Here is a 56236-nt window from a genome sequence, read left to right as displayed (position 1 = left end):
CGATGGTGTGCAGGTTGCGCTGCGCGGCGGACTCGTGCACCGCCGGGGAGACGCCGTGCGCCGAGAACACCACGAGCGCGCCCTCGGGCACCTCGTCGGTCTCGTCGACGAAGATCACACCGCGCTCCCGCAGCGTTTCCACCACGTGCCGGTTGTGCACGATTTCCTTGCGGACATAGATGGGGGCGCCGTGCTTTTCGAGCGCCTTTTCCACTGTTTCGACCGCCCGGTCCACACCGGCGCAATAGCCGCGCGGTTCCGCGAGCAGGACTCGCTTGGGTGCGTCGGCATCACCCGCCGCCGACCGGACGATTCCGACGTTCAAAGGGATTGCCGAGGACATGGCCTCAAGAATACGTGTGGGCCGCGGCGGGCATTCGGCCGGAGGCTAGGGTCACAATCACTTTTCGTGCTCGCTCGCCTTTGCATCACACCGCGTTTCGGGCAGGCTAGGGGCATGTTCCGACCTCCGTTCCTGGCCCGGGTCGCCGCCGGGGCTGCCGTCTATGCCCTCGAGGAAACTCGTCGGCTACCGACCACCGCAATCAATTTCCCGATCACCGCGATCAGCCAGATGCTGCAGACCACCATGCATCTCCAGCAGTTCGTGACCAGCCTCGCTCTCAAGGGCGACGCCGTTTTCGACCGCCTGATCAACCAGCCGGAAGAGCAGCCCGCGTGGGCCACCTTCGACGAGGATGAAGACGACGAGCAAACGCCGAGCTTCGCCTCCGATTCGGTACGGCAGAGCCGTTTCGACCTCTTTACGGACGCCGAATCGGCCGTCCAAGAGCCCGTCGCGGAGCCCGAACCGGCCGCCGAACCCGAAGCGGTCGCACCCGAACCGGTAGTCGCCGAATCGGCCGCGCAGGAGGCAGCCGAGCCGGAGGTCACCGAAAACCCGGCCCCCGCACCGGCTTCCACCGCCGCGACCAATGGCCACAATGGCAACGGCGCGGCCGCCGAACCCGAGGTGGCCACTCGCTTCGGCTACGCGGACCTGAGCATCGCGCAGCTGCGCGCGCGTCTGCGCCAGCTGTCGGTGGAGGATCTGGCCGCCCTGCTGGCCTACGAGCAGGAAACCCGTGACCGCGCGCCCTTCGTCACCATGCTGACGAACCGCATCGCCACGGTGAACAACAACTCTCGTTGAGAACAACAACTCTCGTTGACTCTCAGGGGCTTCGCCCCTGAAACCCCTCGAGATTCGACCAGCGCCGGTCGGCCAGGGATCTCCCCGGGCGGCCGGCGGCTTCGTTCACGGGACTCGCGCGAATGGGCACCGCGCGAGTCCCGTCGTTCGTTCGGCTCCGGTCTCAGCGCGGCAGGAGCGCGCGGAACAGGCCCGTGACCGTGCCGCGCAGGAAGTTCTCCCAGCTGAAGTGGTCGTGCCACAGCGAGATTCGGCCGTCGCGGAATTCGAAGGTGCCGCAGACCCAGAAGGAGATCTCCACCGGGCCCATGCGCAGGTAGTCGGTGCGCTCGGTGAGGACGGTGCCGTCCTCGGCCGCCGCGATGTGATGCATATCGGCGCGGAAGCCGAAGCGCGGACTGTTGAGCTGGGTCAGGACCCAGCGGACGCGATCGACGCCCCGGACATCCGGGAGCGAGGTGTTCTTCCAGACAATGCCCGGATCGACCAGGTCCAGGGCTTCGTCGACGATCTTCATTTCCATCGCGGCGAAGAACTCGCGGACCGTGGTGACCGGATCCTGCTTCAGCTCGGGTAGCTCGGACATGAGCCGAGCGTAGGCCGAAACAAGGTCCTGGCGAAGGAATTACGCGGAGTCGCGGCGCGCGGCCATCAGGGTGCCGAGACCGTCGAGGATGCGGTCGATTCCGAAGGTGAGCGCGGAGCCCTCCGCACCATCGGGCTTGCCGCCCATGGACGCCGCGAAGGCCGCGATGGCGTGCGGGAAGCGCTCGGCCTGGGCCGAGAGCACCTCGCCGAGTTCCCGGGCGAGCTGCTCCTCGGCGGGATCGTCGCCCGGGGAGGCCACGGTCTGCAGGGCGATGGCGCGGGCGTGGCTCAGCAGCAGGACGACGGTGTCGAACTGTTCGGCGACGCTCAACCCGGTCTCGGCGAGCACGGTCAAAGCCGCATCCACCCAGGCCAATTCGTTGGGCCCCATGGGGCGAATGCCGGTGGCCACCTCGTGGGCCCACGGGTGCGCGCGCACCTTCTCGTAGAAGGCCTCGGTCCACGGGCGCAGGTAGGCGCGCCACGGCTCCGGCGAATCGGCCTGGGCCGCCTCGATTTTCGGCGGTTCACCGAGCGCGCTGTCCAGCATGAGCGCGGTGAGCTCGGTGCGCCCCGGGATGTAGCGGTACAGCGCCATCTTGGCGCAGCCCACCCGTTCGGCCAGCCGCGCCATGGACAGGTTGGCCAGTCCTTCCGCGTCGGCGAGGTCGATGGCCTCGCCGACGATGCGCTCCAGCGTGAGGGAGGGCTTCGGCCCCCGTCGCGGGCGGTCGGGGGAGCCCCAGAGCAGTTCGAGGGTGGTCGGTGCCGGCATGGTCGCCATCCTTCCGGATTTCGGGGTTGACACGAAACTGCGTCCACCATACTCTAATAATCATCAACAGCGTCCGACGGACGCAGTTATCGAAGGAGCCACCGAAATGCGCAACACCACCGTCCTCATCTCCGGAGCCAGCGTCGCCGGACCCGCCCTCGCCTACTGGCTGAACCGCTACGGCTTCCAGGTGACCGTGGTCGAGAAGGCCCCGGCCCTGCGCACCGGCGGCCAGGCCATCGACTTCACCGGCGAGACCCACATGACCGTGCTCGAGCGGATGGGCGTGCTCGACGACATCAAGCGGCTGCAGACCGGCAAGACCGACTGGGTTCTGATCGACGAGAGCGGCGCCGAACAGGCCGTCATGTCCGGCGATTTCCTCGGCGGCGACATCGAGATCCTGCGCGGCGATCTGGCCCAGATCCTCTACAACCACACCGCCGCCGGATGCGAATACCTCTTCGGCGACACCGTCACCGCGCTGCGCGAAACCGCGGACGGGGTGTACGTCGAATTCGAGAACGCGCCCGCGCGCGTCTTCGATCTGGTCTTCGGCTGCGACGGCATGCACTCGCGGGTGCGGAAGTTGGCGTTCGGGCCGGAAAAGGACTTCGTCACCCACGACGGGTACTACTACGCCATCGCGGGCGCGTCGGTCTGGCAGGACATGCCGGAGGGAAATCGGGCCCGGGCCCACGCGCTGACCTGCAATACCCCCGGACTGCTGGCCCAGTTGGGCGGCAACAAGGCCGCGCAGATGTACCTTTTCGCCTCGCCGGAACTCGAGTACTCGCGGGACGATTTCGATGAGCAGCGGCGGATCGTGGCCGAGAAGTTCGCCGGAATGGGTTGGGAGGTGCCGCGCATGCTGGCGGAGCTCCCCTACCTGGACGGGTTTTATCTCGATGCCATCGCCAAGGTCTCGATGAAGCACTTCACCAATGGGCGGGTGGCATTGATCGGCGATGCCGCGCACGGGCACACGCTCAATGGCTTCGGCACCGGTTCGGCGATTGTCGGGGCCTATGTGATGGCCGGCGAATTGGCCGTGGCCGAAGGGGATTACACCGTGGCGTTCGCACGCTACGAGGAGATCATGAAGCGACTGCTGCGTAAGACCGATGATGCGAACCCGGGTCGGTTCATGGCCCCGCGCACCGCACGTGGCCTGCGCCTTCGCAATTGGTTCGTGCGCTCACGCGGCTTCAAGATGATGGCGAAGTACGCCGAGAACGCCAAGAACGACATCGATTTGCGGAACTACCCGGAATTGGTCTCGGCGAACTGAGCCGCCCGATGGGGTCGTGGCGTGGATATGGCGGCATGTTCCGCCGCCATATCCACCGACCGCGTTGTTCAAACGATAAGTCCCAGTGTCACCAGGGCGTCGACGAGGCCCGTGAAACCAAGGGCTGCGAGTGCGATTGCAAGTCCGATCAACATTGTTCTTTCCTTTCCTGGATCATCCGCTGTTGCGGACACTCAGCTAATCGCAGGCAATGAGTGACCCGTTTCACAGAAAATCCAAAATCGGAAAAGTGGGCTCCTGACCGGGGGCCTACTACTTTTTGTCGTCGACCTGCGCCATCGACAGCACATCCAAGCGTCGATCGAGTTCCTCGAGGGAAAGTTTGTCGCCGATCAAACCCCGGTCGATGACGGTCTGCCGAATCGTCTTCTTCTCCTTCAGCGCCTGCTTGGCAACCGCCGCCGCCTCCTCGTAGCCAATGGCGGAATTCAGCGGTGTCACGATCGACGGCGAGGATTCCGCAAGTTGTTTCAGGTGATCCACATTCGCCACCAGACCGACAATGCACTTATCGGCGAACAACCGAGAAACATTGGCCAGCAGGCGAATCGATTCCAGCACATTGCGGGCCATCATCGGAATGTAGACATTCAATTCGAACGCCCCGTTGCCACCGCCCCAGGCGATGGCCGCGTCATTGCCGATGACCTGCGCGGCCACCTGCGTAACCGCTTCCGGCAGTACCGGATTCACCTTGCCGGGCATGATCGAGGAGCCGGGCTGCAGATCCGGCAGCTGCAGTTCGCCCAAGCCGGTGAGCGGACCGGAGCCCATCCAGCGAATGTCATTGGCAATCTTGGTCAGACTGATGGCGACCGTGCGCAGCGCACCGGACAGCTCCACCAGCCCGTCGCGGGCGGCCTGCGCCTCGAAATGGTCACGCGCCTCGGACAAATGGTCCAGATCGGTCGCCTTCGCCAGTTCCGCAACGACTTTCGCGCCGAATCCGGCGGGCGCGTTGAGCCCGCTGCCCACCGCGGTCCCGCCGATGGCCAGCTCCCCCACCCGCGGCAGGGTGGCCAGCAGCCGTTCGATGCCCGCGCTCACCTGCCGGGTGTAGCCGCCGAACTCCTGCCCCAGGGTCACCGGGACGGCGTCCATGAGGTGCGTGCGGCCCGACTTGACCACCGACTTCCACTCGTTGGACTTGTCCAGCAGCGCCAGCCGCAGATGGTCGAGCGCCGGGACCAGGTCCTTGACCACGGCCTCGGTGGCCGCCAGATGCGTTGCGGTGGGGAAGGTGTCGTTCGACGACTGCGACATGTTCACGTCGTCATTGGGATGCACGGTCACGCCGTCGCGCGCGGCGATGCTCGCGATCACCTCGTTGGCGTTCATGTTCGAGCTGGTGCCGGAGCCGGTCTGGAACACATCGATGGGGAACTGATCGTCGTGCTTGCCGTCGGCGATCTCGGTGGCCGCGGCGATGATGGCGTCCGCCTTGGCCTTGTCCAGCAGACCCAGGTCGCGGTTCACGGCCGCGGCGGCCGCCTTCAACAGGCCGAGCGCGCGAATCTGAGCGCGCTCCAGGCCCCGTCCGCTGATCGGGAAGTTCTCCACGGCGCGTTGCGTCTGCGCTCGCCACAGGGCGTCGACGGGGACGCGAACCTCGCCCATCGTGTCGTGCTCGATCCGGTATTCGGTCTCGGTCATAAGTCCGACCCTATGCCCACCCCGAACCTCGTGGGGGTGCCACGCCTGAGGCAATCAGCACACCGCGCGCCGGGAATACACGTGTGGCCGGGCAGTCGGTCGACTACCCGGCCACACAAGGGTTTTCGCCGATCAGGGCAGCGGCGGGGTGGCGTGTTCGTCGCCGATGAAGTCCACCGAGGCGTATTCCTTGAGCTTGGTCAGGCGGTGGTAGGCATCGATCATGCGGACGGTGCCGGACTTGGCGCGCATGACGATGGACTGGGTGTACGCGCCGCCGCCGTAGTAGCGCACGCCCTTGAGCAGGTCGCCGTCGGTGACGCCGGTGGCGCTGAAGAAGACGTCGTCGCCGGAGACCAGGTCGGTGGTGGACAGGATGCGGTCGAGGTCGTGGCCCGCGTCGATGGCCTTCTGCTTCTCGGCGTCGTCCTTGGGAGCGAGCCGGCCCTGCAGTGCGCCGCCCAGGCAGCGCATGGCGGCCGCGGCGATGATGCCCTCGGGGGTGCCGCCGATGCCGATGAGCATGTCGACGCCGGATTCCGGACGGGCACAGGCGATCGCGCCCGCGACGTCACCGTCGGAGATGAGGCGGATGCGGGCGCCCGCGTCGCGCACGGCCTTCATGTGCTCGGCGTGGCGGGGACGGTCCAGGATGCAGACCGTGAGGTCGGAGACCGACGAGTTCTTGGCCTTGGCGACGCGTCGTAGGTTCTCCGCGATCGGGGCGGATAGGTCGATGACATCGGCGGCGTCGGGGCCGACGGCGATCTTCTCCATGTAGAACACGGCCGAGGGGTCGAACATGGCGCCGCGCTCGGCGACCGCGAGCACGGAGATCGCGCCCGGGGAGCCCTTCGACATCAGGGTGGTGCCGTCGATCGGGTCGACCGCGAAATCCAGTTCCGCGCCGGTGCCGTCGCCGACCAGCTCGCCGTTGTACAGCATGGGCGCTTCGTCCTTCTCGCCCTCACCGATCACCACGATGCCCCGCATGGAAACGGTGGCGACCAACTGCCGCATGGCGTCCACGGCCGCGCCGTCGCCGCCCTCCTTGTCACCCCGGCCGACCCACCGGCCCGCGGCCATGGCCCCGGCCTCGGTGACCCGGACCAACTCGAGAGCTAGGTTGCGGTCCGGCGCCTCTCGGCGGCTGGATGCGGTCATGACGGGAGCCTCCTTGGTCGGTTACTGCTGCGTGAATTGTCGCATTGCGGTTTCCCACCTCCGGCACGTACTTACGTTTCGCGACACCGTGAGCTCGGTCGCACCTGCGGCCCATGGAATCTGCGCACCTGCGGCCCATGGGAAGTGCGCACCTGCGGCCCATGGATACTTGGGGCGTGTCGTACCAAAAGCCGCGCAGTCAGAACGACTACAAGGACCTGATCTGGTCTCTTGCTCCGCTGGTCCTGATCTGCCTGGTCATCGCGGGCATCGCCAGTCAGTGCTCGTTCTCCACGGGCGGCCCGAAGCAGGGCCAGATCCCGAAGTTCGACGCCAAGGCGGCGCTCACCGACGACGCGCGGCTCATGTCCTTTCCGATCCGCCTGCCGGTCCTGCCGGACACGGACCCGAACAAGTGGACGCCGAACTCGGGCAGCCACGACACCATCACCGGGACCGGTGGCGGCGACACCAGCACCGTCGGGTTCATCACGCCCGAGGGCACGTACATGCAGCTGACGCAGTCCAACGCGTCGGCGGACGCGCTGGCCAAGAAGTACGCGAACGGCCGCCCGGCGTCCGGATCCGAGGTGCGTGCCGACCACAAGTGGACGGTCTACGCCGAGCAGGGCTCGGAACCGGCGTGGATCACCGACTTCGGTGATGTCCGGGTGCTCATCAAGGGCGCGGGCAATGCCAATGCCTTCAATACGCTCTCGACCGCCGTGGGTCAGGCCCAGCCGCTGCCGCGCGGCTGAGCTCCGCGGGTTTGGGCTGAGCTCCGCGGGTTTCGCTCACTCCTGTGAGTCGCGGTGGGCCAGGGCGTCTTCCACGCGCTTGCGCGCACCCGCGAGATGCTGCTCACACCGGGTGGCGAGGGCCTCGCCGCGTTCCCACAGGGCCAGGGAGTCGTCCAGATCCATGCCGCCCTGCTCGAGCATCTTCACGACATTGACCAGTTCGTCGCGGGCGCGCTCGTAGCCGAAGGTGGCGATCTCGGCGCGGTCGTCGGTCGTCTCGCTCATGGGGCGTCCTTTCGGGTGGGAGCCAGGGATTGCGCGCCGAGGGCGGCGGCGGTGATCGCGCCGTCGGCGACGCGGATGCGGAGCTGGGTGCCGGGCGGGGAGTCCTCGATGGCCCGGACCACTTCCCGGTCCTTGCCATTGACGCGTTGGACCACCGCGTAGCCGCGGGCCAGGGTCGCGGCCGGGCCCACCGCCGAAAGCTTTTCGCGCAGATGGCGGGTGGTGGTCGATTCGACCATGAGGTGGTGGTCGATGGCGCGCTGGGCCGCCGTGCGCAGCCGCTCGATCTCGTCGTGGCGCTGATCCAGCAGCCGGAGCGGGTCGGCGAGGACCGGGCGGGAACGCAATTGGGCCAGGGCGCGGGACTCGCGATCGACCCAGCCGCGCAGCGCGGCGGCGGCGCGAGAGCGAAGCTCTTGCAGCAGGGCGGTTTCGGCGGCCGCGTCGGGGACGATGCGCTTGGCGGCGTCGGTGGGTGTCGCGGCGCGCAGGTCCGCGACATAGTCCGAGATCGGATTGTCGGGCTCGTGCCCGATGGCGCTCACGATCGGGGTGGTGGCGGAAACGATGGCCCGGCACAGGGTTTCATCGGAGAACGGCAGCAGATCCTCCACGCTGCCGCCGCCGCGGGCCAGCACGATCACGTCGACCTCGGGATTCGCGTCCAGCGCGGCGATCGCCTCCAGGATCTGCGGTACCGCGGTCGGACCCTGCACCGCGGTATTGCGGATCTCGAAGCGCACCGCGGGCCAGCGCTGGGTGGCGACGGTCACCACATCGTGTTCGGCGGCGCTGGCGCGGCCGGTGATGAGGCCGATCCGATTGGGCAGGAACGGGATCGGGCGTTTGAGGCGCGGATCGAACAGGCCCTCGGCGGCCAGCAGCGCCTTGAGCCGCTCGATGCGGGCCAGCAGCTCACCGATGCCGACCGGGCGAATCTCGGTGACGCGCAAGGACACCGTGCCGCGGCCGGTGAAGAACGAGAGCTTGCCGTAGACGACGACCCGGCTGCCCTCCTGCAGCGGCACCGCGGCATTGCGCAGCAGGTCCGGGTCGCAGGTCACCGACAGCGACATGTCCGCGGCCGTATCCCGCAGCACCAGAAAGGCGGTGCGGGTGCCCGGGCGGAGGTTCATCTGGGTGATCTGGCCCTCGACCCACACCGCGCCCAGCCGGTCGATCCACTGCGCGACCTTCATGGAGACGGTCCGCACCGGCATCGGGTTCTCGGCGGAGGAGCTCGGCGGCTTCGCGGGCGTCTCGGTGGTCACCACACCGATTCTTGCAGTGACCACCGACGCATCCGCCGGTACCCACACCGGGCTCCCGAAACGCCGCGGAACGCACGACGCCCGCGGCGGTTTCGCAGCGGGCGTCGGCATGGAACCACGCTGAAAAACGTGGGAGTCGAGAGGTCAGGGGCGCAGGTGCGCCAGTTCGGCGCGAGCCTTCTCGCCGTCCTCACCGAAGTCGGTGCGGGTGAAGATGTTCCACTGCTCGATCAGCGGACCGAAGACCAGTTCGGGTTCCTTGGCGCGGTCGTAGATGCCCGCCTCGGCGAGCACCTCGTCGCTGGTGCGGCCGTCGGCGAGCTGGACCGTCGGCACGTGGAAGTCGGCGATGCGGTCGGCGATGGCGCGCACGGTCTGGTCGGGGGTCAGGTCGAGCGCGGCCGAGACCAGGTTGGCGAAGAAGACGGTCTGCAATTCGTCGTCCGCGGCCAGGCGGTCGGCGATGGTCGAGACGATGACGTCGTCGGCCACGCGCGCGGTGGTGCGGTGGCGCACGGCCGCGGCGGCCTCCTCGAAGGTGCTGGCGGCGAGGACCTCGAGCAACCGCATGGGCGGGCGGCGGAAGCCGGCGGTCATGTGGGCCATGCGCATTCGCTCGAGTTCGATCGGGTCGACGGCGCGGGTCACCATGAGGTAGTTGCGAATGAGGATCTCGTGCCGGTTCTCCTCCGCGGTCCAACGGCCGACCCAGCGCCACCACTGACCGGTGCGCAGGTACTTGCCGAGCTCGCGGTGGTAGGCGGGCAGGTTGTCGGCGATCAGCACGCTGACCGTGAGCGCGGTCTTGGCGACCTCGCTGAGCTCGGATTGCGTCGGATCCCAATCGGTTCCGCCGAGGAAGGCGAAATTGCGGCCGTCGTCCCACGGCACGTAATCGTGGGGCTGCCACTCGGCGGCGACGGCGATGTGCCGCGTGAGGTTCTTCTCCACCTCACCCGCGAGCGACTCCAGCAGGTCCCGATCCGACAAAGCGTTCTGCACCCGAACAACCTAACGGTAATCCGGCAACCATGGTGATCTTCGCCCGGTATTGCCATCGGCTATGACCGGTATGGGATCCGGGAGACCCTCGTGACAACCGGTTTCGTGACCGAGGACCAGCTCCCCGGGCAGGTCGGAAATGGGCTTCCGACGGCCCGGGGAGCCGATGCCGCTACTTCTCGGTGACAGTGATCTTGTTGTCCACCCAGGTGATGGAGCCGCCGCTGAAATCGCTCTGCTTGCCGCCGGGGATGTCGAACTCGTCGCTGGTCGGGTAGCCGAGTTTGCCGCTCGGGCCGCCGTCTTCCTCCCAGGCCTTGCGGATCTCGCCCCACACCACGTGGGTGCCGTGCGCCGAGCTGGCGTAGATGGCCCCGCCGTCGAACTCCTGGACCGAGCCGCCGTCGGGCGCGTCCTTGGCCGGACCGGTGGGCATGCCGAGCGGGCTGCTCGCGCCGCCCATCTGCTGGTACTTCTCGAGAACCGCTCCGCTGAGCGTGATTTCACCGTTCGGGGTGGAGATCTTCGTTTCGGCGGTATGGGTTTGCGAGGCCGCCGTGGTGGTCGTGGATGACGCCGAGTTCTTGTCCTTGTCATTGCATCCCGCGCCGAGTGCGGTGACGACCGCGAGCGCCGCGATGATGCCAGCCGTGCGTCGAGCGAAGTGGTGCATGTTCCATCCTCCCGAATGCGGCCGAGCTGGAATTTCACCGAAAACTACCCTGCCGCCGAAGGGTTGAAACACACGCCGCAAAGATCGCCCGGCCGGAGGGCGAGTCGCTCTCCGGCCGGGCGGGTCCTACCGATCGAACCTCAGGAGTTGGGTCCGAACTCCTCCAGCATCTCCGTCACCAGTGCCGCGATCGGGGAGCGCTCACTGCGGGTGAGGGTCACGTGCGCGAACAGCGGGTGCCCCTTGAGCTTTTCGATCACGGCGGCCACGCCGTCGTGCCGTCCGACCCGGAGGTTGTCGCGCTGGGCGACGTCGTGGGTGAGCACCACCCGCGATCCGCTGCCCAGCCGGCTCAGCACCGTGAGCAGCACATTGCGTTCCAGCGACTGCGCCTCGTCCACGATCACGAAGGAGTCGTGTAGCGAGCGACCGCGAATGTGGGTGAGCGGCAGCACTTCCAGCATGCCGCGCGCCTGCACCTCCTCCATCACCTCCGGGCTGGCCAGCCCTTCGAGGGTGTCGAAGACGGCCTGCGCCCACGGACCCATCTTCTCGCTCTCGGAGCCCGGCAGATAGCCGAGCTCCTGTCCACCCACCGCGTACAGCGGACGGAACACCACCACCTTTCGATGCGAGCGGCGTTCCAGCACCGCCTCGAGACCGGCGGTCAACGCCAGCGCCGACTTGCCGGTACCGGCCCGGCCGCCGAGCGAGACGATGCCGACCGACTCGTCGAGCAGCAGGTCCAAGGCGATGCGCTGCTCGGCCGAGCGGCCGTGCAGCCCGAACGCCTCCCGGTCGCCGCGGACCAGCTGCACCCGCTTGTCCGGCGTCACCCGGGCCAGCGCGCTGCCGCGCGGGCTCAGCATGCGGATTCCGGTGTGGCAGGGCATGTCCCGCGCCTCGTCGAGATCGATCACGGTCTCGGCGTAGAGCTTGTCGACCACCGGGGTGGCGACCTCGAGTTCCACCATGCCGGTCCACCCGGAGGTGACGACGTCCTGGGCGTGATACTCGTCGGCCTGCAGGCCCACCGAGCTGGCCTTGACCCGCAGCGGAATGTCCTTGGACACCAGCACGACCCGCTGCCCCTCGGCGGCCAGGTTGAGCGCGCAGGCCAGGATGCGGGAATCGTTGCTGTCCGTGCGGAATCCGACGGGGAGGACGTTCGGGTCGGTGTGGTTCAACTCCACCTGGAGTGTCCCGCCCTGGGTGCCGACCGACACCCGCTGATCGAGCCGACCGTGTGCCAGACGCATGTCGTCCAGCATGCGCAGTGCCTCGCGAGCGAACCAGCCGAGTTCGTGGTGATGGCGTTTGGCCTCGAGTTCACTGATCACGACCAGCGGCAACACCACGTGGTGCTCGCCGAATCGGGTCAGCGCCCAAGGATCGGACAGCAGCACCGACGTGTCGACTACGAAGGTTTTCGGTCCGGAATCGGACGACTGCGAGGCGCGAACTCCCGTTTTTTTGGACGTCCGGCCCTGGTCAGAGCCTGCGTCCCCGGTGGGAGCGGTAGCGGAGCGTGCATCAGTCACGGTGGGCTCCTTTGCCACTCGCGCGGCACCGCGCGAGCGTTCTCGCTGGGCCGGTCAGCCTTGGGGTCGTACGACCCGAGGGCCGGGTACCGGCCCCCTCGCACTGAGTTGCTCAGTCACGATCAGGACCTCCCGTACGAACCACACCTACGCGGCCCGCACTCCCGACGCTACCGCCGAAATCGCGATCCGGCTCCCCGACTGTCGGGCGCATTGGTGAAGATCGCGTTAACGCCTGTCCGCTCTGGGTGTTTCGCGCAATTCCTCGATCAACACCGGGACGTGGCTGTGCTCGGGGTCCTTTGTCGCCGTGACCAGCGTCAACGGGCCCTCGGCGGCCTGCTGGCGCAGACGCGCCAAACCCTGCCGGGCGGCGTCGTCGGCGAGTTCGATTCGATACTTCCGCTCGAACTCCGCACGGCGTGTCTCCGGGTCCGCGTGATACCACTTGCGCAGCTCGTTCGACGGGGTCACCGCCTTGGCCCAGTCATCGATGCCCGCCTGCTGTTTGCTGATCCCGCGCGGCCAGAGCCGATCCACCAGCACCCGGCGACCGTCGGCCGCGTCGGGGGCGTCGTACACGCGCTTGACCCGGTACCTCGGTTGCTGTGCCATGTCCTCCATTACAGTCGAGCCCATGGCCGAAACCACGGATCTAGAGAGTCTGCCCACCAAGGAACTGCACGATCGCGCGGTGAAGCTGGCCGCGCGCCGCGGCGACATCAAGTTCCTGTGGGAGCTGCTGAAATCCATCCCGGCCGCCGAGGCCGCCGCCGGGGATATCGGCGAGAGCGAGGCCGACATCAAGTACGTGCTGCCCATCCTGGACGACTACGCCCACGCGGGCGAGGGCAAGATCGGCGAGGTGCTCCGGCCGATGTACGCGGAATACCTGCGCAAGCACGCCTGATTCGGTTACCGGGCGGCTCGGCTCACGGGCGCAGCACGATCTTGCCGCGGGTGTGGCGGCGTTCCAGCTCCCGGAAGGCGTCGCGCACCTCGGCGAGGGGATAGGTTGCGGCAATGGGGATTTCGAGGCGGCCCGCGGCGATGAGGTCGGCGAGTTCGGCCACCACGTCGATGGTGTCGGCGGCCGCGGTGCCCTCGAATTTGACCCCGAAGCGCCGGACGGCGTCGACATCGATGATGGTGTCGATGCGCTCGGGTTTCACGCCGAGATCGATCGCCAGCTCGACGTAGCCCGAACCGTAGGTGTCGATGAAGGCGTCCAGTCCGCCCGGCGCGGCGGCGTGCAGCCGCTCGGCCAGGCTGTCGCCGTAAACGACTGGAATCACACCCTTTTCGCGCAGCCAGTCCTGATTCGAGGGACCGGCGATGCCGATCACGGACGCGCCGCGCTCGCGAAGCAATTGCACCACAATCGATCCCACCCCGCCGGCCGCGCCCGAGACGGCCACTACGTCGCCCTTGTCCGCCTCCACCGCGCGGACCGCCGCGAAAGCCGTTGTGCCCGCGACGAACAGCGCCCCCGCCGCATCCCACGACACCGGCTCAGGCTTGGGCGTCACCTGATCCGCCGGTACCCGCACATGCGTGGCGTGCGAGGCCCGCTCATTGGTGAACCCGATGACCTCTTGGCCCACCGCGATCGCGCTCACCCCGTCCCCGACCGCCACCACGCGCCCCGCGAAATCACTGCCCTGCCCCGACGGAAACGTGGTCGGCCACCGCTCGCGCAGCGCCCCGGACCGAATGGCCGACTCCCCCGGATTGATCCCCGCGCTGACGACCCGCACCACCACCTCCCCCGGCCCCGCCGTCGGCTCCGGAACCTCCACCACCCGCAGCACATTCAGATCGCCGTACTCGTCGAACCTGACCGCCTCGGCCATGACCACTCCTCTTTCCTTAGACGCTTCCTTTCCGGAGGAGTTCCACCGGAGGACCCGGCTGACACCGATGACGCCGCGCGCCGCCCGCTCGGCGCGGCGCAGAATCGTCCCCGCGCGGACCGACTGGAATCTCGGCCAGCACGTGGTTCGGCCTGGTCCGCAAAAGCGAGAGCCCGCCGCGATCATGAGATCGCGGCGGGCTCTTGGTCTTTCGGTGGAAGCTCAGCCGAGCAGCTTCCAGTCCTCGAGGCCGTCGTAGAGCGGGAACTCCTGGGCCAGCTTGGAGACGCGCTGACGCAGCGAATCCAGGTCGGCCGAGCCGGTCAGGGCGGCCGCGATGATCTCGGCGACCTCGGTGAACTGCTCGTCGCCGAAGCCGCGGGTGGCCAGGGCCGGGGTGCCGATGCGCAGGCCGGAGGTGACCATCGGCGGGCGCGGGTCGAACGGAACGGCATTGCGGTTCACGGTGATTCCGATTTCGTGCAGGAGATCCTCACCCTGCTGGCCGTCGAGCTGCGAGTTGCGCAGGTCGACCAGGACCAGGTGCACGTCGGTGCCGCCGGTGAGCACGGTGACGCCCTTGGCCTGGGCGTCGGCCTGGGTCAGACGCTCGGCGATGATCTTCGCGCCGGACAGCGTGCGCTGCTGGCGCTCGGCGAACTCGGCACCCGCCGCGATCTTGAAGGCCACGGCCTTGGCGGCGATGGCGTGCATGAGCGGGCCGCCCTGCTGGCCCGGGAACACCGCGGAGTTCAGCTTCTTGGCGAACTCCTCCTTGGCCAGGATCAGGCCGGAGCGCGGGCCGCCGAGGGTCTTGTGCACGGTGGAGGACACCACGTGCGCGTGCGGGACCGGCGACGGGTGCAGGCCCGCGGCAACGAGTCCCGCGAAGTGCGCCATGTCGACCCACAGGTACGCGCCGACCTCGTCGGCGATCTCGCGGAAGGCCGCGAAGTCCAGGTGCCGCGGGTAGGCCGACCAGCCGGCGACGATCACCTTCGGGCGGGTCTCCTTGGCAAGCTTGCGCACCTCGTCCATGTCGACGCGGTGGTCTTCCTTGGAGACGCCGTAGGCGTGCACCTCGTACAGCTTGCCCGAGAAGTTCAGGCGCATGCCGTGGGTGAGGTGGCCGCCGTGCGCGAGGTCCAGGCCCAGCAGCTTCTCGCCCGGGGTCATCAGCGCGTGCAGCACGGCCGCGTTGGCCTGCGCACCCGAATGCGGCTGCACGTTGGCGTATTCCGCGCCGAACAGTTCGGTGACGCGGGCACGCGCCAGATCCTCGACGATGTCGACGTTCTCGCAGCCGCCGTAGTAGCGGCGGCCCGGGTAGCCCTCGGCGTACTTGTTGGTGAGCACACTGCCCTGCGCCTGCAGCACCGCGCGCGGCACGAAGTTCTCCGAGGCGATCATCTCGAGGGTGTCGCGCTGGCGAGCGAGCTCGCCGCCCATCGCGGAAGCGACTTCGGGATCGAGTTCGGCGAGGGACTGGCTGTTGACAGAGGCGCTCGTCTGGGTCACGCCGCCGAGTCTATTGTCCGATGCGGACGCGCCGATCAAGGGGTTGTGTGTGTCGCTCATGGCGCAGCACCTCCGTCTTCCGGGTACCCCGAATGTGATCGGGGATCGCCAGGCACCCAGGCGCGCGGTGCCGGACTTCGGTGCTTCCCGGTGGTTGCTTCCACCTCGAGTGCGCCAGTCGCGGTCCGCCCATCCTATAGGCCCCGGCCACCATCCCACCCCCGCCCCCGGCCACTACACCCTCCGCACCCGGTGGTCATGCTGGCCGCACGGAACCGTGTAGGGAGTTTGCTTCTCACATGCGGCGAATCGCGCCGGGGGTGAGGGGTTCGTCGAGGAGGCGACCGAAGCGGTCGGAGCGGTCGGCGGGATCGGCGGCGCGATCGAGCCAGCCGCCGAGGAGTCGGTAGCCCTCGACGTAGGTGGAGATGTAGGCGCGCCACAGCGGGGAGGACAGGAAGCGCAGGGACTGGGTGGCGCGCTCGGGGGTGATCAGGCTCCAGCGCTGCATGAACTCGGCCACCTCGTCGGGGCCGCGGCGGCGGTCGTGCAGCAGCAGGGCCGCGTCCTGGCGCACGCCGAGCAGGTTCGCCGAGGCGGTCGAAATCCGTTCGGCGCGTTCGCCATCGAAGCGCAGGCCGAGATCGGCGTAGACCTCCTGCGCCCAGCGGCCCCAGCCCGGGCCGACGATCGACTTCAGGGCCAGATCCGCCAGGCCCTCGGCCATCAGGCACTGCGGGGTGTTGACCACGAACAGCGTCTGCTCGTCCTGCCCGGCCCCGACCAGTCCGGCCTCCTTGCGGCAGTGCTCGGTGTGATGGCCCGGGTAGGACTCGTGCGCGATCAGGTGCGGCAGCTGCGACATGTGCTGCTTGAGATCGGAATTGATGGCCACCCGGGACTGGTAGTTGCCCAGGTAGTAGTTGAAGCCCGACCACGGCTTGTCGCCCACGACTTCGTATTCCACGTGCTCGTTGTCCGGCAGCGGATACCGCTCGCGCACCAACTCGCGCAATGCGCTCGAGAACGCGGCCACGCACTCCTTCAACCGCTCCGGCGGAATCTCGTCCTGACGCCGGTGCGCGGTAATGCGATCCAGCAGCGGGCCGTCGCCGGGCAGCACCTCGTCCAACTGTCGGTGCGCCTCGCGGTAATCCTCGGTGTCGCCGGGCGCGATATCCACATCGAAGTAGGCGCGCACCTCATCGACGAAGTTGATGTCCTCCCCCGCGAATTTGCGCCCCGAGCATTCGAGGGCACGCAGATGCGCCTCGAGAAATTCCACCCGCTCCGCCGAAAGCCCGGCCTCGGGCAGCTCCTTCCGCAGCGCGGCCGCCCGATTCGCGAGATCCCGCGGCTCCGGTGCGGGCGCGTTCTCCACCTCGCGCCGCAATGCCGGATCACCGGTATAGGCGTCGACGAACCCCTCTTCGAGCCGATCGAATGCCAGTCCGAGCCGCAGATATTCGGTCACCAAGGGATGCGCTGCCATCCCCCGACCCTATGCGATCCCCAACACCCCCGCCCCGTCATCCCAGCCCACCGCTCCCTTCCGTCATCCCGGCATGCCCCTTTCGTCATCCCGGCATGCTTTTGGCCGGGATCCACGGTGGATTCCGGCCAAAAGCGCGCCGGAATGACGGGGCACGTCGGGTCGAATCCGCTTGTAGTGCAGGCTTATCGGCCCAACCGGGCGGTTGTGATGTGGCCTATCCCACTCTGGTTACCCGCGAGTAGCAATACCTGGTGTTCACCCGGATGTTGAGGCCGAGCACAATTCGGCTATGCGTGGAGTGTTGGCCGGATCGCCGGGCACGGCGACGATGCGGCTTCCCGAGAGCTGTTGTTGTCGGCCGACCCGAGCACGCCGGACGCGGGGACACGAGTAATGGCACGGATGAGCGAGCCCAGCCCGTATGTGGAATTCGACCGCAAGCAGTGGCGCACCCTGCGAAAGTCGACTCCCCTGGTGCTCACCGAGGAAGAACTGATCGGCCTGCGCGGCCTGGGTGAGCAGATCGACCTCGAGGAGGTCGCGGAGGTCTATCTGCCTCTGGCTCGTCTCATCCATCTGCAGGTCGCGGCGCGGCAGCGCCTGTTCGCCGCCACCGCCACCTTCCTCGGCGAGACCCATCCCGACCGTCAGGTCCCGTTCGTCATCGGTGTGGCGGGCTCGGTGGCGGTCGGCAAGTCCACCACCGCGCGTGTGCTGCAGGCGCTCCTGGCGCGCTGGGACCACCATCCGCGCGTGGATCTGGTCACCACCGACGGATTCCTCTACCCGACAGCCGAACTCACCCGCCGCGGCATCATGCACCGCAAGGGTTTCCCGGAGTCCTACGACCGCCGCAAGCTGCTGCGCTTCGTCACCGAGGTGAAATCCGGTGCGCACGAGGTGTGTGCGCCGGTGTATTCGCACATCGCCTACGACATCGTGCCCGGCGAATACCACTGCGTGCGCCAGCCCGACATTCTCATTGTCGAGGGCCTCAATGTGCTGCAGACCGGTCCCCGCCTCATGGTCTCGGACCTGTTCGACTTCTCGGTCTACGTGGACGCGCGCATCGAGGACATCGAGAACTGGTATGTGCAGCGCTTCCTGTCGCTGCAGAAGACCGCCTTCCAGGACCCGAATTCGCACTTCCACCACTACGCGAACTTCAACGAGCAGGAAGCGGTCAACCAGGCCAAGGAGATCTGGCACAACATCAACCGGCCGAATCTGGTGGAGAACATCCTGCCGACCCGGCCGCGCGCGACCCTGGTGCTGCGCAAGGATGCCGACCACTCCATCAACCGATTGCGCCTGCGGAAGCTCTAAAGCCGCCAAGCCGCATCGAGTCTGGCGGCGACGTCGATATCGGTCGCGGCCTGAATGTGCGGTTTGCAGATCTCCGTGGCGATGTAGCGCGCCACGAAGCGGCGAATCTCGTGGTCGACGCTGGCGATGATGCGCAGGAGTTCGCCGCGTCGCGTGGCGCTGGCGACATTGATGCGCACATTGCTGGGCTGCGGCTCGTCGATTTCGATAAGCACCCGCAGCGGTTCGGCGGTCCGCACGGTCAGGTGCAGGTGAATGGTGCCGTCCACGCGGAACGGATAGCGATCCACCGCCAGATCGATGAGCAGATCCACCTTGAGCGGGATCACCAGGTCGAACGAAATGATGTCGTCCACATCGCGTTTCAGCCGGGGCTGGCCGAGCCGCACGGTGGCCGAGAGTTTCGCGAGCTTGCCCGGACCGGCTCCGATGGGCCCGAATTCGAAGGCCTCCCCCGTGAGTTTCTCGAAAGCCCCGGCTATCCGCTCGGGCGAGGCGGCGTATTCGAGAAAGGCGCGCCCGAACGCCTCGTAGCTGATGTACGGCACCGCCGCGACCTGGGTTTCCGCGGGGCCACCCTGCCCCTCGTACAGCTCGCTCATGCCTCCGCTCCGCTCCGGCACGAGCGAGGCTCGGCTGTGCCTTTTGTTCGCTCGCTGCGCTCGCTCATGCATTCCGACGGTACGCGAGCAAGGTTACGGCGAACCCGGAACACATTGCACTGCAATGGAACCGTTGAGCGGCTGTTGCACAGCCATCTGATTCTCGAGATTTCAGAGTTGATCAGACCCCGAAGCGGCGGTGCCGGGCCGCGTAATCACGCAGGGCCCGCAGGAAATCCACGCGCCGGAATTCCGGCCAGTACGCCTCGGTGAACCAGATCTCGGAATAGGCGCTCTGCCACAACAGGAATCCCGAGAGCCGCTGCTCACCGGAGGTGCGGATGACGAGATCGGGATCGGGCTGCCCGGAGGTGTAGAGGTGCTGGCCGATGGCGTCCACGGTGATGGACTGCACCAGATCCTCGCCGGTCTCCCCCGCGTCCATCTCCTGGCGGACCAGCGAGCGCACCGCGTCGGCGATCTCCTGGCGGCCGCCGTAGCCGATGGCGACATTCACGTGCACGCCGGTGCGACCCTCGGTGGACTTGGCCGCCTCGCTCAGCCGCCGGGCCATCTCGGCGGGCAGCTGGTCGAGCGCGCCGACAATGCGGACGCTCCAATTCTGTTCCGGCGCAGACAGTTCGTCGACGACGTCGGTGATGACCTCGAAGAGGGTCTCGAGTTCGTCGGAGTCGCGCCGCAGGTTCTCGGTGGAGAGCAGGTAGAGGGTCACCATCTCGATGCCCGCCTCGCCGCACCACCCGACGAGTTCGGCGATCTTCAGCGCGCCGACCCGATGGCCGTGGCTGATGTCACTGAACCCGTTCTCCCGGGCCCAGCGCCGATTGCCGTCGCACATGACGGCAACATGCCGCGGATGCTGTTTGCCCGCCAGCTGCTGGGCCAGCCGCTTCTCGTATATGCGATATGGGAGCCCACGCACCTGACTCGCAACCTTCACGGCCGCAACCCTACGCCCTGCCCGCCTCCCCGCGCCTTTTGCCGGTCGAAAGAGCCGTCGCACCTTTCGCACCGGACCGGCGGTCAGCACCGACACCGATTTTGGACGTACCCGACGAGTTACCCCCATCGCAACGAAATCAGTAGTCGCCTCACACATCGAAGAAAACCTACGGTACCGTAGGTTACTCAGGAGGTAACCAATGTCCGACACTATGCCGCCCACCGCCCCGGTGGCGGACGTCCTGGCGACGGTCCGCGAAGAACTCGGGACAGTTCGGGAAGAACTGGCACTGATCAAACCCCGCATGCGCGGGTGGATTCACGCCTGGGCAGTGGGCGTGGCCGCGATCGCGGGGATCGTGCTGGTGTCCGCTGCGACCACGGTGTCGGCGACGGCGGCCTGGTCGACGCTGGTGTACGCGATCACGGTGTGCGGAGTGTTCGGGATCAGTGCGACCTATCACCGGGTGAATTGGAAGACCGATCGGACGCGGATGTGGATGAAGCGGGCCGATCATTCGATGATCTTCCTTTTCATCGCGGGCAGTTACACGCCGTTCGCGCTGCTCGGGGTGCGCGGTGCGGCCGGGACCGTGCTGCTGTCGATCGTGTGGGCGGGGGCGCTGGCCGGGGTCGCGCTGAAGATGCTGTGGCCCACCGCTCCTCGCTGGGTCGGGGTGCCGCTGTATCTGCTGCTGGGTTGGGCCATCGTGCCGGTGGCGGGGACGCTGATCGGCAATGTCGGCTGGACGCCGGTGATCCTGCTGTTGGCGGGCGGCATCGCCTACAGCGTGGGCGGGGTGCTCTACGCCTCGCGGTGGCCGGATCCGTGGCCGGAGGTTTTCGGGCATCACGAGTTCTTCCATGCCGCAACGGTGGTCGCGGCGCTGTGCCATTACATCGCGGTGTGGTTGGTCTTGCTCAGTTGATCCCGGGGTGGCTCGGTTGATCTCTGAGCAATTACCCACAAACGTGCAATCCCGGCCGAAAGGTCTCTAGAGTCTGCGACGTGACCAGCAGACTCATCCTGTGGGCGCTGCGCGCGCGTGGGGGTCTGTCGGCTGTCGTCATGGCGTGCAATCTCGGCGGCCTCGCGGTGATCACCACCGAACTGTTCCTGAGCGGATTCCTGAGCCGACTCGGGTCGCATTGGATGAGCACCTTCGTCTCCGTGTCGATCTATCCGGCGATCGGCGCGCTGGTCGGCATCGTCCTGGCGGTGCGGGACCGCCGCCACTACTTCGGCTGGCTGGATCAGCGCCGCCCGCCCACCGACCGCGAGGCGAAACGCCTACTGCAACTGCCGCTCTCGATCACCCTGCGGGCGCTGGCCATCTGGCTGCCCGGCGTGGTCGTGGCGGCCGCGATCTTCTCGCACGCCACCGAGGAACGCAGCTTCCCGGTGGTGCTGTCCATGTTCACCCTCGGTGGGCTGGAGTCGGCGGCCCTCACGTTCCTGATCGTGGATCGGCTCATTCGGCCGACGATTCCGGTGGTCGCGGAGGTGCTCGACGAGACCGCGCACTGGAGCAATACCGTGCTGGCCCGGGTGCTGGTCACCTTCGCGGTGGCGGGGGCGGTGCCGCTGTTCATGTTGATCACGGTGCTGGCCGATCCGACGACCGATACCCAGGACCGGATTCGGACCGGCATCTACATGGCGATCGTCGGGCTGTCCGCGGGCGTGGTGGCGACGGCGGCGCTGGCGCGGGCGGTGGCCACGCCCATGCACACGCTGCGGGACGCGTTGGATCGGATCGCGCGCGGGGATCTCGACGCCCGGGTGACCATCAACAGCACCAGCGAGATCGGGCGGCTCGAGCATTCGGTGAACGAGCTGGCCGCCAATCTCAGTGAGCGCGAACGCATGCGGACCGTGTTCGGGCGCCACGTCGGCACCGAGGTGGCCGAGCGGGCGCTCTCGGGCACCACCACCGACCTGAGCGGCGATATGCGAGTGGTGACAGCGCTTTTCGTGGATGTGACCGGATCGGTCGCCATGGCCACCGAGCTCGCGCCACACGAGTTCGTGGCCAAGCTCAATCGGCTGCTGTCCACCGTGGTGGCGGCCACCGAGGACAATCACGGGCTGGTCAACAAGTTCGAAGGCGATGCGGCACTGTGCATTTTCGGCGCGCCCATCGCGCTGGAGGACAATGCGACGCCCGCGCTGGTGGCCGCGCGGCGGATTCGGGACGAGGTGGCGGTGCTCGGCGAGCTCGATGTGGGCATCGGCATCGCGCGGGGGCTGGTGTTCGCCGGGGACGTGGGGACCGACACCCGGCTGGAGTTCACGGTCATCGGTGACGCGGTGAACGAGGCCGCGCGCTTGACCACCGAGGCGAAACTGGTCCCGCGCCGCATTCTCGCGAGTCAGGCGGTCATAGACGCCGCCTCCGATTTCGAGCGCACGAAGTGGACCCACTTCGACACTCTCCAGCTCCGCGGCCGCAAAGAGCCCACTCCCTGCTGGACCGACGTCCCCTCGCCAACCCACCGCAACGGCAATGCCCCGCGGGCCGACCGGACTTCGGCCGCACCCCAGGAGTCCGCCGCCGACCGGGCCGCCGATCGCTGATCATTCGAGCCGCTTCGGAGTTGTCCGCGCACCCGCCGCGACCTGCCAATATTCGTACGAAACCACTGATCTGAACACATCCGGACTGTAGAACCGCCGCCTCCGCCCAGCAACGCATTAACCAGTCACAACGCGGTGTCATACCTGGGGACCGGGGGTATCTCGTACTCGAGGGGGATTCGAAGTGGCGGTGTGAAGTCGGACAGTTATCGACATGACTGAGATTGGCGCGTTCGAGCGAACATCGGCGGCGGTGTGGGAGCGGCCCGAGCGGGCGATCCTGGCCTACCGCGCCGTCGTGGTCGCGCTGGTGGCGGGGGTGGGTGAGACGCTGGGACGCGCGGCGATCGCCCTGGACGGGTCCGATGTGCGAATGTCGAGTCTGGCGGGCGGTTTGGCGGTGCGGGCGGCGATCTACGTGTTGGTGTTCGCGCTCGCGGCCCGGATGCTGGGTGGAAGTCTATGGGCGCGAGCCATTCTCGTGGTGGGCCTGGGCACGCTCGGGCTGGCGTCGCTCGTGGTGGAGCCGGTCGGTGCGGTGCTATCGGCTCACCATCTCGGCGACGTGTTCACCGGCTGGACCCCGAACACCGTGATACTCGGCCTGTTCCGTGCCGCCCACATCGTCGCGGTTCTCGTGTTCGTGCCCGCCGCCGTCGCGGCGGGCCACCGCGTCGATCACCGCTAGCGGTCAGGCCGACTGCGGTGGGAGCAGTCCAGTGCGCACGTCCTCGACGGTGGTGACGGGCAGGTCGCAGACCGAGCCGCGGCAGATGTAGGCGGCGGCGGTGTCGCGGACCGGTGGGCGGTCGGCGAGCAGAGGTTGGGAGTCGAGTTCGCCCGAGACGATGACGGAGCCGCCGGGGGCGGCGGTGCGGACGGCGGCCAGTAGGGTTGCGGCGCTGTCGGTTTCGGCGTCCGGGCCGTGGACGATGGCTACCTGGATGGGGCCGCGCAGGGCGGCTTCGGCGACGGCGAGCCAGTGTCCGGCCGAGCGGGGTGCGCGGGCCAGCAGGACCGCGCCCCGGGTCAGGGTCAGGTCGGCTAGTTGGCGGTAGCGGGACGCCTTGTCGGTCTCGGTGATCGCCGCGGCGGTGAGCAGTGCCTCGGCGAGAACCGAAGTGCCGGACGGGGTTGCGCCGTCCAGGGGGTCGCGGGGGCGGGTGAGCAGGGTTTCGGCGTCGTCGGCGGTGTCGAACCAGCTGCCGGGGGTTTCGGGATCGGCGAAGTGGGTGATGGCGGCATCGAGCAGCCGCTGCGCCTCGGCCAGCCAGTCTCCCTCGGCGGTCTGATGCAATGCGAGCAATCCCAAGGCGAGCCAGGCGTAGTCCTCGAGCACGCCCGGGGCGGACCCCGGCACTCCGCCCAGGGAGGCCCGGCACACTCGTCCCTCGGTCACATGGGTGTCGATCAGGTAGCGGGCGCAGCGTGCGGCGGCCTCGATCCACTCCGAATGCCCATGTGCGGCACCGGCTTCCGCGAGCGCGACGATGGCCATCCCGTTCCAGGCGGTGACCACCTTGTCGTCCCGTTCGGGTTGCGGCCGACGCGAGCGGGCGTCGGACAGCCGTGCCCGAATGGCCTCGAACCGTTCGCGATCGGCCGGGCTCGGATCGGCGTACCGGGTCAGCACCGAGGTCCCGTGCTCGAAGGTGCCCGCCGTGGTGACGCCGAAAAGCTCTGCGGCCCAAGCCCCGTCGAGCGCACCCAACTCGCCGTTCAGCTCGGCCGGGGTCCACACATAGGTAGCGCCTTCGACGCCGGGCTTTCCCGGTTCCAGGTGCGTATCGGCATCCAGCGCCGACGCGAAGGCACCCTGCTCGGTGCCCAGATCCGTGAGCAGGAATTCCACGGTCTCCCGAGTCACCCGCAGCGCCAGCGATTCCGGGCTGCGCCGAGCCAGATGCGCGTAAACCCGCAACAACTGCGCATTGTCATAGAGCATCTTCTCGAAATGCGGCACCACCCAGGCGGCATCCACCGAATACCGAGCGAACCCACCCCGCAACTGGTCATAGATTCCACCCCGGGCCATCGCCTCGCAGGTGAACGAAACGGCCTGCAGCACACCGAGATCCCCGGTCAACTCATAATGCCGCAACAATCCCTCCAACAGCGCCGAAGGCGGAAACTTCGGCGCACCCCCGAACCCGCCGTGCTGCGCGTCCACATCCTTCAACACCGCCGACACCGCATGCTGAACCAGCTCCACCCCGATCCCGATCTCCGAATCCGGCAACCCCGCCGTCTGCTGCCGCAAAGCCTCTCCCACCTGCCCCGCAGCCGCATTCACCTCATCCCGCCGATTCCGCCACGTCTCATTCACCGCCGTCAACAACTGCGTGAATGACGGCATCCCATGCCGAGGCGTCTTCGGGTAATACGTCCCGCAGTAAAAAGGCTCCCCCTCCGGCGTCAGAAAACAGGTCATAGGCCACCCACCCTGCCCCGTCATAGCCACGGTCGCATTCATATAAACCGCGTCCAGATCCGGCCTCTCCTCCCGATCCACCTTGATGCAAACAAAATTCGCATTCATGATCTCCGCAGTAGCCGCATCCTCGAACGACTCATGCGCCATCACATGACACCAGTGACAACTCGCATACCCGATCGACAACAGAATCGGCACATCCCGCTCCGCGGCCTCCGCCAGTGCCCCCGCACCCCACTCCCGCCAATCCACCGGATTGTCGGCATGCTGACGCAGGTAAGGCGAAGTCGCACCGGCCAACTGGTTCATATCCTCAGCCTTCCACAATCAATGACCGGATAACACGACACCCACGCCATACCAACCGCCATCGCCCCGATCCTGACGGGCAGACCCGTCGGATAAGGGCGTCGGCCCGGGTCATACGGACACCTCGCGGTGCCGGCTCGCGCGCCGGGCGAGGGTGGCGATGAGGAGGAGCATGGGGATGGCGGCGGCCAGGGTGACCCAGCCGGTGCCGAGGTTCAGGCCGTCATTGCGGTCGGAGGCGAGCCAGTCGGTCAGTGACGCACCCAGCGGGCGGGTGACGACGTAGGCGGACCAGAATGCGATTACGGGGTTGAGTCCTCGGCGCCAGGCCAGCGCGGGGACCGCGATCGCGGCCGCGAAGACCATGGATGAGAGCAGGAAGCCGAGATGCAGTGTCGCGGCGGTGAAGTCGCCGGCGACCGTTCCCAGGGCGAAGGTGATCACGACCGTGGTCCAGTAGAAGCCTTCGCGCCGAGGGGTATTGATGGTGTGCACGTCCAGTGTCCGCTCGCTGCGGTACCAGAGCCCGAGGACGGCCGCGAGCAAGGCCGCGAAAATCGCGGTCGAGATGCCCAGCGGAATGCCGACCACGAAGTCCACGATGTCGGCGACCATGGTGCCGAAGATGGCCACCATGACCACGGCCGTCCAGTAGACCCACACGCGATACCGGGGCGTGCGGAACTGGGCGACCAAGCTGAGCACGAACGCCACCAGCGCACCACCCACCGCCAGCGCCGGTGGCAGGTGTTTGACGAGAAAGTCGGAGAAGGTTTCCCCCATACCGGTGGAAAGCACCTTGATCACCCAGAACAGGACCGTGATCTGCGGAACCTTCACCAACACCGAGGACGAAGACGAATCGGCAAGTGTCGCATGGTTTGTCACGCCGCCACTGTGCGCGCCCGCCCCTGAGAAGCCGCTGTGAGCCGACCTGTTGCAGGACAGGGCATTCTGTGCATCGGCGCGGCTCAGGACCCGGTTATCAGGCCTGCGCGGCGCAGGAAGGTCATCGCGTTGTCCTTGCTGCCGTAAAAGCTCATATCGATGGTGAGCCCGGAGTCGGCGTTGCCGTAGTAGAGCTCGTATTTGTTCTCGGTATCCACATACGCCAGTACCGAGCCGGATTTGACCAGCTGATCGCCCGTCTTGTTCGGCAGCTGCTTCGCGGTATCGGTGTCGACCCACGCATCGAAACTCTCGTCGCCGTTGAATTCGGCGAACAGGCCGTCGATGAGCGAGTTACCCGCTGGAATCGTGCAGGTCAGACGGCCTTTCTCGGAACCTTCTCGACTTGGTTCGCACGTCGAGGCCTGCCGCAACGCCGCGGGCAACGCGTTGCGAGTGGCACTTTCGCCGGACCCGCTCCCGGAATCCTTGGTGAACCACCAGATTCCGGTAGCCGCTACCCCGACCACGACCAGGGCCACCACGATCAACCCCACCACCAGCGGCGCCTTGCTGCGCGGCGGCATCGGCCCCGCACCCGGCATGCCATAGTTCTGGTGTGGCGCAGCGGGATTGAACTGCGGGTATCCCTGATTCATCGGCTGCCACGACGGGGCATAGCCGGGATTGTTCCCCGCCACCGGCGGATGCTGATATCCACCTTGTATCGGCGACCCCTCGGGCCGAAATTCGTTTCCCACCACCGCGGCTTCCACCTCTCGCGCACATGGAAGCTCCCCCGTGAATAGAGCTTCCCCTCCCGGCATCGGAGTGTAGCGCGTTGCCGCGAGCGGATCGCCGGGCTCGGCTGAAAGCGCGGGCCCGCTTGCCGATCCGGCCCGCGGGCGCATCGAAGTTGTTCTACAGTCGGCGGAGTGAGCGATCGGGCACAGGGCTCGGCGGGACCGGCGCATACCGAACGTGGGCTGGAGCGGCTGGTCTTCTTCAGTGACGCGGTGGTTGCCATCGCCATCACCCTCATCGCCCTGCCGTTGGTCGACACTGCGCGCGGGGTCGCTGAGTCGAACACGTCGAAATTCCTGGCGGACAACAGTTATGCGCTCACCGCGGCCGGGATCAGTTTCGTCGTGATCAGTGCCTTCTGGCGTGAGCATCACCGCCTGTTCGAGCGGGCGACCGGCTATACCGCCCTGCTGATTCGCGTGAACATGCTGTGGCTGCTCGCCATGGTCGCGCTTCCGGTGGCGACGGTGCTCGACGTCTATTCCCATCACGACGACCGGCTCGCCATCGGAATCTACGTCGGCGTCATCATTTTCGCCATGGCCGTTGCCCGCGTGGAGGAACTGCTGCTCTACCGCGGCGGCCTGCTCACCGACGCTGAAGAACTGACCCCCGCCTACCTGGCCAGCCGATGGCTGACGGTCGCCGCCGCACTTCTCGCCCTAGTGGTCGCGGTCGCGGTACCGAGTATCGGCCTGTGGTCCCTGCTGATTCTGGTTGCCGCCGCGCCACTTCCGGGCGTACTGCGACGACGCTGGCCCCGGTAGGTCAGGGCTGGGCCTCGCCGGTCGCGGCCAGGAGTCGGCGGGCGAGGGTGCGTACGGATTCGGTGAGGGCGGCAGGGTGTTCGATGACGAAGGGGCGGTCCAGACCGGCGAGGAGGGTGGGGATCCAGTCGAGCCGTTCTGCGTGGATCAGGACTCGGACCCAGGGAGCCGAGTCGGGTTCCGCTGCGCCGGAGTCGATCTCGTGGACGACCGCGAGCTCCGGGGGCAGTAGCGCGCGGACGGTGGCGGCATCGCCCTGGACCCGTACCGAGATCTCGTGCGCGTAGGGCGCTTCGGCCAGCGTGGACAGGAGGTGGGCGGCCGGGTCGAATCCTACTGGCGCGGTGAAGGTCCCGGGTGCCATGGCCGCCGCCTCGACTCGGTCCACGCGGAACGAACGGGATTCCCCGGCGGCCGGATCGGTTCCGATCACGTACCAGCGGCCGCTGTGGGACACCACACCGTGGGGATAGACGGTCCGCTCGGTCCGGCGACCGCTTCGGTCGGCGTAGGTGATCGCGACCGGCCGGTGGTCGCGGATGGCCTCCGCGAACAGCAGCAGGAATTCGGTTTTCGACGCGGACGCGGGTCGCTCCTCGCCGGTGAACTCCACGGTGTCCAGCAGGGTGTCCAGCCGGGCGGCAACGGCTTTGGGCAGGACCCGACCGAGCTTGGCCGCGGCGCTGTCGGCGGCGTGGGCCGGTGCCGTCACCCATCCGGCGCGGCGCGCGGCGACTAGGCCGAGTAGGACGGCGAGGGCTTCGTCGTCGGAGAGCATCAGGGGTGGCATCCGGTAGCCGGGCGCGAGCCGGTAGCCACCGTATCGACCGCGCACGGATTCCACCGGGATGTCCAAGTCGGCGAGATGCTCGGCGTACCGGCGAACGGTGCGCTCATCAACCCCCAGCCGCTCGGCCAACCGGGCGACCGTATGCGTGCCGCCGGTCTGCAGAATCTCCAGCAGGGCGAGCACACGCGCGGTAGGGCGGGACATGCGTGAAATTCTCTCAAATACCGGGCGGATGATGTCCGGTATTGCTTCTAGCGTTGCAGCCATGAACCTCGTCTCGATCCGCCTGATCACCGCCGACATCGACCGCCTGGTCGAATTCTACGAGCGGGTGACCATCGCGACCGCGCTCCGACCGACCCCGGATTTCGCCGAAATAACCACGGCGGCAGGCACATTGGCGATCGGCAGCGAACGAACCGTGGCGCTGTTCACCCCCGGCAGCGCCCGCCCGGCCGCCAATCACTCCGCGATCATCGAGTTCCTGGTCGACGACGTGGACGCCGAATACGCCAGACTCACCGCCATCGTCACCGATTTCGTCAACGAGCCCACCACCATGCCGTGGGGCAACCGCTCCCTGCTCTTCCGCGACCCCGACGGCAACCTCGTCAACTTCTTCACCCCGGTCACCGCCGCCGCCATAGCCAAGTTCACCCGCTGAGCGCTACCTCCTACGAAAACCCGCGCCCCGCGAGCCGGGCCGTTCACCACGGAATCGATGCCTACCCCGTAGGGTGGGCCTGTCGGCCCGAGTCATTCGGATTCGGTCACCCGGCGCCACCGGCGGGAAGTGTTCGCATGAACTCTGCACGACAGACCACCCTTCGTCAGGAGCAGAGCGAGTTCAGCGCCGCCCGCGCCGCCGAAAAGGCCGCATGCGAAAAACAGAACGCCGCGGCCACCCTCACCGTCGCGAGCCACGCCCTCGACGCCGCCGACTGCGCCTTCCTCCTCCAAATGCTCGGCCTGGACACCCCGCCCGAGGACAAGTAGCGCCACCGCTTCCGCTCAACTCACCTCTTCGAGGCAGATGACGCGGATGTCCGTTTCAGTCCGCGGTCCGGAGGCCGGGTGCGGTGCCGCATACTTCGAGGCCGACGACGCACATGTCGTCGTCGCTGTCGGCGTCGCTGGTGCCGAGCAGGTGGTCCAGGCGGTCGCCGAGGCGGCCGTCGAAGTGGGCCGACTCGGTCAGCAGGCGTTGGACGCAGTCGTCGAGGGGGCGGCCTCGGCGTTCGATGAGGCCGTCGGTGTAGAGGAGGAGGACGTCGTCGGTCTCGAGGCGCATTTCGCCTTCCTCGTACTGGGTTTCGGCCACCGCGCCTAGGATCATGCCGTCGACGGCCGGGAGGGTGGTTGCCGTGCCCGCGCGCACCAGGACCGGTGGCAGGTGACCGGCCCGCGCCCAGCGCAGGACCCGGGTTTCCGGATCGTAGAGACCGCAGACGACCGTGGCGTAGATGGTGTCGTCGGGCTGATGGGCTACCTGGTTGAGCCAATTCAGCATTTGGCCGGGTCCCGCGCCGGTGGCGGCCAGACCGCGTAAGGCGTTGCGCAGCACCACCATTCCGGTCGCCGCGGTGATGCCGTGTCCGACGATGTCGCCGACCGACACCAGGATCTGTTTCGACGCGAGCACGACGACGTCGTACCAGTCGCCCCCGACCAGATGATCCTGCTCGGTCGGCCGATACCGCACCGCCGTCCGCAACCCGAAAATCTCGGTGGCGGGCTGGGTCTCGGGCATGATCGCCATTTGGAGTCGGCGGGCGAGCTGACTCTGTTCGGCTGCCTGCTCCTCGGTCCGGGTGAGCCGATCGCGGGTGGCTGACAGGGCGATCTCGGTCCAATGTTGGGTCGAGGCATCCTGATACACGCCGCGAATGGCGAGCAGGTTCCCCGCGGGGTCGAGCACCGGCTCGGCGACGACCCGCACATGCCGGATGCCCCCGTCCGGCCGGACGATCCGGAGAACGGCCGAGTCCACCCGCCGATAATGCAGGACCGTGCGCAGGAATCGTTGCGCCGCTTGCGAATCCGAGGAATCGACATAGAGCGGCAGCTGACCGAACGGAATCGGGTCGGCGGTCGGCTCCAGCCCGTACATCGCGAAGAGCTGCTCACTCCAGACGATCTCGCCGCCGGTCGCGTTCTCCTCGAAAGCGCCGACCCCGCCGAGCCGCTGCGCATGTCGCAGCAGCGCGGCCCACCGTTCCGCCACATCCCGGATCCGCCACATCACCAGTACGGCGTCCCCGTGGCGGCCGATGCTGAGCCCGGCCGACACCGACCGCGGAAGTCGCCCGGACAGCTCGGTGAGCGTGACGGGATCGGCGCGATAGCTCGCACCGGTCGCGTAGACCCGCTCGACACACTCGAACAGGCGCTCCCGACCTACGGAGATCGGATACGCCTCGGTCAGGGACGCGCCCTCGAGCAGCTCGCGGGGTCGGCCCGCCGGATCCAGAAAGCGCGCATTGAGATGGTGGATCCGGAAATCGACCAGCGCGCCCTCGGCGTCGTAGGCGGGAAGCAACACCAGCGCCGGATCGAAGAGCTCGTCCGCCAACCGCACCGCTTCGGCGGGCCCGTCCGCGTCGGCACCCAACTCCGCGTCGGAATCCAGTGCATAGGAACACAATTCGGCCAGCGCCTCAAGCTGCCGACGCAGCCGCGGCGGATACTCCGCGATCGGACGCGGCCAGCACACCTCGAGAATCCCGACCAGCCGCCCGCCGATACCGACCGGCAGCACCACCCGACCCCCACCACCACCGGCGATCGAGGGCAGGCCGGTCTCACCAATATCCCTCAGCCACAAGGAATCCCGCAGCACCAGCGCCCGACCGGCCGGGGTACCCACCCCCGGCGGCACATATCGCCACCGGCGCGCCTCGGATTCGCCGATACCGGCGAATCCGCGCAAGGTGAGCGATCCATCGCCACCCGCACCCCAGATCGCGATCGCCGTGGCTCCCAAGGGCGAGACCGCCTGCGCCAGCAGAGATTCCGCGACCTGCCGGGTGTTCCCGGCGGCCAGCGCCCCACTCTCTGCGGTGCGCAACCGGACCGCCTCGGACCGCGAGGCTGGCGTGCTCGGCGCGAATTCGCCCACCACCGCGCCGATCTCGTCGCCCGCCACCTCGTTCACCAGATCGGCGGCGAATTCCAGCCGGGTCAGCCCCGCCCGCTCGGACAGCAGGTCCAGCTGCCGGGCGGCATGTGCTGGCGCACACCGAAACCGTTCCACGAGAATGCCTTTGGCCATCTCGACCACCGCGCGGGCGTCCGCGCTCGCGTGCGCCGCCCGGATCTCGGAACGTAGACGTTCCACCGTGGCGGCGATCCGAATGAGTTCGGACCCCACGTCGGGGCCGTCTTGTCGATCCTCACCGGCGACCTCCGGTACCGGTTCGCCGCCGCGCTCGGAATCGGCCATCAAGCACTCAGCCAACGGCGGATGCACGCCAGCAAGAGATTCGCGTCGACCGGCTTGGTGACATAGTCGTTGGCGCCCGCGGCCAGGCTCTTGTCGCGATCGCCCAGCATGGCCTTGGCGGTCACCGCGATGATCGGCAGCTCGGCGTAGCGCGGGATCTCGCGAATGGCCGCGGTCGCGGTGTACCCGTCCATCTCGGGCATCATCACGTCCATCAGCACCAGATCCACCTCGGGATGGGCGACCAGCTTGTCCATGCCCTCGCGACCGTTCTCCGCGTGCACCACCTTCACGCCGTGCAGCTCCAGAATGCTGCTGAGCGCGAACAGGTTTCGGGCGTCATCGTCGACAATGAGCACCGTCCGCCCGGCCAGCTCGCCATCGGGCACCTCGGGTGCGGGCACCACGGCCTCCTCGCGGCGCACCAGCGGCAGCACGTCGCCGGGAGCGTCCGCGGTGACGTGCAGGGCGATGCGCTCACGCAGCTCGTCGAGGCTGGCCAGCAGTTCCAGCGGCCGATGCTCCGACCGCTCCCGCAGCCGCCGCTCCTGTTCGCCGTCGAGGCGGCGGATGTGCGCCAGCACCGGCACCCCCGCCGAGGCCGGATCGTCGTCCATGAGGTCGAGGAAGCGCAGCGCCGTCTTGCTGGACATATCCAATTCCAGTACGACGCAATGGAATGCCTCACCCGCCATGGCCGCGGCAGCCTCCCGCATACCGACCACGCTCACCACCTGGACCTGTCGGCGCGGATCATCGCGGTAGGCGAGATCGGCCACGGCGCTCTCGGCCACCAGGGTCAGCAAGCCGTGCGGCCGTTCCTCGATGACGAGCAGTCGACGCTGCTGGTTCGGGCCCGAGCCACCCGCCGCCTCGGCCGCCCCGGCCGGCGCGATATCGGACTCGGCATGCGGCAGCTCCTGAAAGTCCGGGCGCGCCACCGGCAGATACAGCGTGAAGGTGCTGCCCTGATCGACCGCGCTCTCGGCGGTGATCGCGCCGCCGAGCAGATACGCGATCTCCCGGCTGATCGACAGCCCGAGCCCGGTGCCACCGTATTTGCGGCTGGTCGTGCCGTCGGCCTGCTGGAACGCGCCGAAGATCGTTTCGAGCTGATGTTCGGCGATGCCGATTCCGGTGTCCACCACCCGGAATGCCACGGCCGGGCCGTGGCGGCGCACGCCCGCGGGCAGCTCGGGCGCTTCGGCGGGACCGATCCGCAATTCCACCGACCCGGTCTCGGTGAACTTGACCGCGTTGGACAGCAGATTGCTCAGCACCTGCCGCAATCGTGAATCATCGGTGAGCAGTTCCGACGGCAGCCCCGGCAATGTCACGATCCGGAAGCCGAGATTCTTCTGGGTGGTCAGCGGCCGGAAGGTGGCCTCGACGTAATCCAGCAGTTTGCGCAGCGGCACCCGCTCCGGCGACACGTCCATCTTGCCCGCCTCGACCTTGGACAGATCAAGGATGTCATTGATCAGCTGCAGCAGATCCGAACCGGCCGAATGAATGATGCTCGCGTACTCGACCTGTTTGGCCGTCAAATTGCGGCCGGGATTCTGGGCCAGCAACTGCGCGAGAATCAGCAGGCTGTTGAGCGGGGTGCGCAGCTCATGGCTCATGTTCGCCAAGAACTCCGACTTGTACTTCGAGGCCAGCGACAGCTCCTGGGCGCGGGTCTCCAATTCCTGTCGCGCCTGCTCGATTTCGAGGTTCTTGGCCTCGATATCGCGGTTCTGCATGGCCAAAAGCGCGGCCTTCTCCTCCATTTCGGCATTGGACCGCTGCAGTTCCTCCTGACGGACCTGCAATTCCTGTGAGCGGGCCTGCAATTCGGAGGTCAACCGCTGGGATTCGACGAGCAGTTCATCGGTGCGGGCATTGGCGATGATGGTGTTGACATTGACACCGATCGTCTCCATCAGCTGATCCAGGAAATCCCGGTGGATGCGGGTGAATCGATGCACCGACGCCAGTTCGATGACGCCGAGCACCTGATCCTCCACCACGATCGGCAGCACCAGCAGATTGACCGGCGCGGTCCGCCCCAGCCCGGAGGAGATGGTGACGTAATCGCCCGGCACCTCGTCGACGGCGATGGTGCGACGACTGCGCGCGGCCTGCCCGACCAACGATTGCCCGAAGGTGAAACGCCGTGCGCTGTCCGGCTTTTCGGGACTACCGTAGGAGCCGAGCAGCCGCAGCTCGGGCGGCTCGGCCGTCTCGTCGGCGAGATAGAACGCGCCGAACTGCGCCGACACCAGCGGCACCAGCTCGTCCATGATCAGCTCGGCGACCACCCGCAGATCCCGCGGGCCCTGCATGAGCCCGGAGATGCGGGCGAGGTTGGTCTTGAGCCAGTCCTGGTCCTGATTGGCCTTGGTGGTCTCGCGCAGCGACTCCACCATCGAATTGATGTTGTCCTTGAGATCGGCGACCTCACCCGAGGCTTCGACGGTGATGGACCGCGTCAGATCGCCCTCGGCGACCGCGGAGGTGACCTCGGCGATGGCCCGGACCTGTCGGGTCAGGTTGCCCGCGAGCTCGTTCACGTTCTCGGTCAAGCGTTTCCAGGTGCCCGACACGCCCTCGACCTCGGCCTGGCCGCCCAGCCGCCCCTCGGATCCGACCTCGCGGGCGACGCGGGTGACCTCGGCGGCGAAGGCCGACAACTGGTCGACCATGGTGTTGATGGTGGTCTTCAGTTCGAGGATCTCGCCGCGCGCGTCGACGTCGATCTTGCTGGTCAGATCGCCCTGCGCGACGGCGGTGGTGACCTGGGCGATATTGCGCACCTGGTTGGTCAGGTTGTTGGCCATGGAATTGACGTTGTCGGTCAAGTCCTTCCAGGTGCCCGCCACGTTCGGCACCCGGGCCTGACCGCCCAGCATGCCCTCGGTCCCCACCTCGCGGGCCACGCGGGTGACCTCGTCCGCGAACGCCGACAGCGTGTCGACCATCGTATTGATGACCCCCGCCAGCGCCGCGACCTCGCCCTTGGCCTCGACCGTGATCTTCTGCCCCAGATCGCCGCGCGCCACCGCCGTGGCGACCTGGGCGATGGAGCGCACCTGACTGGTGAGGTTGGAGGCCATGACATTGACGTTGTCCGTCAGGTCTTTCCACGTGCCCGACGCGCCCCGGACGGTCGCCTGCCCGCCGAGATTGCCCTCGGTGCCGACCTCGCGCGCGACGCGGGTGACCTCGTCGGCGAACGAGGACAACTGGTCGACCATCGTATTGATGGTCTCCTTGAGCTCGAGGATCTCCCCGCGCGCGTCGACCCGGATCTTCTGCGTCAGATCACCGTCCGCGACCGCGGTGGTGACCTGCGCGATCGAGCGCACCTGCGCGGTCAGGTTGTCGGCCATGACATTCACCGATTCGGTGAGGTCCTTCCAGGTGCCGGAGACACCCTTCACATCGGCCTGCCCGCCCAGCCGCCCCTCGGTGCCCACCTCGCGCGAGACGCGGGTGACCTCGTCGGCGAACGACGACAGCTGATCGACCATCGTATTGATGGTGTTCTTCAACTCCAGAATCTCGCCGCGCGCATTGACATTGATCTTCTGGGTGAGGTCACCGCGCGCGACCGCCGTCGCGACCTGAGCGATGGAACGCACCTGGGCGGTGAGGTTGCCCGCCATGAAGTTCACCGAGTCGGTGAGATCGCGCCAGGTCCCCGACACGCCCTTCACATCGGCCTGACCGCCGAGGATGCCCTCGGTGCCGACCTCGCGCGAAACGCGGGTGACCTCGTCGGCGAACGACGACAGCTGATCGACCATCGTATTGATGGTGTTCTTCAGCTCGAGGATCTCCCCGCGCGCGCTCACCGTGATCTTCTGCGACAGGTCGCCGCGCGCCACGGCGGTGGCGACCTGGGCGATATCGCGCACCTGACTGGTGAGATTGCCGGCCATGGCGTTCACCGAGTCGGTGAGGTCCTTCCAGGTCCCCGACACCCCGGTGATCTCGGCCTGGCCGCCGAGGCGTCCGTCGGTGCCGACCTCGCGCGCGACCCTGGTCACCTCCGAGGTGAACAGCGACAGCTGGTCCACCATGCCGTTGAACACGGTGGCGATCTCACCGAGCAGCCCGTCGGCGTCGTTCGGCAGCCGGGTGCCGAAGTCCCCGTCCCGGACGGCGGTCAGCCCCGCCAACAGCTTTCGCAGTTCGACCTGATCGGCAGACCAAGCGACCGGCTGCGACGCTTGACGGTTGGGCGACACGTCTTTCGTCATCACATCCCACTCTGACCGGCACGGCCGTGCGGCCGTGGGCGGGCGGCGAGGTGCTGGTTCGTGAACACCACAACCGTGATTGACTCTACGGGTCCACCGCGCCACGGCGCAGCGGACCCGCCCTTCCGGCCAGGTCTATCCGATCACGCGCCGTCGTCTATCCGGTCACGCGCCTTCGTCCGCCCGACGCGACACACCCGCGATCGCGGCCTCGAGGGTGTCGAACAGCGGCAGCACCGCATCCAGCCCGGTCACTTCGATCGGACGGCGGACCTGGGGCGACGCCACCACGCGAACCCCTTGGGGGCCGGTGGATTTCGACGCGACCAGCAGGGTGGTCAGCCCCACCGAACCCATGAATTCGACCCCGGACAGGTCCACCACCAGCTGCGCGCCGGGCACGGCGAGCTGCTCGAGCACCGTGCCCAGTGTGCCGGCCGAGGTGCTGTCGATCTCGCCGGCGGCCGCGACCACCTCGACGCCCTCGATCCGACTGCGCGTCACCGTCAACAACGGTACGGACATTCCGCTCTCGGCCACCCTCGCTCCTCGAAGCCTCGCCTCCATGTGCGCCGGGTCAGCTCCACGGCGGAACAAGTGTACGACCGTCGCCCAGTCGGTCGAACACGCTCCGGGAGCCGACTTTCGGCCAGCGAGTTCGGGCGTGTCGGGGCTCAGGCCACCCGCACCTTGCGCGGTTCCCCGCCCGTGGCCCGGCTGCGCAGCTCGGCGAGTGTTCGCGTCAGCAGGCGCGACACCTGCATCTGCGAAACGCCTATGGCCCTGGCGATTTCGGCCTGGGTGCGCTCCTCGCCGAAACGCATGACCAGAATCTCGCGTTCCCGCTCGGGCAGGGACGCCAGCCCGGGTGCGGCGGCCAGGGCATCCTCGACGAGCGCGTAGCCGGGCTCGACGGTCGCGTACCGGTCCAGCGGCGACGGCGCGGCGCTGCCATCGTCGTGGGAAACCGTTGGGGTGTCGAGTGATTCGGCGTGGTAGCAGTTGCCCGCGATCAGCGCCTGGGTGACCTCGGCCAGATCGACCTTCAGCTCCGCGGCCATTTCGCGGGCCGTGGGCTGGCGTCCCAGCCGTTGCGACAGTTCGGCGATCGCCGGGGTGATGCGCTGCTGCAATTCCTTGGTTCGGCGCGGCACCCGCACCGCCCACGTGCTGTCGCGGAAGTAGCGCCGCACCTCGCCCATGATGGTGGGCAGCGCGAAGGACAGGAAGGGTGTGCCCTGCGACGGATCGAAGCGGTCCACCGCGAGGATCACGCCGACCGCGGCGATCTGGGCCAGGTCCTCGGCATCGACGCCGCGTCCGGCGTACCGGCGGGCAATGTGGTCGCCCAAGGGTAGACACCGGGCGATGATCTCCTCGCGTACCCGCTCGCGCTCGTCGCTTCCGACCGGGAGTTCGGCCAGCTCCAACAGCCGGGGTTCGATGTTGTCGTAGGAATCGCCCGCGTGTTCACTCGACATTGCTTTCCCTCACTTCGAGTTATCAGCATTTCGTTGATCTTCGAGGTACCCGCCCGGGGCGCCCGGAAACACACTTTCGAGAGCGTTATCACAATCCGATCACAGTGAATATCAAGCAAATCGCGGGCTCGTCGTGAGCGCCCCGGTCTAGCGCGCCAGCGCCTCGTCCAGGGTGTCGCTGAGCAGCAGGAGCTCGTGCAGCCCGGTGATCTCGATCGGGCGGCGGACCTGCGGGGACACCACCAGGCGCAGCCGCTTCGGGCTGATCTTCTCCGCCGCCTCGAGCAGGACGTTCAGCCCGACCGACCCGATGAAACGCACGCCCGACAAATCGATCACCGGCGCCTCGGCGGCCGCCAGCACCTCACCCAACACCTCCCGCAGCTGTGCCACCGACGTAATGTCGATCTCGCCCACCGCGGACACCACCGCGGTCCCGTTCGCGCTCGCACGCGATACGGTCAGCAATCGCGGCATTCCGCTCTCGGTCAACGCCCACTCCCTCGATCGGCCCGAGTCACCATCATCCCTCGTGTCGACTACGCCGACGACTGAAACGTACTACTGTCAGATAGGAATACGTGTCCGCGCGGCCCGTACCCTCCCCGATGTCCAGCTCATCGGTCACCGATTCCAGCAGCTTGCGACTCAGGCTGTCCCCGCGCAGCAGTGTGCGGCTGCGGGTCAGTCCCGAGATCTCGACCTCGATCCGGCGTCGGTCATAGCGCAGCTCGCAGGCGATCTCGGAGCCCAGCGCCGCCGCCATCACGAACGCGGTCGCCACCTCGTCGATCGCCACCCGCATATCGGTGACCACATCGAGGGTGAAATCCGCCGTCAACAGCACGGTCTCGACCACCGACCGCAGCATCGGCAGCATGCCGGCCTGCGCGGCCACACTCAATCCCACGGCCCCGACCTGTGGGGACGGTTCGGCCTCCGCTCCGCCGCGAATCATCTCCGCCTTCCCCTGGCCGGGCACGCCGGGATTGGGGATCCAATCTCCGGGGCCGCTCTCGTAATGCTTCTGTTCCTGCATGGTGCCACTGCCTCCTACAGTGCGTTCGAACTCTCCGTCGCTCTTCCAGGGAATAACCACGACGGAGCTTTTCAACGCGTGCCCGCGCGATCATCGCGCGATCATCGCCCCATCCTCGCCCTGACCGGCGCGAACCGCTCACCTCGGCGACCGCGCGTAAACTGTCGCGGGAGTTGTCCGTCCGAGGATGGTGGAGGTTCTCACCTCGTGACCGCTTCCGACCAAACGTCCAGCATCGCCCATGGTTTCGTGCACCCGGCCTATTTCTACCGGGGCGCCGAGGAGTATCTGCACGGTACCGTCGGCTTCATTCGCGAGGGTCTGGCCAATGGCGAGCCCGTCGCGGTCTCGGTGCCCACGGGCAATCTGGCGCTGATTCGCGAGGCGCTCGGCGGCGATGCCGATGCGGTGCGGCTGCTGGACATGACGGTCGAGGGCCGCAATCCGGGCCGGATCATTCCCGGCGTCCTGCGCGCCTTCGCCGACGCGCACCCCGACACCCGGGTGCGCATTATCGGCGAGCCGATCTGGGCCGACCGCTCACCGCTCGAGTATCCGGCGTGTGTGCAGCACGAGGCACTGATCAACGCGGCCTTCGCCGGGCGTGCCGTGACGATCCTGTGCCCCTACGACCTGGACACGCTGCCCGCGCGGGCCATCGCCGACGCCTTTCACACCCACCCGACCGTGATCGGGGACACCGGCGAAACCGCCAGTGGCGATTACGATCCCGACCGCGTCGTGGCCGAGTACAACCGTCCGCTGCCGCCGCCGCCCGAGACCGCGCAGACCCTGACCTTCGACACGGCGACCGTGGCCACCGCACGGCATGCGGCGGTCGGCTACGCCCGGCGATGCGGCATGAGCGAGCAGCGGGTCATGGATCTGGAACTCGTCGTCGGGGAGGCCACCACCAATTCGGTGCTGCACGGCGGCGGACAGGGGGTGCTCGCCTATTGGGTCGAGGGCTCCCAATTCTGTTGTCAGATCCAGGATTCCGGCCATATCACCGATCCGCTGGCCGGACGCCTCCCCGCACCGCCGCGCCGACCCGGCGGGCGTGGGCTGCTGCTGATCAACCAGCTGGCCGATCTGGTCCGCCTGCACACCGCCGAGCGCGGCACGACGCTGCGGATTCACCTCCCGCTCGCCGCGGCCGCCTGACGCAGTTTCGTCGGCCGGGCGTGTCACTGGCCGATTCCCGCTGGTGGACGGGCGACCATAGGGGCAGACAACCGGCGTCGGAACTGGTAGGAGGCGTAATGCTGGCACTGGGATTCTTCGGCTGGATCATTATCGGCGGCCTGGCCGGGTGGATCGGCAGCAAGATCATGGGCACGGACGCCCAGCAGGGCGTCATCCTCAATATCGTGGTCGGCGTGGTCGGCGGCCTGCTGGGCGGCTTCCTGCTCAAACTCCTCGGCGTGGACGTCCACGGCGGCGGCCTGATCTTCAGCTTCCTCACCTGCCTGCTCGGCGCGGTGCTGCTGATCTTCATCCTCGGCAAGCTCACCGGCCGCCGCTAACAATCGAACACCCCGGCCACCACCCCGGCCGTGAACGAATCCCACTGGCCCGCCGCGAAAACCAGCGCCGGACCGGTGGGATTCTTCGAATCCCGCACCCCCTCCCCCGAGCCACGCCACCCCGACGCAATCTCCCTGGCTCCCACAGTGACTACTCTTGAGCCACGTGGCTCATTCCCGTGTCAACCGGCCGCCAATCGACAGCGACGTGGGCGCGCTTCCCACGAACCGTACCGTCGCCTTCGCCCAGAACAGCTGCGGCGGCGGTTGATTGCTGCGACGTAGGGCTCAGCTCAGCTGGCGACGAGCGAGAGCGGCAGCATCCTGCTCAGTCGCCGGTCCGGGACCCGGCGTCTGTCACAGCGGCCGGGAGGTCGAGACCGAGGTGGGCCAGCCGGGTGCGGTAGCGTTGCACGCTCTCCAGCTTGACCGTCTCGTAGCCCCGAACCAGGTCTGCGGCCTCGGCGGCAGCGACCGCCCGGTCGTAGTCGGTGGCGAGTTCGTCGGTCAGCTGCCCTATCAAGGCGATGTAATGGTCACGCAACGCGCGCTCGAGTCGACGAATCCCGGTGTGCCCGAAGGGATCCAGCGCGGTGCCGCGGAGGACCTTGCCCTTGGCCAGCAGGGGTAACACCCAACGGGTACGGGGGCCCAAGCCGATCTTGGATCGCATGCCCAGAGTACGCAGGATCGGCGGGTGCAAGCGGTAGGTCCGCGCGCGGGCCCCCGGCACCTGGTCGTCGATATGGGCGAGGAACTCCGGGTCCGTCAGTAGTCGGGCCACCTCGTACTCGTCCTTGTAGGCCATGAACCGATAGAGGCCACGCGCCGCGGCAACGCTGAATTCGGTGCGATCCGTCGCCGCACGCTCGGCCCGCCAAACATTGTCCATGAGCCCGACATAGCGGCGGGCCAACTTGCGATTCTGGAACGAGATCAACCGGCGCGCAGCCAATTCTGTTGCCTGCCGCACCGCTCCGGTGAGAGTGCTGTCGCCGAAGAGGTCGGTTGGAGGCTCGGGTGGCGGTGTCGCGGACGGCTGCGCCGCGTCGGCGAACGCCGACGGTTCCGCCACGGCGGCTCGGCCCCAGCGAAATGCCGCGATATTGTCGGCGACGGACACCCGGTTCAGGGTGATCGCCGCCTCGATGCTCGCGGCCGGAATATGCAGTGCGCCAAGCTCGTAGGCCATGCCAACGAGGAGGAAATTGGCATGGGTCGTCTCGCCGAACAACGACTGGGCGGCTGCCAGAGCGTCGAAGGATTCCACCCGATGTGTCACACTCCGCAATCGAGCCAACAGCGACTCCTCGCCGGGATAGCGAATCTCCTTGTCATACACCATGTCACCGGTAGGAGTCCGGCTCGTCGACGCCACCGCGACCGTCGCCATCGCCGAGCAGTAGTTCAGGTTGCGAGTATCGGTCGCGGTCAGCAGATCGAAGGCGAGGACGCAGTCGGCGCCGCCGACAGTGAGCCGATTGTCCGGTACCGGGTCGGTGCCATATCGCAAATGCGACACCACCGGCCCAGCTTTCTGACTCAGCCCGGTCTGATCCAGACCGGTCACCTCTAGTCCAGCCATGGCGGCCGCGGTGGCCAACACCTGGTTGACTGTGACGATTCCGGTGCCGCCGATGCCGGCCAGCAGGACATTCCAGCTTCCTATCGGCCCGGATACCGCACGGTCGACGAGACGGGGCGGCTCGAGGCGGCGGCGCGCGACAGACTTACGGGCGGGCGGTATCTCGACGGTCACGAACGACGGGCAGTCGCCGTCCAAACAGCTGTAGTCGAGATTGCACGAGCTCTGGTCGATTCGGGTCTTGAAACCGAGATCGGTGTCCACTTCCCGTACCGACAGGCAGTTACTCTTCTGCCCGCAGTCGCCGCATCCCTCGCACACCGCCTCATTGATGACAATACGAGTCGGCTTGTCCGGCAGCAGACCTCGCTTACGGCGGCGACGCGCGTCCGCGGCACAGTGCTGGTCGTAGATCAACACCGTTACCCCCGCGATGGCCCGCAGTTCACGCTGCGCCTCGTCGAGGCGGTCCCGATGCCACAGCTCAGTGCCCGCGGCCAGCTCCGAAAATCGGTGACGGCCAGGATCCTCCGCGCACACGATGATCTTGGCGACGCCTTCGGCGGCGAGCTTGCGAGTCAGCGCCGACACGGTCAACCCGCCCTCGGCTCGCTGTGCACCCGTCATGGCGACGACCTCGTTGAACAATAGCTTGTAGGTAATGTTCACTCCGGCGGCGATGCAGGCCTGAACGGCCAGCTGGCCGGAATGGAAAAACGTTCCGTCACCGACATTCTGAAAGATGTGCCCGATATCGGTGAACGGAGCCTGCCCGATCCACTGCGCCCCCTCCCCGCCCATCTGGGTCAATCCGGTAACCGCGCTGTCGGGACGGCCGGACATGGTCACCAGGGTGTGACAGCCGATGCCGCCGCCCGCGATGGACTCCTCCGGTACCCGGGTCGAGCGATTGTGCGGGCAGCCACTGCAGAAGAAGGCGGTGCGCCGCACCGCCAGTGGCTCCAGCGGCAAGGGTTCCGGCAGTGGGCGTTTCACCGGCGCGTAGCGGTGCAGCACCCGGTACAGGGGGCCACGCAACCGCCCGGCGGTGAGCTCGCCGTCGGCGGGCACCAACGGCTCGCCGTCCCTGTCCCGCTTGCCAACGATCCCGGGAGCGTCGGCCGCACCGTAAAGGATCTCCCGCAGCTGGGATTCCACAAAGCCGGTCTTCTCCTCCACCACGAGGACTCGATCGAGCCCTAGGGCGAATCGTCGGACCGTGTGGGCCGACACCGGATACAGCATGGCGATGCGGAGCAGTCGAACACCGGCCCGGCGCAGTCCTTCCTCGTCGAGACCCAGGTCGAGCAGACTTTGCCGCACCGTGTCGAATACCGGCCCGGCCGCGACGATGCCGATCCTTGCCTGCGGTGGATTCAGTTCGACCGCATCGAGCCGATTGGCCACGGCGTACTCGTCGATGACAGCACGGCGCGGGCCGAGCAAGTCGACCTCGGAGACGAGACTGTCGATCGGAGCCGCCATGGGTCGCTGACGATACTCGAAAGTCTCTGTACCCCAGTTAATTCGAGGTACGACCGGCTCACATCGGGTTACCGAGCCGTCGACAATCCACGACCCGTCGGCAACATCGGAGACCACTTTCAATGCCACGACACAGCCCGAGGCACGTGACAGCGCGACCGCGTGCAGGCCCAGCGTCACGATCTCCGCGGAGTTGCGCGGGAACAGCACCGGTATGTTCATGGCCGCCAGCGAACGTTCGCTCGCCAGTGGCAAGCTCGAGGACTTCGACCCCGGATCGTCGCCGACCAACAAAACCATTCCGCCCCGGGCATTTACGCCGTAGTGGTTGGCGTGGCGCAGAACGTCGGTGGCCCGATCCAGTCCAGGCCCCTTGCCGTACCAAACACCGACCACACCGTCGTAGGTCGGTTCTCCCGCACCGAGATTTGCCTGGCTGCCCCACACCGCGGTCGCGGCCAGCTCCTCGTTCAGCCCCGGAGAAAACGTGATGTGGTGTTCGGCGAGAACATTCGGCATTCCGGCCAGCAGTGTGTCCACGCCCGCGAGTGGACTGCCCTGATAGCCGGACACGAAGGTCGCGACACGGCGGCCGTTGCGGGCATCGCATGCCTGTTGTTCCACCAGCAGGCGGGCTATGGCCTGCACACCGGTCAGCAGGACCGGACCAGCCCCGGGCCGATAGCGATCCGCGAGATCGTAGGGATGGGTCGGCAGTGCTTCCGAAGCCGTGGTGTCGGTCATCGCCTTGTCGATTCGGTCGAGGACGGCCCAGGAGCACCGCCGAGGAGGACATGGGTATCGGTGCCATCCGAGACGAAAGCGCCGACCGCGGCCGCGAAGGGCTGAATCGGGCCGCACACCTCGAGCGCCACGGAAGCGGCGGGAGCGACGAGCCGTGTTCCACCGAGGTCGATGTCACCATTGCGGAGCGCGGCACCGGCGTGAGAAGGCGACCGGCGATGCTCGATGATCAGGATCGTCCTGGCCACCGCGAGCATCCCGGCGGCCAGCTCCGTCCCACTGGGGTCCAGGTCGGCGCCGCCCAGGACGCAGCGGGTGGACCCGCTGCCGTACACGGCGCGAACCGCCTCGAGCCCCGGTGGCCCACCCGCCACGATCGCGTTACCGAGCAGTTCGACATAGGAGACCTGTTCGGCACGCAGCCGCGCGTCGCTCAGCGCGCGCCGGAGAAGTTCGTGGCGGCCCGTCCGGGTGAGGGCGCGGTGATCGCCACCGACGGCGGTGCCGAGGACGTGAGCGCGCGGCGGACGGCTGTTCGACCCGTAATCGCCGCCACTCCCCAGCAAGAGCATGACGCAGTCATCGCCCCCCGCACCACCGACGAGCGCGAAATCGCAATCACCGGAGCGCAATCCCCGCACAGCCAGATGTAATGCCACCAGTGCCGACGATCCCCGCGGGTCCACGGCCAGACTCGGTCCACACAGGTGCAACCGGCGCGACAAGGCGGCTGCGAGGCCGCCCTGCGAGACACCTAGGTAGACACCGACGGATACGTTCTCCAGCCGAGCCGCTGACAGTCCGGCGTCGGCCAACGCCTCTCGGGCGACGTCGTACACCAGCCGCCGCGGTAGGTTCGGCTCCATGGCGTCCGGGCCGCCTCCGGGCCAGCCACTGACCCGAGCTCTGCTGGACCACAAGGCGTCCCGGTCACTGGTGAGCCGCGCCCACAGAGCGGCCGGCGAATCGACGCCATCGGGGAGACGCACTCCCATGCCCAGCACCGCCGAGGTTCGGGATCGATCGCTGTTTTCGTGGTCGGCCGTGGTTCGCAACCGCCGCATCGCGTCGAGGAGCAACTCCCTTGTCTGCCAGGCTGATTCGATCGAGGTGCTCATCATGTCGCTCCGCATCACTACAGTTCCGCATCACCACATGAAGGCCCGATCCTCGGTTTCCGCGGTCTGAGTCGTGTCGCCGACCCGGACTGTGGCCGAGGTAAGGTGCCGGATCCGATACACCTGCCCGAAGGTGGATCCCTCGGCAGGCACGAAATCCATTGCGTTCCACGCGTGCTCGCTGGTGACGCCGGTGGATTTTGTGGTCCAGTCCACTTCGAGCCAGCCGTTTCCCTCGTGGATCTCGGCCCCGTCGGGAGCGCCCTTCACCGCGTACCGGTCACCGTAGAAATCGATGACCCATTTGTCGGTGTGCTCGATGGAATCCGGCACGACCCCGGCCTGATTCCAGGTGACCTTCGAGGTGTTCGCTGTGAAGGACACGTGGTAGTCCAAGTAGGGCGCGACGGCGTAGGCGGAGGCCGCGAGGCTCACTTGCCCGCCGACGCTGTCGGTCCGACTCGCCAGCAGCTGATTGCCATTGGATTTGTTGGCGGTGGTCCCCAGCTGAGCGATGTCTGCCACGGGTGCGCCGCCGCGGCGAATATAGATCTGGGAGAACAGACCGTCGGAGGACCCAAGATCGGAGGCGAAGGACAGAAATCCGACTACCGACCCGTCTCCGCTGGCAGTGTCCCACCAGTTCTCGCCATTGTCCTCGAAGCCCTGCGGGTTGGCGCTCAGCAGTTCCAGTTTGCCGGTGTCGAGATCTCGGCGGTAGATGTTCCACTGGGCCTTGGGGGCATTGGGCAGCAGGTTCCCGGCGGTGGACATGAAAACCATGCGACGCGCGCTGCCGGAGAAGCTCGACCAGGTCGCATTGCCGTCGCCGGGCAGCCCGGTCGCCCCGACGTCGAGCAGCGTGGTCGTACCCGCCACCAGATCGCGGACATAGGCGTGCGAGACGTGGTTGCCCGGCAGTCCTGCCACGAGATTTGTAGCGTGCGAGGCGAATCCGACGAACCTGCCATCTCCACTGATAGCGCCACCGATGCTCAGATCGTCGCCCTGCTCGCCGCCGGGTGCGACGCTGATGCGTGTCGTCGTCCCGGCTCGGATGTCACGGACGAACACGTCGCCGACATTATTGGTGTCGCCGGGAACGAGATTCGACGCCAGCGATCCGAAAACAACGTGCTCGCCGCTGTCATCGGGCATCCCGCCATAGTTGAGGGCTGTCGCGGGCGAGCCATCGACGGTCTGGCTCACCAGTGTGATCCGGCCACTCCCCAGATCCTTCAGATAGACGTTCCACTGGCCGCCCGTGGGCGTCGCCACCAGGTTGGTGGCGTTGGAGGAGAAGGCCGCGAACCGGCCGTTGGCCGAGATCTGCACCATCATCGAGTCGCCGTTGGCGGCCTCGCCCCGATCGTTGGTGTCCAGCCGGGTGGTGTGCTTGTCGGCGACACCGCGCAGGTAGACATGGGACCTGCCGTCGGTAGATCCGGACCCCAGATTGCTGGCGTCCGAATAGAACACGACCTTGCTGCCGTCCGCGCTGATCACCGGATCCCAGCTGTCTCGGTCCGCTGGCCGACCGTCGTCACCGCGATCGAGCATGGCCGTGCTCCGCCGATCCAAATCGCGTAGGTAGATGTGTCCAACATGGCCGTCACCGCCGCCCTCGACGAGATTCGTCGCCCGCGACTCGAATGCGACCCGATGCCCGGAGCTGTCGATGGACAGCCGTTTGCAGTTGGCGTTCGCGGGTTTTCCGTCCGCCCCGATGCTGACGAGGGTCAATCCCGGCTCGGGTGTGGATGCGATGGACCGATCCTGGCGGATCAGCACGATGGTGACGATCAGGGCCACAACGGCGACCGCGATGCCGGTTGCCCAGACTCTGGGCCTTTCGCTCAGTCTCATCGACGACATGTTCTCTCCATCGGGAAGCCGATCTGGCGCGGTCAGTCTCACGACGGTTTCTCGAATCACGCTCCAGGAGAACTCGAACCGGCGCTCGGGCATGATGCTCCAGTAACGCTCGAGGCCGGATCGACAGTCCGATGCGAATGTTCGCCCCACACCGTCTTTCGTCCGACGAGGGAGATTTCGCACCCATGACCACATTTGCCGCGGGCGTCGACACGCCCGCTGGGATTCTCCGACTGGGAAAGTCGTTCTGCGAGGCCAAAGTGCTGTTGACGGCCGTGGAACTGGACCTTTTCAGCGTCCTCCACGACTCCCCTGCCACCCCCGACACGCTGCGCGGACGCCTCGGGCTGCATGGCCGGGGACTGGCCGACGTGCTGGCCCTACTGACCGAGATCGGGCTACTCGAGCACGACAACGGCGCGTACCGCAACTCCGAGACGGCCGAACGCCATCTGGTGCGTGGCGGTCGGTCCTACCTCGGTGATTTCCTGCTGCGCTTCAATCGCAACCTGTATCCCGCCTACGGCAATCTGACCGATGCTCTGCGCACGGGCGCCAAACAGCGGCCTGGCGACTTCACCGTCATGCTCGGCGACCCCGATCGGCTGCGAAAGTTCGTACTACTCATGGACTCGCTGACCAGCGACCTCGGACCGGCGCTGGTCGAGGCCTTCGACTGGGGGCACCACCAAGCCGTCCTCGATGTGGGCGGCTGTCGAGGAAACCTGTTGTCCCACATCCTGTCCGAGCATCCCGACCTTACCGGCGGCGTCTTCGATCTGCCTCCGATGCGGCCACTGTTCGAAGAACTCATGGCGGAGCGTGGCCTCGCCGACCGCAGCACCTTCCATGCGGGTGACTTCTTCGAGCAGGAGCTGCCGAGCGCCGATGTCATCATGCTCGGCCACGTCCTGCACGACTGGGACGAGCGGGAGCGAGAGGCCATCGTGGGCAAGGCCTTCCGCGCCCTGGAGCCGGGCGGCGCGCTGCTGGTGTACGACCGAATGCTCGAAGCGGGCCCGAGCCTGGCGGAGAATCTCGTCATCAGCCTGGACATGATGATGGTCACCGACGGCGGCTCGGAGTACCCGGCCGAAGAGATCCACCGCTACGCCCGCGCCGCGGGGGCGACGTCCACGCAGCGGCGGCTGGGCGAACACGACACCCTGGTCATCTGTCGCACAGTGTGAAAACCAAAGCGCGCGAGGTGGTTCCGGATCGATCCGGAACCACCTCGCGTTGTTCGGGGGGCTAAACCTTGCGGTAGGCGCGTAGAGCCAACGCTCCGCCTATCACCGTGAGCACCACGCACCACGCCACCGACGCGGTCGCATACCAGGCGGTGCTGTGTTCGAGTACCTGGCTGACCTGCGACTTCTGCATCAGGGTGCGCAGGGTGTCGGTGAAGATGGTGACCGGCTGATACCTCGCGAAGCCCTGCAACCACCCTGGCAGCGTCGACACCGGAATGAACGCGCTGGACACGAACACCATCAGAAAGCCGGGCGCGGTCAGGGCGTTGACGGTCTCGGCATTGCGGGCCGCCAGACCCAAGAAGGCGAACAGACTGAACGTACCGAGGCCAATTACCAGCAGCATGGCGAACGACAGCAGGATATCCCCCACGCTCGCATGGAACCGGAAGCCGATCGCGATGCCCGCGACCAAACACAGTGCGTGCGCCACGAACTGCTGCAGCACGTCGGCGAGCGCGCGGCCCGAGAGCAGCGCCGCCCGCGGCGATGGCAGCGACCGGAACCGGTCGATGATGCCATCAGCCGCGTCGGTGGCCAGGCCGGTCGCACTGGTGAATCCACCGAAAACGACGTTCTGGACCAGCATGGCCGGGACTATGTAATCGACGTAGGTCATGCCGGGAATCGGGATCGCGCCGCCGAAGACGTACCGGAACAGGGTCAGGAACAGGATCGGGGACGTGACCGCGGCGACGGCGGCCTGCGGGGTGCGAATGATATGGAGAATCTGGCGCTTGGCCAGCGCCAGGGAGTCGACCGGCAGGGCCGTCCACGGCAGCCGGTTCAGGTCGGGAGATGGTTCGAACGCCGAATTGCCTTGCGGCGCGGTGACGCTCGATCCGCGCGTGACAACCATCAGCGCAGCCTCCTCGGTGCAGGGTTCATATTGCTGTTCATTTTCGGTGTCTTCCGTCGTGCAGTAAGTGGTCGGAGGGTGGATTAGTTGGTCGGGGTCGTCGTGGACGCCGTTTGCTGAGTCAGCGACAGGTAGACGTCCTCGAGCGAGGGCGCACGCACGGTGACGTCGGCAAGGTCGATGCGTGCGTCATCGAGCACCCGGACCGCGCCCGCCAGCCCTGCGGAGCCGCCCGGGGTCTGCAAGGTCACCGTCGACAACACCCGATCCTCCGAGGGGGCGGCGGAGCTGAGTGGTCTCAACAACGAGACGGCCTCGGTGAGATCGGCGCGATCGGACAGGGTGACTGTGATGGTCTGATCGCCCAGACGGGCCTTGAGCTCCGCCGGAGTTCCGTGTGCGACCACTTGGCCGTGGTCGAGGACGACGATGTCCTCGGCCAGGTAGTCGGCCTCTTCGAGGGTCTGGGTAGTGAGCAGTACCGCGGTGCCGCGTTCGGCCATATCGCGGACCAGACCCCACAGCTCGAGCCGAGCTGCCGGGTCGAGTCCGGTGGACGGCTCGTCGAGCAGCAGCACCGCGGGCCGCCCGACCAGGCTGGCACCCAGGTCCAATCGCCGACGCATGCCGCCGGAGTAGGTGCGCACCGGCCGCCCGGCGGCCTCGGTGAGGGAGAGTTGCTCGAGCACTTCATCACTGCGGCGGGCGGTTTCACGCGCGCTCAGCCGGTACAACCGACCGACGAGCTGAAGGTTCTCCCGGCCGGTCAGCGCCTCGTCGACCGCGGCGTGTTGACCGGCCAGCCCAACCAGTCGGCGCGCGGCGATCGGATATCTGGTGACGTCGTATCCGCCGACGCGAACACGGCCGCCGTCCGGTGGCAACAGGGTCGCGAGGATCCGAACCAGGGTGGTCTTCCCCGCGCCGTTGTGCCCGAGCAACCCGAGCACCGAGCCCGCCGCAACCTGGAAGTCGACTCCCGCCAGGGCTTTGAGCTTGCCAAACGATTTCTCCACTGCCTCGACTTCGATGGCTTGCATGATCCTGGAGGTATCCTCTCTGACGTAGGGGAAGTATCTGCACAGAAAAGGTATCTGCATGAAGCAAGATAAATCTAACTCGCAGAAGTCTCGATCGTCAACCGATAGCGAGAGCCGATCGGTCCCTGCCGGTGATCCTTCGGGACACAGCGGCGAACAACTGCGCCTGCTCATGTCGGGTAGCACCGTCTACCGCGAGTACCTGACGGCGCAGATCGTGGTGGGTCAGGCGACCGCCCAGGCTCTCAAACTCGGCGCGACCGACTTCTTCGGCCTCAACCTGATCGCCCTGTCCGGCTCACTCACCGCCGGCGAGCTGGCGGCCAAAACCGGCCTGAGTACCGGTGCGGCCACCCGGCTCATCGATCGGCTCGAGCAGACCCACTACGTACGTCGCGTGCGGGACCCGCATGACCGCCGAAAGGTGATCATCGAACCGGATCCGTCGCGCCGGGCCGAACTGGCAGCCGCACTCGAACCCCTGCGGGTGCAGATGGCCGAGGTCTTCGCCCGATACGACCCGGCAGCGCTCGACATCCTCTTCGACTACTTCACCGAGGCGACCAGGGTGCTCCGCAACGCGGCGCAGGATCTCACCGACGGCGGGGTATCCGACTGACGGGTTCAGATCGACAGCTTGATGCCGTACTCCCGAATCCATCTGTTCAACTGCAGCGGAAGTTCGAGGTTCGCCCGAGCCGCCCAGCTCCCCAACGAGTTCGCGTCGTCGAGCACGTCCCGAACGGCCGCTGTGTCGAGCAGCGGAAGCACCGGTGCCTGCCGGTCCGCCAGCAGCGCCGTGGCCTCGGCGCGCAACGCGGCCTCGTAGGCCTTGTCAACGGTCACCGGATACGGGGTTTTGCGCCGGTCGATGACGCTGCGCGGCAGCACATCCGAGAGCGCGGCCCGCAACAGACCCTTCTCGCGCCCATCGAAGTTCTGCAGCGCCCACGGCAGGTTGTAGGCGTACTGCACCAGCCGGTGGTCGCAGTAGGGCATGCGCACCTCGACCCCGACCGCTTTGAAGAGCCTCTCGGTGTGGCCGTTCTGGTTCTCCATGAAATTGGTGATGTGAACCCAGCACAGCTCGCGCATGTGCCGATCCACCTCGGAGACGTCATCGAGCATCGGTGCCTCGGCGATCGATTCCCGATACCGTTGTGCCGCGTAGTCCAGGGGTGAGAGTTTTTCCAGCAGAGCCGGATCGAGCAGACCGCACCCGAGTCCTTGCGGTGCGTCGCGCACCACGCCGCGGGCCACCCAGGGAAACGTTCCCATGGTCGACTCGACCGGGTCACGGTTCCAGACCACGCCGTGGAACAGCGAATCCGCCGCCTCGCCCGTCATCACCACACGCACCTGGTCGCTGACGGCCCGCGCGAGCAGGTACAGCGAGGTGTTCATGTCGCCCAGCGGGGTCGGAATGTCCTTGGCACGCAACACCGCCGCGCGCGCCACCGGATCGGCCAGCTCGGTCGGGTCGATCAACACACCGGTGTGCTCGGTGCCCAGATGCGCTACCACGTCCGCGGCGTAGGGGGTGTCCAGACCCGACCGGGTGTCGGAGGGCCGGAAGTTGTCCTCGTGCCGGGCGAAGTTGACGGTGAAGGTGCGTACCGCCTCACCACGCGGGCTAAGGACGCGATGGGCGAGCCCGACGACGCCGCTGGAGTCGAGTCCGCCGGAGAGCAGACAGCCCTTCGGCATATCGGTGACCAGGTTGCGGTCCATGCTCTCCTCGAGCAACCCGCGAATAGTGGAGACCGTGGTGTCGAGATCGTCGGTGTGCGGCCGGGCCTCGACCTTCCAATACGCCCGGACCGACAGGAACTGCTCGGTCATGACGGCCATGCGCCCGGCCCGAAGTCGGCTCATGCCGTGAAACGGCGCGAAATCCGGTGTGCCCGAGTAGGTCAGCACCTCACGCAGGCCGTCAGCGTCTACCTCGGCCTCGACCAGAGGATGCGCGAGGATCGCCTTGGCCTCGGAGCCGAAGACGACACCGGTGGCGAGCGGGTAGTAGAACAGCGGCTCGACGCCGAGGCGGTCGCGCACCAGCCACAGGCGCCGTCGCTGCTCGTCCCAGACCGCGCCCGCGAAGGAGCCCTCGAGCCGGTGCACGCAGTCCTCGCCCCATTCCAGGTAGGCATGCACCAGTACCTCGGTATCTCCTCCTCGTTGCAGGCGATGGCCAAGACCCGCTAGCCGCGAACGCAATTCGGCGTGGTTGAGGATGGAGCCGCTGTGCATGCCGACCGCGCGCACCCCGGAGCCATCCTCGACCACGACCGGCTGTCGGCCCGCCTCGGCATCGAAGACCGCCAGGTGACGGTGACCGAACCCGCAGTGCCGCGAGACCCACACCCCCTCGTCGTCGGGGCCACGGCAGGCCAAGGTGGCGGTCATCGCCAGCAGGGTGCTGCGCTCGCGACTCAGATCCCGGCCGAAATCGACCCAACCCACGATTCCAGACATTCGATATTCCCTTTCCGCAGTGTGCCGAAAGTGTCGCGACCGATGCTCGAGGACGGCTCCAAACCTGCTCGACCAACCCGCGATTGACTCGGAAACCCATGCGCCACAGGAATGTCCGTGGCGTCTCGACCCGAGGAGAGCCATGACCGCGGTACGTGCGGATGTTCCCGCCTTCCCGTTCCTACCCACCACGGTCGGCGAACCGCCGGTGGAGTTCGCGCGGCTGCGCGCCGAGCCCATGACCCGGGTCGTCCTACCCACCGGGGATGTCGCCTGGCTGGCCACCCGCTACGACGATGTGTTGACGGTGTTGACCGATCCGCGGCTGAGCCGGGCCGCGACGACCGAGCCGGACGCGCCGCGACTCGGGCCCATGCGGCCCAACCCTCGGTCCCTGATGGCCATGGATCCGCCGCGGCACACCGATCTTCGTCTCCTGGTGGCGCCGATGTTCACCAAGCCACGCATCGAATCCATGCGCGCCCGTATCGAATCCGCGGTCGACGAGCTGCTCGATCTGCTCGACGCCGTGGATCGTCGCGCCGAATTGAATGCCGGACTGTCCCGCCCGCTCGCCATGACGGTCATCTGCGACCTACTGGGAGTGCCAGTTGACGACCGGGCGGACTTCGAGCGGTGGACCGAGCAGTCACTGAGTGTCCGTCCCGACGCGGGCGCCGCGGTGCAGCACGCGCGTACCGCGCTGCGGGACTACCTGACTCGGCTCGCGAGCACTCCAACAGATGATGGCGAAGGCCTGTTCGCGACGCTGTCGGATACCGTGCCGGTGGACGACGCGGTGGAACTAGCCGCCACTCTGCTGACCGCCGGCTACCACACCGTGTGGACCGCGATCACCAATTCGATCGTGGTGCTGTTCCGGCATCCGGGCGAACTGGATGCCCTGCGCCGGGATCGCTCGCTGCTGCCCGCAGCGGTGGAGGAACTGCTGCGGTACGCGCCGGGACCGGTGAGCGGCGGTACCATTCGCGTGGCGACCGCGGATCTGGAGATCGGCGGAGTGCGGGTGCGAGCGGGAGAGGCGGTCATCCCCGCGACCACGTCGGCCAATCGAGACCGGGCCACCTTCGACGCCGCGGATCGGGTGCGGTTCGATCGTCATCCCAACCCACACATCGCCTTCGGCGCGGGCGCGCACCGTTGCCTGGGCAGACATCTGGCCCGGCTGGAACTACAGGCGGCCCTGGGTGGCCTGCTGGAGCGCTTCCCGGCGCTGCGCCCGGCGATTGCGGTGGATAACCTGACCTGGCGGGTCGAGGCGATGATGGGGAGCGTGACGGAACTTCCGGTCACCTGGTGACCAAAAGGCGGTGTCGACGGGAACACGGTCCCGTCGACACCGCTTTCGATTCGGCCCAGCTAGTGTGCCTCGATACTGCGATATACGACGAAATGCCTTGCGCGGCTGCGGTCCTGAAAAGGCTTGAGCGCCGAGTTCCGCGCGCCTCCTGCGTGGTCGGGACCTTCCCGCCAGGCATGGAAGGCATCCAGGTCGGTCCATTCCGATACCAAGAGCAGGTCGCCGGAATCCGCACTATCTGTGAGCAATTCGGTGCGGAGCAGGCCCTCGATACGGTCGGTGACCCAGCTGACCCGGCGGTAGGCCGCGTGCACGGCCGCGATCCCCGCGTCGAATTCGTCTCCGTACCCGGCCACCGTCAGGTGGATGATCACCACCACTCTGTCGGACATGCGGGCCCTACCGGTAGGCGGCCGGTGCGTGCCGCAGTGTCGGCCATTGCCGCGCATCGTGCCCGCGGACGATGAGCGCGCCCTCCTGCTCGGCCAGTGTGACGAGTTTGGCGGTGCTGGCGCGGGTCGCGGCCTCGTCCAGGTCGAGTGGGAAGATCGGGCGAGTCCGCGAATCCAGCGCCTCGCCATTGGGAATGGCGTCCGCGGCCAGCAGCAGCGGCCCGGTCTCGGGCAGCCGCACCAGCACCGATTGGTGTCCCGGCACATGCCCGCCGGAGGCGATGAGCTCCACGCCGGGCAGCAGTTCGCAGTCGCCGTCGACCTCCCGATACCGCAATCCCGGCGCATCCCAGCTGTCCTTGGCCAGGAGCAGCCGCGGTATGCCGCCCGCACGAGCCAGCGCCCAGTGCTCGCGCTGAATGATGAACTCGGCGTTGGGAAAACGGTGATGGCTGCCGCAGTGGTCCGGGTCCAGGTGCGTGCACACGACCGTACGTACCTGATCCGGCGTCACGCCCAGCCCGGCCAGCTGGATCACCAGGTCCTCGTTCGGCGCCACCACGATCGGTCCGCCCGGCACCGGACCGGTGTCGACCAGGATGTCGCCACCGTCCGGATGCCGGATCAGATAGCCGGGCACCGGCAGGTCGATGCCCGCGATGGTGCCCAGACGGAATAGGTAGAGCAGCACAATGATTCCCTCTCGTCTCAGTGCCGGGCGCTGACCTCGTACACCCCGAAGGGGGTCCCCATCCGGGTGTCCTGGAAGGGCCGCAACGCGGCGGTGCTGCCCTTGTGCGAGTTACCCCGCTCCCAGATCTGGAAGGACGCCAGATCCCGCCATCGGCTCAACACAGCGAAAGAATCGGCTGCCAGCACCGAGGTGAGCAGCTCGTTGCCGAGCATGCCCTCCACCTCGGCCAGCTCCTCGCTCACCGCGTGGTACGCGGTGAGCACACCCTCGGGGTCGTCCGCGTGGTAGTAGACCAGTACCCGCACCTCACCGGACACCGATGGCCTCCCACTCCTGATGGGTCGCCACCACCGCCGACGGCGACAGGTGCGCCACGACATGCATGGTGGCCATCGAGCCCTCGGAGCGGAACGGATGTAGCTGCTGCCGGTGCACGACGTGGCGTTCGCTGGTCTCGAACTCGCGGAACAGCGGCTCGCTGACCCAGTCACTGATGATGTAATACACCCCCGCCTCGTCGAGGCTGCGCGAAAGCCACTGCCCCAGGTTCGCGGGGTGGGAGGTGACGCCGTCACCGATGCTGGTCCAGGTGCGCTCGAATTCGGGTTCCATGCCGGGGTTGATGCGCATGCGCAGCATGACCCGGAAAACGCTGTCCGACATCAGGAGATACCCCCGTCGACGTGGATCGTGGCGCCGGTGACATAGCGCGACAGGTCGCTGGCCAGGAACAGCACCGCCCCCGCCACCTCGTCGGGCGTACCCAACCGACCCAGCGCGGTCTTGGCGCTGTACTGCTGGATCATGGCCTCGCGCTGTTCGGCTGGCCGGGCGTCGAGCTCCTCGGTGCGGATAACGCCGAGTGCGAGCACATTGAACCGGATTCCCTTGCCGCCGAATTCCTTCGCTAGCGAGCGGCTCAGTCCCCGCAGCGCTGCCTTGGTGGCGGTGTAGTGAGCACGCAAGGGGATGCCGACCTCGGAGGACTTCGATCCGATGCTGACTACCGAACCACCCGTGCCGAGCAGTTTCAGCGCATGCTGGATGACCAGGTATACGCCGGTGAGGTTGGTGTCGATGACGCGATGCCATTCCTGCTGCGGCAGTTCGCCGTAGGGGATGTGGCTGATCGCGCCCGCATTGTTGACCACCAGGTCGAGTCGACCGTACGCCGTG

General features: G+C 67.2%; 54 protein-coding genes and 1 riboswitch (2 of these 55 only partly in view). Of the genes, 16 read left to right on the top strand and 38 right to left on the bottom strand.

Annotation, left to right across the window (positions count from 1 at the left end):
• Positions 1-343 carry the beginning of a 4-hydroxy-3-methylbut-2-enyl diphosphate reductase gene (locus VMT65_RS03415; RefSeq protein ID WP_326306435.1) on the bottom strand. It extends 659 nt beyond the left edge of the window, so the window shows 343 of its 1002 coding nt (coding positions 1-343); it begins with the start codon at positions 341-343; the stop codon falls past the left edge of the window.
• Positions 344-457: 114 nt separating this feature from the next.
• Between VMT65_RS03415 and VMT65_RS03410 the strand changes: the two genes are divergently transcribed.
• Positions 458-1153 (top strand): lipid droplet-associated protein, encoded by a 696-nt coding sequence (locus VMT65_RS03410; RefSeq protein WP_326306434.1) that lies wholly within the window; start codon positions 458-460, stop codon positions 1151-1153.
• Between the two features lie 163 nt (positions 1154-1316).
• Here the strand turns inward: VMT65_RS03410 and VMT65_RS03405 are convergent, their stop codons facing one another.
• Entirely contained in the window at positions 1317-1739 is a 423-nt protein-coding gene (locus tag VMT65_RS03405) for a limonene-1,2-epoxide hydrolase family protein (protein ID WP_326306433.1), read from the bottom strand.
• A 39-nt stretch (positions 1740-1778) separates the two neighbouring features.
• On the bottom strand, positions 1779-2516 hold the full coding sequence (locus VMT65_RS03400) for a TetR/AcrR family transcriptional regulator (protein WP_326306432.1): 738 nt from the start codon (positions 2514-2516) through the stop codon (positions 1779-1781).
• Positions 2517-2622: 106 nt separating this feature from the next.
• Between VMT65_RS03400 and VMT65_RS03395 the strand changes: the two genes are divergently transcribed.
• Positions 2623-3807, top strand: coding sequence for an FAD-dependent monooxygenase (locus VMT65_RS03395; protein ID WP_326306431.1), 1185 nt, complete (start codon positions 2623-2625; stop codon positions 3805-3807).
• Positions 3808-4080: 273 nt separating this feature from the next.
• On the opposite strand, the gene VMT65_RS03390 is transcribed toward VMT65_RS03395, so the two are convergent.
• Together VMT65_RS03390 and glpX are read right to left on the bottom strand one after the other, a co-directional pair.
• Positions 4081-5481: a class II fumarate hydratase gene (locus VMT65_RS03390; protein WP_326306430.1), complete on the bottom strand. Its 1401-nt coding sequence runs from the start codon at positions 5479-5481 to the stop codon at positions 4081-4083.
• Positions 5482-5613: 132 nt separating this feature from the next.
• Entirely contained in the window at positions 5614-6645 is a 1032-nt protein-coding gene (gene glpX / locus VMT65_RS03385) for a class II fructose-bisphosphatase (RefSeq protein WP_326306429.1), read from the bottom strand.
• 176 nt (positions 6646-6821) lie between these two features.
• On the opposite strand from glpX, the gene VMT65_RS03380 reads away from it, so the two are divergent.
• Positions 6822-7403 carry a DUF4245 domain-containing protein gene (locus VMT65_RS03380; RefSeq protein WP_326306428.1) on the top strand — a complete coding sequence of 194 codons (582 nt, stop codon included), beginning with the start codon at positions 6822-6824 and terminating at the stop codon, positions 7401-7403.
• Between the two features lie 36 nt (positions 7404-7439).
• On the opposite strand, the gene VMT65_RS03375 is transcribed toward VMT65_RS03380, so the two are convergent.
• From VMT65_RS03375 to VMT65_RS03350, 6 genes are all read right to left on the bottom strand, one after another.
• A complete protein-coding gene (locus tag VMT65_RS03375) occupies positions 7440-7670 on the bottom strand; it encodes an exodeoxyribonuclease VII small subunit (protein WP_326306427.1) in 231 nt (76 codons plus the stop codon).
• Positions 7667-8890: an exodeoxyribonuclease VII large subunit gene (gene xseA / locus VMT65_RS03370; RefSeq protein ID WP_326307425.1), complete on the bottom strand. Its 1224-nt coding sequence runs from the start codon at positions 8888-8890 to the stop codon at positions 7667-7669. Before xseA ends, VMT65_RS03375 begins: the two co-directional genes overlap by 4 nt.
• 195 nt (positions 8891-9085) lie before the next feature.
• Positions 9086-9943, bottom strand: a complete 858-nt coding sequence (locus tag VMT65_RS03365; protein WP_326306426.1) for an acyl-ACP desaturase — start codon at positions 9941-9943, stop codon at positions 9086-9088.
• Between the two features lie 172 nt (positions 9944-10115).
• Positions 10116-10616: an LGFP repeat-containing protein gene (locus VMT65_RS03360; RefSeq protein ID WP_326306425.1), complete on the bottom strand. Its 501-nt coding sequence runs from the start codon at positions 10614-10616 to the stop codon at positions 10116-10118.
• A 140-nt stretch (positions 10617-10756) separates the two neighbouring features.
• Positions 10757-12157, bottom strand: coding sequence for a PhoH family protein (locus VMT65_RS03355; RefSeq protein WP_326306424.1), 1401 nt, complete (start codon positions 12155-12157; stop codon positions 10757-10759).
• Positions 12158-12385: 228 nt separating this feature from the next.
• Entirely contained in the window at positions 12386-12772 is a 387-nt protein-coding gene (locus VMT65_RS03350) for a DUF488 domain-containing protein (RefSeq protein WP_326306423.1), read from the bottom strand.
• Positions 12773-12794: 22 nt separating this feature from the next.
• Here VMT65_RS03350 and VMT65_RS03345 point away from each other — a divergent pair, with 22 nt between their 5' ends.
• Positions 12795-13067, top strand: a complete 273-nt coding sequence (locus tag VMT65_RS03345; RefSeq protein WP_326306422.1) for a hypothetical protein — start codon at positions 12795-12797, stop codon at positions 13065-13067.
• A gap of 22 nt (positions 13068-13089) precedes the next feature.
• Here the strand turns inward: VMT65_RS03345 and VMT65_RS03340 are convergent, their stop codons facing one another.
• The 3 genes from VMT65_RS03340 to VMT65_RS03330 all read right to left on the bottom strand — a co-directional run bounded on the left by VMT65_RS03340 (position 13090) and on the right by VMT65_RS03330 (position 17020).
• Positions 13090-14010: an NADP-dependent oxidoreductase gene (locus tag VMT65_RS03340; RefSeq protein ID WP_326306421.1), complete on the bottom strand. Its 921-nt coding sequence runs from the start codon at positions 14008-14010 to the stop codon at positions 13090-13092.
• 222 nt (positions 14011-14232) lie between these two features.
• On the bottom strand, positions 14233-15528 hold the full coding sequence (gene glyA / locus VMT65_RS03335; RefSeq protein WP_326307424.1) for a serine hydroxymethyltransferase: 1296 nt from the start codon (positions 15526-15528) through the stop codon (positions 14233-14235).
• Positions 15529-15635: 107 nt separating this feature from the next.
• Positions 15636-15720: riboswitch (ZMP/ZTP riboswitch) on the bottom strand.
• A 103-nt stretch (positions 15721-15823) separates the two neighbouring features.
• Positions 15824-17020 (bottom strand): DUF885 domain-containing protein, encoded by a 1197-nt coding sequence (locus tag VMT65_RS03330; RefSeq protein WP_326306420.1) that lies wholly within the window; start codon positions 17018-17020, stop codon positions 15824-15826.
• Positions 17021-17416: 396 nt separating this feature from the next.
• Here VMT65_RS03330 and coaA point away from each other — a divergent pair, with 396 nt between their 5' ends.
• Positions 17417-18349 (top strand): type I pantothenate kinase, encoded by a 933-nt coding sequence (gene coaA / locus VMT65_RS03325; protein WP_326306419.1) that lies wholly within the window; start codon positions 17417-17419, stop codon positions 18347-18349.
• On the opposite strand, the gene VMT65_RS03320 is transcribed toward coaA, so the two are convergent.
• Entirely contained in the window at positions 18346-18951 is a 606-nt protein-coding gene (locus VMT65_RS03320; RefSeq protein WP_326306418.1) for a hypothetical protein, read from the bottom strand. The genes coaA and VMT65_RS03320 overlap by 4 nt on opposite strands.
• A gap of 181 nt (positions 18952-19132) precedes the next feature.
• Positions 19133-19912 carry an isoprenyl transferase gene (locus VMT65_RS03315; RefSeq protein WP_326306417.1) on the bottom strand — a complete coding sequence of 260 codons (780 nt, stop codon included), beginning with the start codon at positions 19910-19912 and terminating at the stop codon, positions 19133-19135.
• A 202-nt stretch (positions 19913-20114) separates the two neighbouring features.
• Between VMT65_RS03315 and trhA the strand changes: the two genes are divergently transcribed.
• From trhA to VMT65_RS03300, 3 genes are all read left to right on the top strand, one after another.
• Positions 20115-20843: a PAQR family membrane homeostasis protein TrhA gene (gene trhA, locus VMT65_RS03310; RefSeq protein ID WP_326306416.1), complete on the top strand. Its 729-nt coding sequence runs from the start codon at positions 20115-20117 to the stop codon at positions 20841-20843.
• 80 nt (positions 20844-20923) lie between these two features.
• Positions 20924-22492: an adenylate/guanylate cyclase domain-containing protein gene (locus tag VMT65_RS03305; protein WP_326306415.1), complete on the top strand. Its 1569-nt coding sequence runs from the start codon at positions 20924-20926 to the stop codon at positions 22490-22492.
• Between the two features lie 214 nt (positions 22493-22706).
• Positions 22707-23180: a hypothetical protein gene (locus VMT65_RS03300; protein ID WP_326306414.1), complete on the top strand. Its 474-nt coding sequence runs from the start codon at positions 22707-22709 to the stop codon at positions 23178-23180.
• A 3-nt stretch (positions 23181-23183) separates the two neighbouring features.
• Here the strand turns inward: VMT65_RS03300 and VMT65_RS03295 are convergent, their stop codons facing one another.
• The 3 genes from VMT65_RS03295 to VMT65_RS03285 form a co-directional block, all read right to left on the bottom strand.
• Positions 23184-25235, bottom strand: a complete 2052-nt coding sequence (locus VMT65_RS03295; protein WP_326306413.1) for a thioredoxin domain-containing protein — start codon at positions 25233-25235, stop codon at positions 23184-23186.
• A 111-nt stretch (positions 25236-25346) separates the two neighbouring features.
• Positions 25347-26123, bottom strand: coding sequence for a COG4705 family protein (locus VMT65_RS03290; RefSeq protein WP_326306412.1), 777 nt, complete (start codon positions 26121-26123; stop codon positions 25347-25349).
• Positions 26124-26206: 83 nt separating this feature from the next.
• Positions 26207-27034 carry a hypothetical protein gene (locus VMT65_RS03285; RefSeq protein WP_326306411.1) on the bottom strand — a complete coding sequence of 276 codons (828 nt, stop codon included), beginning with the start codon at positions 27032-27034 and terminating at the stop codon, positions 26207-26209.
• A gap of 24 nt (positions 27035-27058) precedes the next feature.
• On the opposite strand from VMT65_RS03285, the gene VMT65_RS03280 reads away from it, so the two are divergent.
• The gene (locus VMT65_RS03280; protein ID WP_326306410.1) at positions 27059-27694 is read left to right on the top strand and encodes a TMEM175 family protein; all 636 of its coding nucleotides are present in this window, start codon (positions 27059-27061) and stop codon (positions 27692-27694) included.
• A 1-nt stretch (position 27695) separates the two neighbouring features.
• On the opposite strand, the gene VMT65_RS03275 is transcribed toward VMT65_RS03280, so the two are convergent.
• On the bottom strand, positions 27696-28688 hold the full coding sequence (locus tag VMT65_RS03275) for a helix-turn-helix transcriptional regulator (protein WP_326306409.1): 993 nt from the start codon (positions 28686-28688) through the stop codon (positions 27696-27698).
• A 61-nt stretch (positions 28689-28749) separates the two neighbouring features.
• On the opposite strand from VMT65_RS03275, the gene VMT65_RS03270 reads away from it, so the two are divergent.
• Together VMT65_RS03270 and VMT65_RS03265 are read left to right on the top strand one after the other, a co-directional pair.
• Complete coding sequence (locus VMT65_RS03270) at positions 28750-29148, top strand: VOC family protein (protein ID WP_326306408.1); 399 nt, start codon at positions 28750-28752, stop codon at positions 29146-29148.
• Positions 29149-29285: 137 nt separating this feature from the next.
• The gene (locus tag VMT65_RS03265) at positions 29286-29480 is read left to right on the top strand and encodes a hypothetical protein (RefSeq protein WP_326306407.1); all 195 of its coding nucleotides are present in this window, start codon (positions 29286-29288) and stop codon (positions 29478-29480) included.
• 55 nt (positions 29481-29535) lie between these two features.
• Here the strand turns inward: VMT65_RS03265 and VMT65_RS03260 are convergent, their stop codons facing one another.
• The 6 genes from VMT65_RS03260 to VMT65_RS03235 form a co-directional block, all read right to left on the bottom strand.
• Positions 29536-31926, bottom strand: a complete 2391-nt coding sequence (locus VMT65_RS03260) for a SpoIIE family protein phosphatase (RefSeq protein WP_326306406.1) — start codon at positions 31924-31926, stop codon at positions 29536-29538.
• Positions 31926-36173 carry a HAMP domain-containing protein gene (locus tag VMT65_RS03255; protein ID WP_326306405.1) on the bottom strand — a complete coding sequence of 1416 codons (4248 nt, stop codon included), beginning with the start codon at positions 36171-36173 and terminating at the stop codon, positions 31926-31928. The genes VMT65_RS03260 and VMT65_RS03255 overlap by 1 nt, the downstream gene beginning before the upstream one ends.
• 165 nt (positions 36174-36338) lie before the next feature.
• Positions 36339-36677, bottom strand: a complete 339-nt coding sequence (locus tag VMT65_RS03250) for an STAS domain-containing protein (RefSeq protein WP_326306404.1) — start codon at positions 36675-36677, stop codon at positions 36339-36341.
• Positions 36678-36847: 170 nt separating this feature from the next.
• Positions 36848-37654, bottom strand: coding sequence for a SigB/SigF/SigG family RNA polymerase sigma factor (locus tag VMT65_RS03245; RefSeq protein ID WP_326306403.1), 807 nt, complete (start codon positions 37652-37654; stop codon positions 36848-36850).
• Positions 37655-37801: 147 nt separating this feature from the next.
• Positions 37802-38146 (bottom strand): STAS domain-containing protein, encoded by a 345-nt coding sequence (locus tag VMT65_RS03240; RefSeq protein ID WP_326306402.1) that lies wholly within the window; start codon positions 38144-38146, stop codon positions 37802-37804.
• A gap of 31 nt (positions 38147-38177) precedes the next feature.
• Positions 38178-38693, bottom strand: a complete 516-nt coding sequence (locus VMT65_RS03235) for an anti-sigma factor (protein WP_326306401.1) — start codon at positions 38691-38693, stop codon at positions 38178-38180.
• A 207-nt stretch (positions 38694-38900) separates the two neighbouring features.
• Here VMT65_RS03235 and VMT65_RS03230 point away from each other — a divergent pair, with 207 nt between their 5' ends.
• Together VMT65_RS03230 and VMT65_RS03225 are read left to right on the top strand one after the other, a co-directional pair.
• Complete coding sequence (locus tag VMT65_RS03230; RefSeq protein ID WP_326306400.1) at positions 38901-39857, top strand: sensor histidine kinase; 957 nt, start codon at positions 38901-38903, stop codon at positions 39855-39857.
• A 98-nt stretch (positions 39858-39955) separates the two neighbouring features.
• A complete protein-coding gene (locus tag VMT65_RS03225) occupies positions 39956-40219 on the top strand; it encodes a GlsB/YeaQ/YmgE family stress response membrane protein (RefSeq protein ID WP_326306399.1) in 264 nt (87 codons plus the stop codon).
• Here VMT65_RS03225 and VMT65_RS03220 read toward each other — a convergent pair.
• The 4 genes from VMT65_RS03220 to VMT65_RS03205 form a co-directional block, all read right to left on the bottom strand.
• Positions 40216-40317: a DUF397 domain-containing protein gene (locus tag VMT65_RS03220; RefSeq protein WP_326306398.1), complete on the bottom strand. Its 102-nt coding sequence runs from the start codon at positions 40315-40317 to the stop codon at positions 40216-40218. The genes VMT65_RS03225 and VMT65_RS03220 overlap by 4 nt on opposite strands.
• Positions 40318-40547: 230 nt before the next feature.
• Positions 40548-44033 (bottom strand): indolepyruvate ferredoxin oxidoreductase family protein, encoded by a 3486-nt coding sequence (locus VMT65_RS03215; protein ID WP_326306397.1) that lies wholly within the window; start codon positions 44031-44033, stop codon positions 40548-40550.
• The gene (locus VMT65_RS03210; protein WP_326306396.1) at positions 44030-45151 is read right to left on the bottom strand and encodes a beta-ketoacyl synthase N-terminal-like domain-containing protein; all 1122 of its coding nucleotides are present in this window, start codon (positions 45149-45151) and stop codon (positions 44030-44032) included. Before VMT65_RS03210 ends, VMT65_RS03215 begins: the two co-directional genes overlap by 4 nt.
• A 30-nt stretch (positions 45152-45181) precedes the next feature.
• Positions 45182-47026 carry a hypothetical protein gene (locus tag VMT65_RS03205; protein WP_326306395.1) on the bottom strand — a complete coding sequence of 615 codons (1845 nt, stop codon included), beginning with the start codon at positions 47024-47026 and terminating at the stop codon, positions 45182-45184.
• Positions 47027-47211: 185 nt separating this feature from the next.
• On the opposite strand from VMT65_RS03205, the gene VMT65_RS03200 reads away from it, so the two are divergent.
• Positions 47212-48216: a methyltransferase gene (locus tag VMT65_RS03200; protein WP_326306394.1), complete on the top strand. Its 1005-nt coding sequence runs from the start codon at positions 47212-47214 to the stop codon at positions 48214-48216.
• Between the two features lie 61 nt (positions 48217-48277).
• On the opposite strand, the gene VMT65_RS03195 is transcribed toward VMT65_RS03200, so the two are convergent.
• Positions 48278-49138 (bottom strand): ABC transporter permease, encoded by an 861-nt coding sequence (locus VMT65_RS03195; RefSeq protein ID WP_326306393.1) that lies wholly within the window; start codon positions 49136-49138, stop codon positions 48278-48280.
• A gap of 83 nt (positions 49139-49221) precedes the next feature.
• Complete coding sequence (locus VMT65_RS03190; protein ID WP_326306392.1) at positions 49222-50178, bottom strand: ATP-binding cassette domain-containing protein; 957 nt, start codon at positions 50176-50178, stop codon at positions 49222-49224.
• A gap of 172 nt (positions 50179-50350) precedes the next feature.
• Between VMT65_RS03190 and VMT65_RS03185 the strand changes: the two genes are divergently transcribed.
• The gene (locus tag VMT65_RS03185) at positions 50351-50797 is read left to right on the top strand and encodes a MarR family winged helix-turn-helix transcriptional regulator (protein WP_326306391.1); all 447 of its coding nucleotides are present in this window, start codon (positions 50351-50353) and stop codon (positions 50795-50797) included.
• A gap of 5 nt (positions 50798-50802) precedes the next feature.
• Here the strand turns inward: VMT65_RS03185 and asnB are convergent, their stop codons facing one another.
• Positions 50803-52653 carry an asparagine synthase (glutamine-hydrolyzing) gene (gene asnB / locus VMT65_RS03180; RefSeq protein WP_326306390.1) on the bottom strand — a complete coding sequence of 617 codons (1851 nt, stop codon included), beginning with the start codon at positions 52651-52653 and terminating at the stop codon, positions 50803-50805.
• 142 nt (positions 52654-52795) lie between these two features.
• Between asnB and VMT65_RS03175 the strand changes: the two genes are divergently transcribed.
• Complete coding sequence (locus tag VMT65_RS03175; RefSeq protein ID WP_326306389.1) at positions 52796-53974, top strand: cytochrome P450; 1179 nt, start codon at positions 52796-52798, stop codon at positions 53972-53974.
• Positions 53975-54033: 59 nt separating this feature from the next.
• On the opposite strand, the gene VMT65_RS03170 is transcribed toward VMT65_RS03175, so the two are convergent.
• The 5 genes in view from VMT65_RS03170 to VMT65_RS03150 are tightly spaced (at most 17 nt apart) and all read right to left on the bottom strand, a layout consistent with a single transcriptional unit that may run on beyond the window.
• Positions 54034-54366 (bottom strand): antibiotic biosynthesis monooxygenase family protein, encoded by a 333-nt coding sequence (locus VMT65_RS03170; RefSeq protein ID WP_326306388.1) that lies wholly within the window; start codon positions 54364-54366, stop codon positions 54034-54036.
• Between the two features lie 7 nt (positions 54367-54373).
• Entirely contained in the window at positions 54374-55057 is a 684-nt protein-coding gene (locus VMT65_RS03165) for an N-acyl homoserine lactonase family protein (protein ID WP_326306387.1), read from the bottom strand.
• A gap of 17 nt (positions 55058-55074) precedes the next feature.
• Positions 55075-55377: an antibiotic biosynthesis monooxygenase family protein gene (locus tag VMT65_RS03160; protein ID WP_326306386.1), complete on the bottom strand. Its 303-nt coding sequence runs from the start codon at positions 55375-55377 to the stop codon at positions 55075-55077.
• Complete coding sequence (locus VMT65_RS03155; RefSeq protein ID WP_326306385.1) at positions 55367-55723, bottom strand: antibiotic biosynthesis monooxygenase family protein; 357 nt, start codon at positions 55721-55723, stop codon at positions 55367-55369. Before VMT65_RS03155 ends, VMT65_RS03160 begins: the two co-directional genes overlap by 11 nt.
• Positions 55723-56236, bottom strand: partial view of an SDR family NAD(P)-dependent oxidoreductase gene (locus tag VMT65_RS03150; RefSeq protein WP_326306384.1) — the 3' portion only. The gene runs 239 nt beyond the window's last position; only the last 514 of its 753 coding nucleotides appear in the window; the start codon falls outside the window, past its right edge; it ends in the stop codon at positions 55723-55725. Before VMT65_RS03150 ends, VMT65_RS03155 begins: the two co-directional genes overlap by 1 nt.

It is taken from the genome of Nocardia sp. CDC153, from assembly GCF_035818515.1.
In the GTDB taxonomy this organism is placed as follows: domain Bacteria; phylum Actinomycetota; class Actinomycetes; order Mycobacteriales; family Mycobacteriaceae; genus Nocardia.
Note: the sequence above shows the minus strand (reverse complement) of the source record. Positions and strands in the feature narration are given on the sequence as shown.

What these genes read in the sequence shown, in the direction of transcription:
- VMT65_RS03185 (WP_326306391.1), top strand. Translation starts at nt 50,351, where the DNA reads ATGTCGGGTAGCACCGTCTACCGCGAGTACCTGACGGCGCAGATCGTG.
- VMT65_RS03300 (WP_326306414.1), top strand. Translation starts at nt 22,707, where the DNA reads ATGACTGAGATTGGCGCGTTCGAGCGAACATCGGCGGCGGTGTGGGAG.
- coaA (WP_326306419.1), top strand. Translation starts at nt 17,417, where the DNA reads ATGGCACGGATGAGCGAGCCCAGCCCGTATGTGGAATTCGACCGCAAG.
- VMT65_RS03265 (WP_326306407.1), top strand. Translation starts at nt 29,286, where the DNA reads ATGAACTCTGCACGACAGACCACCCTTCGTCAGGAGCAGAGCGAGTTC.
- VMT65_RS03410 (WP_326306434.1), top strand. Translation starts at nt 458, where the DNA reads ATGTTCCGACCTCCGTTCCTGGCCCGGGTCGCCGCCGGGGCTGCCGTC.
- VMT65_RS03225 (WP_326306399.1), top strand. Translation starts at nt 39,956, where the DNA reads ATGCTGGCACTGGGATTCTTCGGCTGGATCATTATCGGCGGCCTGGCC.
- VMT65_RS03270 (WP_326306408.1), top strand. Translation starts at nt 28,750, where the DNA reads ATGAACCTCGTCTCGATCCGCCTGATCACCGCCGACATCGACCGCCTG.
- VMT65_RS03320 (WP_326306418.1), bottom strand. Translation starts at nt 18,951, where the DNA reads ATGAGCGAGCTGTACGAGGGGCAGGGTGGCCCCGCGGAAACCCAGGTC.
- VMT65_RS03295 (WP_326306413.1), bottom strand. Translation starts at nt 25,235, where the DNA reads ATGAACCAGTTGGCCGGTGCGACTTCGCCTTACCTGCGTCAGCATGCC.
- trhA (WP_326306416.1), top strand. Translation starts at nt 20,115, where the DNA reads ATGTCCGACACTATGCCGCCCACCGCCCCGGTGGCGGACGTCCTGGCG.
- VMT65_RS03340 (WP_326306421.1), bottom strand. Translation starts at nt 14,010, where the DNA reads ATGGCCGAGGCGGTCAGGTTCGACGAGTACGGCGATCTGAATGTGCTG.
- VMT65_RS03245 (WP_326306403.1), bottom strand. Translation starts at nt 37,654, where the DNA reads ATGTCGAGTGAACACGCGGGCGATTCCTACGACAACATCGAACCCCGG.
- VMT65_RS03210 (WP_326306396.1), bottom strand. Translation starts at nt 45,151, where the DNA reads ATGAGCACCTCGATCGAATCAGCCTGGCAGACAAGGGAGTTGCTCCTC.
- VMT65_RS03215 (WP_326306397.1), bottom strand. Translation starts at nt 44,033, where the DNA reads ATGACCGACACCACGGCTTCGGAAGCACTGCCGACCCATCCCTACGAT.
- VMT65_RS03285 (WP_326306411.1), bottom strand. Translation starts at nt 27,034, where the DNA reads ATGCGCCCGCGGGCCGGATCGGCAAGCGGGCCCGCGCTTTCAGCCGAG.
- VMT65_RS03205 (WP_326306395.1), bottom strand. Translation starts at nt 47,026, where the DNA reads ATGTCGTCGATGAGACTGAGCGAAAGGCCCAGAGTCTGGGCAACCGGC.
- VMT65_RS03235 (WP_326306401.1), bottom strand. Translation starts at nt 38,693, where the DNA reads ATGCAGGAACAGAAGCATTACGAGAGCGGCCCCGGAGATTGGATCCCC.
- VMT65_RS03375 (WP_326306427.1), bottom strand. Translation starts at nt 7,670, where the DNA reads ATGAGCGAGACGACCGACGACCGCGCCGAGATCGCCACCTTCGGCTAC.
- asnB (WP_326306390.1), bottom strand. Translation starts at nt 52,653, where the DNA reads ATGTCTGGAATCGTGGGTTGGGTCGATTTCGGCCGGGATCTGAGTCGC.
- VMT65_RS03195 (WP_326306393.1), bottom strand. Translation starts at nt 49,138, where the DNA reads ATGGTTGTCACGCGCGGATCGAGCGTCACCGCGCCGCAAGGCAATTCG.
- VMT65_RS03350 (WP_326306423.1), bottom strand. Translation starts at nt 12,772, where the DNA reads ATGGCACAGCAACCGAGGTACCGGGTCAAGCGCGTGTACGACGCCCCC.
- VMT65_RS03175 (WP_326306389.1), top strand. Translation starts at nt 52,796, where the DNA reads ATGACCGCGGTACGTGCGGATGTTCCCGCCTTCCCGTTCCTACCCACC.
- VMT65_RS03360 (WP_326306425.1), bottom strand. Translation starts at nt 10,616, where the DNA reads ATGCACCACTTCGCTCGACGCACGGCTGGCATCATCGCGGCGCTCGCG.
- VMT65_RS03170 (WP_326306388.1), bottom strand. Translation starts at nt 54,366, where the DNA reads ATGTCCGACAGAGTGGTGGTGATCATCCACCTGACGGTGGCCGGGTAC.
- VMT65_RS03200 (WP_326306394.1), top strand. Translation starts at nt 47,212, where the DNA reads ATGACCACATTTGCCGCGGGCGTCGACACGCCCGCTGGGATTCTCCGA.
- VMT65_RS03405 (WP_326306433.1), bottom strand. Translation starts at nt 1,739, where the DNA reads ATGTCCGAGCTACCCGAGCTGAAGCAGGATCCGGTCACCACGGTCCGC.
- VMT65_RS03255 (WP_326306405.1), bottom strand. Translation starts at nt 36,173, where the DNA reads ATGACGAAAGACGTGTCGCCCAACCGTCAAGCGTCGCAGCCGGTCGCT.
- VMT65_RS03395 (WP_326306431.1), top strand. Translation starts at nt 2,623, where the DNA reads ATGCGCAACACCACCGTCCTCATCTCCGGAGCCAGCGTCGCCGGACCC.
- VMT65_RS03400 (WP_326306432.1), bottom strand. Translation starts at nt 2,516, where the DNA reads ATGCCGGCACCGACCACCCTCGAACTGCTCTGGGGCTCCCCCGACCGC.
- xseA (WP_326307425.1), bottom strand. Translation starts at nt 8,890, where the DNA reads ATGCCGGTGCGGACCGTCTCCATGAAGGTCGCGCAGTGGATCGACCGG.
- VMT65_RS03330 (WP_326306420.1), bottom strand. Translation starts at nt 17,020, where the DNA reads ATGGCAGCGCATCCCTTGGTGACCGAATATCTGCGGCTCGGACTGGCA.
- VMT65_RS03260 (WP_326306406.1), bottom strand. Translation starts at nt 31,926, where the DNA reads ATGGCCGATTCCGAGCGCGGCGGCGAACCGGTACCGGAGGTCGCCGGT.
- VMT65_RS03155 (WP_326306385.1), bottom strand. Translation starts at nt 55,723, where the DNA reads ATGTCGGACAGCGTTTTCCGGGTCATGCTGCGCATGCGCATCAACCCC.
- VMT65_RS03390 (WP_326306430.1), bottom strand. Translation starts at nt 5,481, where the DNA reads ATGACCGAGACCGAATACCGGATCGAGCACGACACGATGGGCGAGGTT.
- VMT65_RS03190 (WP_326306392.1), bottom strand. Translation starts at nt 50,178, where the DNA reads ATGCAAGCCATCGAAGTCGAGGCAGTGGAGAAATCGTTTGGCAAGCTC.
- glpX (WP_326306429.1), bottom strand. Translation starts at nt 6,645, where the DNA reads ATGACCGCATCCAGCCGCCGAGAGGCGCCGGACCGCAACCTAGCTCTC.
- VMT65_RS03275 (WP_326306409.1), bottom strand. Translation starts at nt 28,688, where the DNA reads ATGTCCCGCCCTACCGCGCGTGTGCTCGCCCTGCTGGAGATTCTGCAG.
- VMT65_RS03345 (WP_326306422.1), top strand. Translation starts at nt 12,795, where the DNA reads ATGGCCGAAACCACGGATCTAGAGAGTCTGCCCACCAAGGAACTGCAC.